The organism is Rhodococcus sp. H36-A4 (genome assembly GCF_027158005.1).
GTDB lineage: Bacteria > Actinomycetota > Actinomycetes > Mycobacteriales > Mycobacteriaceae > Rhodococcoides.
In genome coordinates this window covers 115,344-171,803 of sequence record NZ_JAPVLQ010000002.1, presented here as the reverse complement: position 1 = coordinate 171,803, position 56,460 = coordinate 115,344, and the positions used below count along the sequence as shown (strand labels likewise).

Sequence of the window (56,460 nt, the reverse complement as noted above, 5' to 3'; positions counted from 1 at the left end):
AGCACCAGGCCGCGGCCTGCGCGCCCCTGGTTGGGGATGTGTGGGTCCTCGTGCATGGTTCGACCGAGCCCGTGCCCGCCGAACTCGGTGTTGACCGGATAGCCGTAGTCGGCCGCGACGGCCCCGATCGCTGCGGAGATATCGCCCAGGCGCCGGCCGGAACGTGCGGCATCGATACCGGCGACGAGGGCGTTCTCGGTGGCCTCGATCAATCGCTGGTCTTCGGCTCGGGGCGTGCCGACGATCAGGCTGCGCGCCGAGTCTGCCACCCAGCCGTCGATCGAGACCGCGATGTCCATGGTCAACAGATCCCCGTCGAGCAGCGTGTAGTCGTGCGGGAGGCCGTGGAGCACTGCGTCGTTGACGGACAGGCAGATGACATTGCGGAACGGACCCCGGCCGAACGAGGGCGCGTAGTCCCAATAGCAGGACACCGCACCACGTTCGGTGATCATCTGTCGTGCGTGGTGTTCGAGATCGAGAAGATTGATTCCGACCAGGGCGCGCGCCTGCAGTTCGTCGAGTAGCTGGGCGATGAAGGCGCCGGTGGTGCGCATTGCTTCGATTTCCTGGTGTGTTTTGAGTTCCAGCACGCGTTTTCTCTCCACTTCGTCGCCAATAGATCGGTATAGAAATACCACACTAAACGACGGCTAGGTATTTTCATACCGGGGGGTGGCGTAACCTGCTCGTATGGTGCGATCCCCTTTGACGCCGCAGCAGCTCGATGCCGGCAAACGTCTCGGCGCTTACCTCCGACAAGCGCGGGGCGACCGCAAGCCCGCCGAAGTGGCGCTTGCCGCGTCGATCTCACCCGAGACCTTGCGCAAGATCGAGACCGGCCGTCTGGCCACCCCAGCCTTCACGACGGTCGCTGCACTTGCAGCTGCATTGGACGTCCCACTCGAGCTCCTCGCCCGTATCTGCCTTCCCGAAGCGAACCTTCAGAACACTGGGTAGACACACGACTCAGCGCCCACCCGAACGATCTCGGATAGGCGCTGAGAGGGAAGAATTTACGGAGCCGGCGTCGTGGTGGGCGCCACTGTCGTCGGGACGGCAGTGGTAGTAGTGACCGTCCCCTCGACAGGCTGGGTTCCTTCCACTGCCTGCGTGCCGTCTGCAGGCTGAGCCGGATCGACGGGCAACGCTGGGTCGACGGGCTGAGCCGGATCGACCGGTAGCGCTGGGTCGACGGGCGGAGCCACAACTGCAGGTGCGATCGGAGCCAGCTCAGCCGGTGCCGCGGGGGGTGCCGTGACGACCGAGGTCGTCGTCGGAGCAGCCGAGGTGGTCGTAGCTGTGGTCGGATCTGCCAGGACGGCGAGTCGAGCGTTTTCCTGCGCGGCGGCGGTGTTGATCGGCTTGCCTGCCTCCGCGTCCTTGGCCAGCTGGGTCAACCAGGCCGCGGCGTACTGAGCGGAAGTCAGCGGCTTGCCCTTGGCCGGGTCGGCGTCGCGCCAGTAGTCGAAGTGGTGTCCCGATCCCGGTCCGAGTGTCTGCCCGTAGGGATCGTTCATCACTACCTGGACGGTGTTCGTGTTGGAACCGATGAAGCCGATGATCTCCTTGGCGATCTTCGACGGTAGGTAGGCGAGATTGACGGCTTCCGAGGCTGGAAGTGGTTCACCAGCTTCGTCGACCTTTGCGGCAGGCTTGGTCACGACGCCCGGCTTGTAGCCCGGGTCGGACACCTTGATCAGCACCTCGAGGAACGTCTCGTCACCGGCCAGCCAGTTGTCCTGGCTCGCGATGTCATTGAATGCTGCGACGGCGATGCGGCCGAGCACCATGGCCATGTCTGCACCGGTGGCGGGGGTGAGTGCGCCGTCACGCTGGAGGGTGTCGACGTCGAGCTGACGTCCCACGTTGGCGGCGAGGTGCAGTAGCGAGGTGTTCTCCGGCATTGCGCAGGTCAGGTCGCCCTCGGAGCAGAATGACGCCACCTTGCCCTCCAGCGCGCCGAAGCTGCCGGACGTGCCTGGCAGTGCGCCGGCGCCTGCAGGACCGGAACCGTTCTGGTAGACCGTGTCGAATCCGTCGGGACCTGTTCCGGACGCGGATCCGGGGAATGCACCTTCACCTGCGGTGCGTCCGGCGTCGGCGAGGATGACGACACCGACGACCTTGGACGGGTCGACGATTCCGTAGTTGCCGTTGCCGTCAGGAGTCTGATTGCCTATTTCCATGGCTGCTCGACGCGTGACGTCGGCGCCTTCGCTGTAGCCGACGATGGCGAAGCGGGTATTCGGGCAGGATGCGGCGATGGCGCGCATGACCTTCTGTGAGTTCTCCACTCCGGTGTTGACGGCTTCGTCGTAGGACGCCATGTTGGCGGGGTACTCGACGTAGACGGCTGCGTACGAGCCTTCCTTGACCTGGCCGTTGGGCGCGCCGACCATCTGGTCGATCCAGTCGCTCTCGAAATCGCCTGCCAGTGCTCCGGGGAGCGGCGTTCCATCGGGTGTCGTCAGCATCTTGGTGACACCGTTCTTCGGGCTGTCACCACGTCCGCCGACGGCGATGCTGACCATGTCGTAGCAGGTTGCCGTCGAGGCGAGTTCGACTTCTGTGTCAGAGGAGGTGAATCCACCGAAATCGGTCAGTGCGACGCCACCGACGGCCAGTGCGCCCAGTGAGAGGAACGCAACTGCACTCGTGGCGAGACGTCGGCGATGTGCGGGCCCGCGGGCCGAACGGCGTAAAGGCATCAGATATCCCCATCAGTTGGTCGACTCGACCCCGAACCGATGTGAACCTGCAGTTGATCGCGCGGGTTCACCATGAACTTCGACCCGCGCCGGTCTGCGTGGCGGGCTACCTGGATTTCGCACGGGGCTCCCATCGCGTTACACCCCGATTTCAGCCTGGCCGTTTCATACCCCCAGGGGGTATGGTGGAACTTGATGAACGAAGGAGATCGACATGCTGGCCAAACTCTCGATGTTCGTGCTCGGAATTACAGTGGTGTTCTTCGCCGCCTACTTCGTCGGATCGTTGGTGGGACCAGTCGGAGAACAGGTTCCCGCCAGCCATGAGCATGTACAGGTGAACGAGTCGTGACTACCAACACCGAACTGATCCTCGGCGGCATGACGTGCGCGTCGTGCGCCAATCGCATCGAGCGCAAGCTGAACAAACTCGACGGCGTGACAGCCACGGTCAACTACGCCACCGAGAAGGCGAAAGTCGTCAGTGACGGCGTCTTGACTGCCGATCTGATCAAGGCCGTGGAGCAGGCGGGGTACACCGCCACCCTGCCCCGCACCGAAGATCCGGCTGCCGGCGAAGCTACTGCCGAAACAGACGCCTCGGACCCGTTGAAGCAGCGCCTGCTGATCTCCCTCGTATTGTCCGTGCCCGTCATCGCCATGGCGATGGTGCCTGCGTTGCAGTTCGACAATTGGCAGTGGCTGTCACTGACTCTCGCGGCACCCGTCGTCGTCTGGGGCGCGTGGCCTTTCCATGTCGCGGCCGCGAAGAACTTGCGTCACGGCACGTCCACGATGGACACGCTCGTGTCGATGGGCACGCTCGCGGCGCTGGGATGGTCGTTGTACGCGCTGTTCTTCGGAACCGCCGGGGTGACGGGAATGAAGCATCCGTTCGAACTGACCATCGCCCGCATGGACGGCATGTCCAACATCTACCTCGAAGCTGCTGCTGGTGTGACCACGTTCATTCTTGCCGGCCGCTACTTCGAGGCGCGCGCCAAACGGCGAGCTGGGTCCGCGCTCCGGGCATTGCTGGACCTCGGTGCCAAGGACGTCACAGTCCTGAAGGACGGCGTCGAAAAGCAGGTACCGGTCGCAGAACTGGCCGTCGGAGATCGGTTCGTCGTCAAGCCGGGGGAGAAGATCGCGACGGACGGCATCGTCGAATCCGGCGCCTCCGCCGTCGACAAGTCGATGCTGACCGGTGAGTCCGTGCCCGTCGAAGTTTCCACCGGCGACGAGGTGGTCGGCGCGACCGTCAACGTCGGTGGCAGGCTCGTGGTGAAAGCCACGCGGGTCGGCGCGGATACGCAGCTCGCGCAGATGGCCACCCTCGTCGAGGAAGCACAGACCGGCAAGGCTCAGGTGCAGCGCCTGGCCGACCGCATCTCCGGGATCTTCGTTCCCATCGTCATCGCTATCGCCGTTGCGACACTGGGCTTCTGGCTCGGAACCGGTGGTTCCGTCGCCGCGGCATTCACCGCGTCGGTTGCTGTTCTGATCATTGCCTGCCCGTGTGCGCTCGGACTCGCGACTCCGACGGCATTGATGGTCGGCACCGGTCGAGCCGCCCAGCTCGGCATCCTGATCAAGGGCCCCGAGATGCTCGAGTCGACGCGTCGGATCGACACCGTCGTCCTCGACAAGACCGGCACTGTCACAACCGGTGAGATGACGCTGCTCGCGGTCCATGGCGCCGACGGTGAAGACCGCGACGAGATTTTGACGGTGGCGGGCGCCATCGAGTCCGGCTCCGAACACCCCATCGCAGCTGCCATCACCGCGGCAGCCAGGCAAGAAGACTCACTGCCCGTGGTGGTCGATTTCGCGAACGTTGCAGGCCTGGGGGTCACCGGAACTGTCGACGGCCGGACGGTCGTGTTGGGGCGGGCAGCCCTGTTGGCCGAGAAGTCACTCCCGCTCCCGCCGGAACTCGAGCGCGCGCTGCACGACGCGGAGGCCGACGGCCGAACTGCCGTCGCGCTCGGTTGGGACGGGCGTGCACGGGGAATTCTCGTCGTCGCCGATGCACTCAAGCCGACGTCGAAGCAGGCCATCGCCGAATTGCGTGAACTCGGTCTGACTCCGGTCATGCTGACCGGTGACAACGAGGCAGCTGCGCGGAAGATCGCCGCCGAAGTCGGCATCACCGAGGTATTCGCCGGCGTGCTCCCGCAGGGCAAGGTCGATGTCATCGCGCGACTGCAGGCCGAGGGCAGGGTCGTCGCGATGGTCGGCGACGGCGTCAACGATGCGGCAGCATTGGCCACGGCAGATCTCGGATTGTCGATGGGGACCGGCACCGACGTCGCGATCGAGGCCAGCGACTTGACCCTCGTTCGCGGGGATCTTCGCGCCGTCGGCGACGCCATTCGGCTCTCCCGTAAGACGCTCGCGACCATCAAGGGCAACTTGTTCTGGGCGTTCGCGTACAACGTCGCGGCTATCCCACTTGCGGCGGCGGGTCTGCTCAATCCGATGCTCGCGGGCGCGGCGATGGCGTTCTCCTCGGTGTTCGTGGTGACCAACAGTCTGCGTTTGCGGCGCTTCCAGGCGGCGGGAGCGGAGCCTGCGGAGTGACCCGGGATGGGCGGGAGCGGAGCCTGCGGAGTGACCATCTGCTCGGTGTAGTCCAAGATGGAGTCATGGCTGACTCCCAAGATGTTCCGATCCGTGACGAGTCCATCAGGCTCGGGCAGTTTCTCAAGTTGGCGAACCTGATCGAGTCGGGGGCGGAGGCGAAGACTTTCATCGCCGATGGGCAGGTCAGCGTCAATGGTGAGGTGGATCTGCGACGTGGTCGCCAACTTCATCCGGGCGATGTCGTCTCGATCGACGGTGGCCCGTCGGCTCGCGTCGTGAGTGAGTCGGCGCTGTGAAGGTTGGCGGGCGTGAATGGGGTGGCACGCGGGTGACGGGTATGGGCTTGCCGCGCGACGAGGTGCCTGGGGCTTTCGACGTCGGGGCGCGGGCGTACGACCGGTTGGTCGGTGCGAACCCCGGCTATCACGATCATCTGGCGAAATCGGCGGAGCGGCTGCGCCTTCCTGGCCTCGGTGATGGGCTTCGCTTGCTCGATATCGGCTGCGGCACGGGTGCGTCGACGGCGGCATTGTTGAAGGCGGCTCCGCACGCGCAGATCGTTGCTGCCGATGCGTCGGCGGAGATGCTCGAGGTGGCGCGCTCGAAGTCGTGGCCGTCGAACGTGACGTTCGTGCACAGCCGCGTCGAGGATCTCAATGTCAATGGGGTCGATGGCCCGTTCGACGGCATTCTCGCTGCGTACCTGATCAGGAACGTCGACGATCCTGATACGGAGTTGAAGTCTCTGATGTCGTTGCTCGAGCCCGGTGGGAGCATCGCTTTTCACGAGTATTCGGTCAAGGATTCCATTCGTGCACAGGTGCTGTGGACGTTCGTGTGTTGGGCGGTTATCATTCCGCTCGGTTACTTGGCCACCCGTAACACGACCTTGTACCAGCATCTGTGGCGCAGTGTGGTGACGTTCGACGGTGCTGGAGAGTTCGCCAGGCGTATGCAGCGTGCAGGTTTCACTTCCTTGGCTACCGAGACTATGACGGGCTGGCAGAACGGTGTCGTACACACCTTTCTCGGAGCCCGCCCGATGGAGACACTGTGACCGATAGTCGACGCGTCGAACATCCCGCTCCTGCCGGGTTTCCGGATGCCGGTTCGCTGACCCGTGTGCCGCGCGTCGTCGTTGTCGGTGGCGGGATCGCCGGCCTCAGTGCGGCAACGGCATTGGCGGAGCGCGGTGTCGAGGTGACCGTGCTCGAACGTGAGAACTACCTGGGCGGTCGCGTCGGGGGGTGGGATACCACGCTCGACGACGGCACTCCTGTGACGATGAGCCGCGGTTTCCACGCGTTCTTCCGGCAGTACTACAACCTTCGAAATCTGATGGAGCGCAGTGATCCGGGCCTGCGACGGCTACGTCCGGTCGAGGACTATCCGCTGATCGACGGCGATGGCCGAATCGACGGCTTCAAGGGTCTGCCGCAGACGCCGCCGTTGAATGCGTTCGCGTTCGTCGCTCGGAGTCCTACTTTCCGAATGCGAGAGTTGTTCTCGCTCAAGGGTGTAGCGGCGCTACCGCTGATGAATGTCAGTGTCCCGGAGACGTTCGAGCAGCTCGACACGACCCCGGCGGCGGAGTTTCTGCGCAACATCAACTTCCCCGAGGCCGCGCGACACTTGGCGTTCGGGGTTTTCTCGCGGAGCTTCTTCGCCGATCCCGAGGATATGTCCGCGGCCGAGCTGGCCATGATGTTCCACATCTATTTCCTCGGCTCGTCGGAGGGGCTGATCTTCGACGTGCCTCGGGGACCGTATCCGCAGGCGCTGTGGAATCCGTTGGGAGAGTACTTACTAGGCTTGGGCGTCGATATCAGGGTGGGCACCGCGTGTGAGGGTATCGCCCGGGGCCGCGAACGCGCATACGACGTAGTCGGGGTGGGTGAGGTCGACGCCGTGGTGCTTGCCGCCGATATCGCCGGCTTGCAGAACGTGGTGAAGAACTCGCCGGATCTCGGGACGTCGGAGTGGCGTAAACGCATTGAGGCACTGGAAAATACGCCGCCGTTTCTGGTGCATCGAGTGTGGCTCGACAAGCCGGTGAATGCCGATCGCCCGGCCTTCATCGGAACCGGCGGAATGCCGCCGATCGACAACATCAGCGTGCTCGAGCGGTTCGAGGACGAGGCGGCGGAGTGGGCCGCTCGCACCGGCGGATCGGTTGTCGAACTGCACGCGTATGCCGCCGTCGACTCCGAAGAGGACACGCGCGCGCAGTTGATGGCGCGGATGCATGAGATTTACCCTGAAACCGCTTCGGCCACAGTGGTATCCGAGCGCACCGAATGGCGCAATGATTGCCCGTTGTTCGGCCTCGGTCAGTTCGCCAATCGGCCCACCGTGCGCACCCCGGAACCGGGCGTCGTGCTAGCAGGGGACGGCATCAGGATCGATCTGCCGGTCGCTCTGATGGAACGTGCCGCGACAACGGGGTTGCATGCGGCGAACACTCTGCTCTCGGGCTGGGGCATCGCCGGGCACCCGATCTATACGGTCCCGACGCGCGGACGCTTTCGAGTGTTCGACAAGCTGGCTCGGCTCACCAAGCGCTGACCGCGTCGATCCCCCCGCGTATCGGGGGGGATCGACAGGTTGGTTTTTTCACATGCCGCGTGAACGCAATTCGTACCTTCGCTCGGCGTAGTCGAGGTCGTCTTTCCACAGTCGCTCAGCAGTCCATCCCATGGCGGGACGAAGCAGCGGTGCGACCTTGCGTGCCATCTTGAATCCCGGACGCTCGGAGCTGGCGACGGTGACCTCGATGACGGCTGTCCGTGGCTTGCCGTCCGGCCCGGGGCCCAGTGGAGTCGCATGCGTCTCGACGACGCTTCCGATGCCCTCGCCTTCGAGAATGCGCATCACGATGGTGCGTGGACCTGGGCAGACGAATTCGACACGGACCGGTACGCCGACTCCTCGGCTGACGCGGAATGTCACGTCGACCAGGAACCGATCGTCCTTTTCGGGGACATCGACGTCGGTGGGTGCGTCGACCACCTTCAGTCGTGCGAACGAGTACGGATGGAACCAGGCTCCGTGCCACGGATCGAGGCGATTGGCGACGATATCGTCCGGTTCGCAGATGCCGGTCACCGTCACGACCGCATCGACGGAGTTTGCGGCGGGTGGTCGGATCGGGACGATCGGCACTTCGGTCGGCTCTTCACCACCGAGTTCGTCCATCCGGACCCAGACGAGAATGCCGTCGTCGAAGGCGGGTAGCGGCTTCCATCCGGGGCGTCCCTTGGGGCCGAGCGGCATACCGTGCCACAGACAGATGAGGGTGTCGCATTCGATCTTGGCCTTGTCGAGCGGCGCACCGAGGTGTGGGCACACTCCGGGGGCGATGTGGATTCCTTGCTTCTCGTCGCGCCAGGCCACCAGTTCGGTGCCACCGATGTGCCGCCCGAACGGCTTGTCCTTCGGGATGTCGCGGCTCGCGGCGAAGACGAACCAGTTCCCCGACGGCCGCATCTTCGCGCGTTTGAGCGCGGACTCGATGACCTGCGGATTCGCACCCTTCCACGTCGGTTCCTGTTTGGCCCACGCTTCCGCAGGCAATGGCTGCAGGGGCAAGCTTTTCGGCCAGCGGCCGCGTAGTGCATCGAGGGCTGCCATGGGTACCCGCTTTCCGTGCTGGTTTCGTGTATCGACTCTATTGTGCCCACATTGCGACGGAGCGACACTTCTCCTACGCATTCGGACCGAACGCGTACCTGCCGCGCATCTTGACAGGGTTCTGTCGATTGCTACAGTGACAGCATCCTGTCAACTATGGAGGTTCCGATGAAGACCATTGCTCTCTACGCACTCGACACCATGGCGGACTGGGAATACGGATACCTCGTGGCAGGCATCGCCATGGCGCGGCAACAAGGCAACTCTCGGTACGAGCTGAAGGTTGTCTCCGACGGCGGCGGCAAGGTCACCACCGCCGGTGGCATTCGTGTTCTTCCCGACGGCGACGTCGCCGATCTCGACGTCGGATCGCTCGCGGCGCTAGTCCTCCCCGGCGGCGACACGTGGGGTGAGGGGCACGCCGCGGTGCTCGAGCTCGCTCGGACGGCGATCGATCGCGTAGTACCCGTCGGTGCCATCTGTGGTGCCACGCTCGGGCTTGCGCGCACCGGACTGCTGAATGCTCGCCCACACACCAGCAATGCACTCGAATTCATCTCCGGTGCAGCCGAATACACCGGTAGTGAGCACTATCGCGATGCACGGGTGGTGTCCGATCGCTCCCTGGTGACCGCACCCGGCACGGCTGCATTGCAGTTCACGAAAGCAATGTTCGAGGTACTCGAACTCTTCCCGCAGCCGATCATCGAGGCCTGGTACGGGCTGTACTCCACCGGGGAGCGCAAGTTCTACGACCAGTTGGTCGCCGGATGAACCGTTCACCAGCCGGTGATGCGCTGACCTCCGTCGTACTTCCTGCATTCGAACTCAATGGTGAATTTCTCGCGGCGGCGCGGCAGATAGCCGAACCAGCGGGCCTGACTCCTGCGTGGTGGCAAGTACTCGGTGCCACGCTGGAGGAGCCGCTGGCAGTAGCCGAGATCGCTCGACGCGTCGGCCTCGGTCTTGCGCGGCAGAGCGTGCAGCGCACGGCGGACATCCTGGTGGGCAAGGGATGGGCGGAGTACCTCGAGAACCCCAAGCATCGACGCGCCAAATTGCTTCGGCCCACACCAGCAGGGCGGACCACCCTGACGGCGCTACGCGACGATCAACATGCGTGGGCCGACGCCGTCGGGCAGGCGGTGGGGGAAGAGGAGATACTTCGGGTCCTGGATGGAATAACGAAGATCATCGCGGCCTCGCGGCGCTATCGAGACGAGATCGAGTTGCCCCCACGGCGGCAATGACACTTTTACCCCCCGGGGGTATGGCTGGTAACGTCGGTTGCATGCACTCAGTTATCCGCGGCAGTCGACGAGGTACAGCCTCGGCTACCGGGTTGTTGATTGCATTCACCATTTTCGGGGTGTTGCTCATGCACTCGGTGACACCGATGTCGTCGATGTCGTCGATGTCGTCGATGGGCGGCGGCGATTCTGCGATGGCGTCGGAGTATCGACTCGACGCTTCGGGGCCTGTCGCGTTCGGGGAGCACGACTGCCCGTCTGCACATTCGATGATGCATCCGTGCACGGGCACGACGACGTCGTGGCCTGCTCTGACGGTGCCGACCACCAGCATCGACTTCGACCTTTCACCACGAACGGTGGACATCGTCGGCGGGCGCACTGCCTCCGCGTTGGAACGTGCGCCGCCGTGGGTTCTCTCGGAGTTGGACAAATCGGTGACCTTGCGAGTGTGACGGGGAGCCCGAAATGCTCCTGCATCTCGGCGGATCGCTTTTTGTATCCGAACTCCGTAAAAGATCACTCTCGTAAGGAATTCACATGCGTACTCCAGTACTTGCTGCACTCGCGGCTGCCTCGGCAGGCGTTATTTTCCTCGCAGGCTGCAGCGACGACTCTTCGAACACTCCGATGAACGGGCAGATGATGGACGGGCACTCGATGAACTCGTCGCAGTCCACTTCGTCCTCAACGGATGCGTCGGCGCAGTTCAACAATGCCGACGTGATGTTCGCGCAGATGATGTACCCGCATCACGCACAAGCCGTCGAGATGTCCGAGATGGCAACCGGGCGGACCGAGAATCCAGATGTCCTGGCATTGGCGTCGGCGATCGAAGCCGCGCAGCAGCCGGAGATGGACCAGATGACCGCGTGGCTCTCCGAGTGGGGCCAGCCTGCCCCTTCCGCTGACTTGGGGGAGATGGGCGGTATGGGCGGTATGAACCACGGCTCGGGCAGCGGCATGATGACCGATCAGGAGATGGACTCGTTGATGGCGTCCTCGGGACCCGAGTTCGACCGCCAGTGGTTGACGATGATGATTGCCCACCACACCGGTGCTATCGACATGGCGAATGTCGAGATCGAACAGGGTTCCAATCTCGAGGCTCAGGCGATGTCGCGCATGATCGTCACTTCTCAGCAGGAGGAGATCGACACGATGCGCCAGCTCTTGGGCTGACCTGTTCCACACCGAAGGCCGCACTCCTCGTGGGGGGCGGCCCTCGGTCGTTCCAACGTTCGACTCGGGCTCAGCTCTTCAGTGCCGGTTGATTCTCTTGGGCCACATCATTCGGATGCTCGTAGCCGACGATGCTGTCAGGGGTGAGATCGAGTCGACGCAACAGCTGCGCATTGGCGGCGACGATGACCGTCGACAATGACATCAAGATGGCCCCGACCGACATCGGCAGCACGAACCCGATCGGTGCCAGTACTCCTGCCGCGAGCGGCACGGAGATGAGGTTGTATCCCGCTGCCCACCACAGGTTTTGCTTCATCTTCCGATACGAGGCACGCGAAAGCTCGATCACCGAAAGCACCGATCGGGGGTCGTCGCTGGCCAGGATCACTCCCGCCGACGCGATGGCGACGTCGGTGCCCGCGCCGATCGCGATCCCGACGTCGGCCTGCGCAAGCGCCGGAGCGTCGTTGACGCCGTCGCCGACCATCGCCACTGTGCGTCCTTCTCGTTGCAAGTCGGCGACGTGATGGGACTTGTCCTCTGGTTTTACTCCGGCGAAATAGCGGTCGATACCGAGTTCGATGGCGACGGACTTCGCGACGGCATCGGCGTCACCGGTGATCATGACGACCTCGATGTTGCGGCCATGAAGTTCTTCGATCGCCGAGCGTGATTCCGGTCGGATCTCGTCGGCGAGCTTCAACGCCCCGATGACCTCGCTTTCTGCGAGGACGTGCAGGATGATCGCCCCGTCGTCGCCCCAGCGGTCGGCGACGGCAAGTTCGCGGGCGTGCTCCTGTTCGAGCAGGCCCGGGCCACCGACGTGGATCCGAGTTCCGTCGACATCGGCCGATACTCCGACCGCCGGGGACGACCGAAATTCGGTAGCGGTCGGTACCGTCAGGCCGCGGTGACGTGCGGCTTCGACGATGGCGCGGGCGAGAGGATGCTCGGAATCGGTTTCGGCGGCCGCGGCCGAAGCTAGGACTTCTTCGGCGGTGTGGCCCCCGGTCACCTCGATCGCAATGACGGTGGGCTCACCTTTGGTCAGCGTTCCTGTTTTGTCGAAAACCACGGTATTCACCGTCCGCATGGTTTCCAGCGCCAACCGGTCCTTGATCAGGACACCGCTGCGGGCGGCTCGTTCGGTGGCGATGGACACCACCAGGGGGATCGCCAACCCGAGGGCGTGTGGACAGGCGATGACCAGGACGGTGATCGTCCGGATGACGGCGTCGTCGGGCAGCCCGAACAGTGTCCACACTCCCGCGGTGATGGCCGCGGCTCCCAGCGCGAACCAGAACAACCAGCCCGAGGCGGTATCGGCGATGCGCTGGGCCCGCGACGACGAATTCTGCGCGTCGGCGACAAGGCGTCCGATGCCGGCGAGGGCGGTGTCCTCGCCGATGGCGGTGACCTGGATGCGGACGCCGGAATCGGTGGCGACGGTCCCGGCGACGACGTGGTCACCGTCGCTGCGACGGACAGTGCGCGATTCGCCGGTGACCATCGATTCGTCCATGCTCGCGGTCCCGGAGGCGATGGTGCCATCGGCAGGCACCCGCCCACCTGGGCGGACGACGACGACGTCGTCGACGCGTAAGTCGTCCGGCGTCACCGAGACGACCTCGCCATCCTCGATGCGTTCGGCGGTGTCGGGAAGAAGCGCTGCCAGTGAGTCCAAAGCCGAAGTGGTCTGCGCAAGTGACCGCATCTCGATCCAGTGGCCGAGCAGCATGATCACGATCAGCAGCGCCAGTTCCCACCAGAAGTCGAGTTGGTGGTCGAGTATGCCGATACTCGAACCCATCGATGCCAAAAATGCGACTGTGATCGCCAGCGCGATGAGAAGCATCATTCCTGGTTGCCGTGAACGTATCTCGCTGACCGCGCCGGTCAGGAACGGTGATCCGCCCCAGAGATACATGATGGTGCCCAGTACTGGTGAGATCCAGGCGATCCACGCTGCGTCGGGTAGCGAATAGCCAACGAGCATCGCGAACATGTTCGACGCGAACACGACCGGCACGGCGAAGAACACCATGATGACGAACAGGCGACGGAACTGGCCGGCGTGATCGCCATGTTCGGCATGCCCCGCGTGTCCGGACATGTCGTGCCCTGCCATGTCATCTTGGCCGGAATGCGCCGAATCCGGCTGAGGCGGATGTGCAGTGTCGGGGTTCATGTGGTTGCTCATCGTGCATGTACTCCCACTGATCGAGTTCGTGGTTGATACCCCTAGGGGGTATGGGTCCAGTACGAACTGTACGCCTCCCCGCCACTCTCGGGAAGGGTTCTTCGACCGCAGAAGGCTTGATTGTTCCGATCAAGCAACGCCGACGAACCGCAGGGCGGCAGTCGTCGCCGAAGCAGCCACGACGATGGCAACGAAGGGTGCTTTGCGCCAGGCCAGCACGGCGGCTACGACAACTCCTGCGGGAAGAGCGAACCCTGCGAATTCGGTGTCGACGATCAGTGCCTGGGTTGCGACGAGTGCGACGAAGAGAACGGCTACGGCCGTCGAGCTCAGCATCTCGATTCGCGGGGACAATGTGACGCGGCTACGAAGTAGCGGACCGATCATCCGGAGCAGCATGGTGCCGACGGTGAGCGCGAGCATCGGAACGACGAGATTCACGTGTTCACCTTCGATAGCAGTGGGGCGATGGCAACTCCGGCGAGTGCGAGCAGGACCGGGATTCCCGGGGGGAGCACGGTGGCAGCGGCGACGGCGATGACCGCACCGATCACGGCGGCGTTCCGCGTCCTCGCCTCGCGCAGGGCAGGCATGACCAGGGCGATGAGTACCGCCGGGAAAGCGGCATCGAGGCCGAGAGCTGCTGTGTCGGTGATCGCGCTACCGAGCGCCGCGCCGCCGAGCACGCCGATGTTCCAACTCACGAACAGTCCGATTCCGCAGAGCCAGAACGATGTTCGACGCGCAACCGGTTCTTTCTCGGCGACGGCGAAAGCAACGGATTCGTCGGTGATCAAGTGCATCCCGAGAAGCTTTCTGGGCCAGCTCGAGCCGGCCAATGCGTCGCCGACCGAGAAGCCGAGTGGGACGAGTCTGGTGTTGACGAGCATCGCGCTGGCAACTGCTGCAACCGGATTACCCCCTGCGGCAAGCACTCCCACGAGAATGAACTGGGAGGCACCGGCGAAGACGAATAACGACATCGCGACCGGAACCCAGAGCGGGAGCCCGGTCGCGACGGCGATTGCGCCGAAGGAGGCCCCGACGAGGCCGTCGGCAAGGCAGACGAGGGCGATGTCTCGCAACGCGGGTGTTCGCCATATCGAACGCATGTCCGTAATAGTGGACGATGTTAGGGTGTTCGTCAAACCGAACGATACAACCGATGGAGTGAACGAACATGGTCGAGTCGGGTGCACCCATCGCAGCGATCGCCGCAGCACTGCAACGTGAACGCAAACGGGTCGGACTGTCCTCCGCCGAAGTCGCACGCCGAGCCGGGATCGCCAAATCGACTCTCTCGCAACTCGAATCGGGCACAGGTAACCCGAGTGTGGAGACCCTATGGGCGCTCAGCGTCACCCTCGACGTACCGTTCGCGCAGCTGGTCGAACCTGCCCGACCGCGAGTGCACCTGATCCGGGCCGGTGACGGGCCCCGCATCGGATCCGAACACGCCGACTACGTAGCGACGCTGCTCGCCTCGTGCCCACCGCACGCGCGTCGGGACCTCTACATCATCAACGCCCAGGTCGGCGACGCGCGGCAGGCAGATCCCCACTCGCCAGGCGTCGTCGAACATGTCGTCATGTCGGTGGGTCGCGCACTGGTCGGACCTACCGAAGACCCTGTCGAGCTACATCCCGGTGACTACATTTCGTACCCGGGGGATCAGCCGCACACGTTCGAAGCATTGGAGCCGAACACCGTGGCGGTACTGGTGTCCGAGCACCTCTAGCGCTCGACACACAGAACGCCGAGGATGGAATACCGCGCAGAAGTCGGACATTTTTGGCACAGTGGGAGGTATGCAGCGGCGCGTGGGCGAGAGTTGGTCCGTGCGACCAAGCTCAGGGGTAACCCCTGGGAGAGAAATGAGAATCGGTCACTGCGTCCGAAGCAGCTCGGCACGCTCCGCGTGCTTGACTGCTCCGAGGACGAAAGATTTCGGTCGCCCCGCGCCGCTGTGTTTTTTTACAGGAGATGCATGGCCGACCGAGAACTGACGCCGCGATCGGCCGCGGCGTTGGCGTCCCTGTCCGCGGATGCGGAGTGGACGCGTAGCGGACTCGAGGAGGCATTCGCGGCGCTCGTTCCGGCCAGAGCGTCATGGTTGGCGGACCGCGTGATCAATCTTTTTCCGATGCCGCCGTTCGACGAGTCGTCGATCTTCCGCCTCCTGCGCGACCTGCCGTTCATCCCGGAGCCTTCGGTGTCCTCGCACGCGCCGCCGCCGGGAGGCCACGTCAAGCCGTGGCGTTTCGAGGTGCCTCGCTACGAGACATCGGGTCAACTTGCAGGGTCCCTCGATCTTACGATCGACGAAATGGACTGGTTCGCTGATCTTCAGGGAAGATTGACGACAGCGCCGTTTCCGATGCAGCACTATCGTTCTGCCCGAATCGACAAGCGCGTCGGCTCGCGGCTCCTGGAAGTGCCGAAGCCACGATTGCGCGAGATTCAGCGAAAGGTCCTACGGCGGATCCTCGATCGAGTGCCCGCGCACCCTGCTGCGCACGGATTTCGGCGAGGCCGCAGTGCGCAGACCTTCGCAATTCCACACGCAGGCCGCGAAGTTGTCGTATCAGTCGACCTGAAGAACTTCTTCCCATCCATCGGATTCGACCGTGTCGTAGCGATATTCGAAGCTGTGGGCTATCCCCCGACTGTCGCGTCGAATCTTGCAGGCGTGTGCACGACGGTGGCGCCCGCGGCCGAATTGGTCGGAATCGACCGGCCGACAGCCTCTCGATTGCGATCCACTCATCTGCCGCAGGGCGCCCCGACATCACCGGCACTGGCCAATCTTGCAGCACGGCAATTGGATATCCGGTTGACCGGTCTCGCGCGATCCATGGGGCTGCGATATACCCGTTATGCCGACGACCTGGCATTCTCCGGTAGCCCAGACGTGGACACCCTGCAGTGGGTGGTCGGCCAAGTCGCACAGGACGAGGGTTTCGCCCTGCACCCGGACAAGACGCGGGTGCGGCGGGCACATCAGCGACAACAACTGACCGGGCTGGTGGTCAACGACTGGCCCGCAGTACCCAGAGCCGAATACGACGCCCTGCGCGCGCTGCTCCACAACTGCATCACGACGGGTGCCGATGTGCAAAACCTGAGCGGGAGTGCAGATTTCCGCGCCCACGTGTACGGGCGCATCGCGCGCATCGGTGAAACGAGCAGTACGCGTCGAGAGAGATTGCTCGCGATGGCAGCGCGGGTGGATTGGTGATGAGTTGTGGCGCGTCGGGCCGCCATAGGATCCGGTCGTGATCGGAAGACGGACGGGCATAACCGCACTGGTGGTGGTGTTGATGGCTCTTGCTGCTTACGGACTGCAGAGCACTGCGACACCGCGCGATGCTGGAGTGGTCGGTTCGGCGGAGGCGTTCGTATGCGCACTTCCGCAAGACGTGGGCGGATTCTTGACACCGCCTTCGCCCTTCTCGAGCCCCGGACGGGTGCGTCCGCCGCCCGGCACGGTCCCCGACACGTTTACCCCGGTGATGGCCGTGGTGTGTGATATTGACCTGGGAAACCACGTGGCTGCGGACGGAACAGCGACATACGTCGAACGGCACTACACCGGGGACTTCGATTCGGCGATAGAAGCATTGAATGCACCGTCGGCAGGGCGATCGATGTTCTGTGGTACTTACGGCGTGGCCGCACCGGTCGACATGTGGCTCGTCGACGCGGACGGGCGAGCTATGGAACCCTCGTACCCACTCAGCGACTGCGGAATCGACAACACCCTCGGGTTGTACGAGATCGGGAAACTGGACGAAACCGCTGCTGTCGAGCACAGCGTACGCATCGATGCCGCCGGAATCTCCCGGTTCTTCGACTGCTCGCCCGTATCGAGGGCCCTGACACCGGGGCCGGAATCCCTGACCGAAATTCCCTGGCTGCCGTCGGGATTCTGCCGCTTCGATACCTCGGGTGCTGTCCCATTGTTCTTGGGTGCAGATCGGTACGACGTCCAATCAGATCCCGACGCGTTCGACGTACTTGGCGATCTGGCTCCGGCAGCGCCATGCGCCCAGCGCGCTACTTCGCTCGTCACGTTCTCGTTGTCGCCCAGTCCGGTATCGAACACTGGGGAACCCCTGGAAATCCACGTCGAGCTCGACGGGTGTCGTCGAATCCTCTCGGATGGTTACCAGTCTCTTTCTGCGCCAACAGAATTCGTGGATGCTCTCGCCCTTGCGGCAGGATGACTCATCTGGAGCCACGTCTTCGGAGCCGTCCATAACCTCCCCGCGAGGAGTATCTAGATATTGGGCGACCTTCAGCGCGGCGCGGGCGTGGTGAGGCCGAAGTCCATGCTGCCGTCTGGATTGACCTCGTAGATCTCGACGCCCTCACTCACATTGGCCTCATCGGTGCCCTTCGCGACCGCCATCTTGGCGCTGGCATTGCGCATCATGTCCACGACCAGCTCAACCGCCTCCGCAGGTGAAAAATGCTTTCGCACAGCATCAGTCACGTCTTCGCTTATGAATCCCGGCTGCCAGACCATCGCGTCGGTCAGAGCCAACGCAGCCTTGTGACGGCCGGATAGGTTGCTGTCCTCGTAGCTGTCGACTTCGGAGTACATGGACTCGTCGCCTCCGGCGGCGAGTGCCGACCTGATACGAACCGACTTGCAGATCCGGCAATTGTGCTGGCGGGCCTCGCGCAGCCGGACAAGTTCGGTCGTCACCGGGTCCAGACCCCGCACCCGAGCCACGCTCGCCAGGAACTCGTCGACCAGTGGCATGAGATCGTCCGCTGATTCGTTCCACTGGGCCGGCGCGCCCCAGCCGTCGGCGGCCGGCGCGAACAATTGCTCGAGCGCGCGGCGAACCCGCGGCGCCCAATCGGCGACATACATGGCCGTCACCAATGCGCCGGTCCGATCGCCGAGTGCATCCACCAGCGCGGTGCGTGCCGCACCGTCGATGGCCGATACGTCGATGCTGAACTGTTCTGCGAACTCGAGCGCGATCTGCGCGCCGGCATCGAGACTCGTGGTGGCCGGCATTCCGGTGTATGGGTGTGGCAGCGGCGGCAGCGAGACTGCGCCGGCGCAGACCGTGCGCACCAAGGCAGCCAGCGGCTCGGCTGCGACCGGCGGGTTCAGCGCGATCAGGTCTGCCAACCGCGCCGCCACCTCGGGCGCATGACGCTGCAGAGCATCTACCGCGGTCATACTGGTCCAGTCGCTGTTCGATGCTGCGCTCACAGCAGCCACATCCCTCATCAGTAGATTCCCGGACAAATAACGTGACCTAAGCCATACCATGTTGGGTCAAATTCTCCGGCGCCGGATTCCGCAACGGGGGCCGTCGACCCTGCCTGCCTACCCAATTATCCGAGAGCAGCCACTCTGTGGGGCACTGCTGAGCGCCCCGGGTGACCCTGTGTGGTTCGCGAACACCGTCCTGCGGGGTCCGGTGATCCGGGCGGGTGCCAGTGCGCACATGGGTACCGGTCCGCTGCCAGGTCGCGACGCGGCTCGACAGGTCAGCGCGTTACCCCGGTCATCACCCAGGGTCATCAATTGAGGTGGGTACACCCGATTCCGGTCAGTGGGACAAAGTGTGCGCTGAGTCACCGGTAGGTGAGCATCATTGGTCCGTTCAGCCCTCCCCGGGTCGAGCCACGCTGGTTGTCATGGGTCATCGCCAGTGAGCGCAACTGACCACTCCTGGAGGAGAATTCATGACCGTTCACGGTGTGATGGGCCCGATCGATGTCTCTGAGCTCGGCCAAACACTGATCCACGAGCACGTTGCGACGGCCGACTGGTCGATGCGCATGGCATTTGGTGACCAGTACTACGAACACGACGTCGTGCTCGAGAAAGCGGTAGAGCAGTTCAATCGCGCGAAGGCCTGTGGGATCCGGACGGTGGTGGATGGCACCCCGGTGAATATGGGCCGCGACATCGCGCTGATCCGTGAAGTCGCAGAACGCACTGGGCTTAATTTCATCGTTTCCAGCGGCTTCTACTACCAGGATGAGGTGTATCTGAACTGGCGCACCGAGGACGAGATCTATGCGCTGATCAGCGGGGAGTGCCGTGACGGCATTGGCAAGACCGGCGTCCGGCCCGGGATCATGAAAACTGCCTGCGCCGACGCCGGCATCACGCCGATCCTGGACAAGGTCTTCCGCGCCATCGGCCGTGTAGCAGTTGAACAGAGGCTGCCGATTTTCTCCCATCATCATGCGCACCTCGGTAATGGCGATGAGATCATGGACCTATTCGAAAGCGTCGGCGTAGCGCCGCACCAAGTAGTGCTCGGGCACAGTGGGGACACCGACAATACCGACTACTTGGAGCGCATGCTCGAACGTGGCTGCTACCTGGGCATGGACCGCTTCGGATACTGCGACGTCGGACTCGGCTTGAAAGATCGGGTGCGGATAATCGCGGAGTTGTGCACTCGAGGTTACGGAGACCGGCTACTGCTCTCCCACGACCTTGCGGCCTATTTCGCAGTGTTCGGCTCCTGGGACGATTTCAAGGCGGACCGGCTACCCGTCGGAGCCGATTTCACCTTCATACACACCGAAGTGCTACCAGCGCTCGAGGCTGCCGGCGTAGACCCAGTACAAGTTGCTGCGATGATCGAGCGCAACCCCATCGATTTCCTCGATGTCCGGTGAGCTGGCCGGGCGCTACCCGTTCTGCCTGCTGCCCGGCGTAGCGCGGGCTCGGGAACAGGACGCGGTTCGCGTGTCCGCCGAACCCAGGGCACATCAGAGCCTGCACTAGACCCAGTGCGATTCAGGACTGGTCCAGGTCAAGGTATCGACCGAACCGGGGAAAGTCCTTTCGAGTCGACATTCCTACACGAGCAAAGACATGGTGATGCGGATGAGCCAAGAGTTTGATGAGCAGTTCGATGTGGTCGTGATCGGAGTCGGCGCTGCAGGCGCTGCAGCAGCGCTATCGGCATACGAGTCCGGTGCGCGGGTGCTCGTGATAGACAAGTGCGGCGAGGATACCGCTGGTGGAAACACTCGGATCTCTGGCAGTGGTTGGTTCATCAATAGCGACCCCGAACGGGCGGCAGTCTTTCTCCGAGCCCTTGCCGACGGCTACTCGGTCGCCGAAGACGTAGTCGAGACCTGGGCCGCCGAAACGGCGAAGAACTCTGACTGGATGCGCAGTCTTGGTGCACAGGTCGCACAGAACGCTGACCACCACACGCAACCGGAATACGTCGGCGTCGACGGCGCAGACTGCTACGCGGGCATGGACACCGTGGGCGGCCAGATGGGCAACTTCCTGCTCTACGATTTCTTCATCGCAGCATTGGTGGACCGCGGCATCGAGGTCCGATTCTCCACGCGTGCTACCGAACTCATAACCGACGTACGTGGTGCGGTCGTGGGAGTGGTTACCGAAGCAGGTGGGCAGTACTCCCATATCGGAAGTGTCGGAGGCGTGGTGCTGGCGACGGGCGGCTTCGCGGCGGACCCGCAAATGGTGCGGGACTACTTGCGACTGGTCGACCCCCCGCTGTGGGGGTCACCCAACGCCACAGGTGACGGGCATCGCATGGCGCAGAAGGTAGGTGCGGACCTGTGGCATATGGACAACATGATGACCATCACCGGCATTGATTGCGGCTCCAGGCTCGGTCTTTACCTCGCCCTGTGGGCTGGTCGAAACTATCTTTTTGCCTCGCTCGAGGGGCGACGGTTCATCGACGAGATTGCGCAGAATCGGCACGGCCACATTAGCCGTAACGGCAGCTTCGAGCATTTCCCTCTACAAAAATTCTATCTTGTATTCGACGAGCGTATGCGATCGTCGGGTCCTCTGAGTCCGGGACGTGAGATGCTCCCAGTGGGCTGGAAGGTCCTGATGGACAAGGGAACACAGTGGAGCGCCGATAACATGGCCGAGATCGAGGCTGGCATCATCAAGCGCGCCGCTACGATCAGCGATCTTGCGCGGCTCGTAGGGATCGATCCCAGCATTCTGGAGACCACAGTGGCCCAGTACAACGCCGCGTGCGAAAAGGGTCAGGATGACCACTTCGGGCGTTCGCGGGAGAGTCTCGCCCCGGTCTCGGAGCCACCGTTCTACGTGCTCGAGGTAGCGCCCCTCCTGGGATGGAGTAGCGGCGGACCCCGTCGTGATGGACGTTCCCGCGTGGTCGATCCCTCCGGTGCAGTGATCGACGGGCTGCATGCCGCGGGCGAGGTAAGTTCGACTTACAGCTGGCGAAAAGATGGTGGATTCCACATCGCTGACGCTCTTGCATTCGGTCGAGTTGCCGGCCGTGAAGCCGCTGGCCACTCTGTTCCCAGCGAGAGCAGCCCTAGCTAGGCGCTAGTCGATGATGGATATGGTCGGGTCAAGGCCGCCCGGCTGATGTGCGGTGTCAGTTGACGCAAGGGCCCCTTATCGGCCCGTGCGTCGAGCCTCACGTCCGCGGACCACATGGCATCGAGATCGTCGATCAGGCCGTCGTCGACTTCAGCCTGCGCAGTTTTCAAGACGCACAAATGGTTCCGAGAAGCCGATGGTGATCGCCCCGGGTTACGGTTGCTCACGTGGAGCTGACACGACGCGAGCGCTCGAAGCTCGGCGCACTCGGGGTTGTGGTTGCAGTGGGGATCGTCTTCATCACTGTGCGGGTAGCCCTCGAGGAGCCCGCATCTGCGGGTGGGCCTCCTGAGCGCTCGGTGATCGATACTTCCCTTGCCGAGCGGCCCGAGCAAGCGATACACCTGGATCCGCACGTGTTGTCCGACAACGGTAGCGACGTGCTGCTCGCCATGCCCTACAAACTCGACATGTACTACGGCTACGGTGGGGTTCTGGGCGGAAACGACGTGGTGGTCGCCGCTACCGGATATCCGCTGCCGACAGCGGATCTCGGCTCCGGCGCGGGTGTCGGGCCGGTGACTCTCGTCGGTGTGGATACGGCGGATGGGTCGCCACTGTGGAAGACGATCGTGGGCAGGGTGTCCGCCTGTAGCGACACGGTCGAGTCGGTGGTCATCGCTTGTTGGTCCGACCGTCGAATTGTGTTCGTCGATACCTCGGACGGAACGCTCCTGTCCGACATCGGAACCGAATTCGATGTGATGAATGTTCGCTTCGTGGACGACAATGTCTACGTGGTGGGAAATTCCGACCGGAGTCCGATACTGACGCGTGGAACGGCGACGGACATCTCGGCTGACTATCTCCGTACCTTTCCAGCGTCCGACGACCTTGCTTACGTTGCCCCACTCCCGGAGTTCGGCATCGCAATGACCACGTATCGAGGAAGTGGAGGCGCGCAGTACACCTCGACCGTGTACGACCTCGATACCGGCGCAGAACGCTTCGTGTACGAGGGTGACTCATTGCAAGCGCTGAGCAAGGACCTGTTCGTCTCTACGGTCGGCATCCAATCGGGCTCGGCTGGCACGCAGAATCTCCTCGATGGGGAAGGCGAGCTGATCCGCGCGATCCCGATCCCCTCGGCGGTGGTCGGTGGATATCCGAGCCTGCCGTCCACGTCTGTTCCAGTCTTCGCTGGTGACGGTGCGTACGACGCGGTGACCGGCGCGGAACTGTGGCGAAACCCCCTCATGGTCGAGGGGATGTTCGCGAAGGAGTCCGCCGTCGTCGCGGTGGTGGGACGCACGGTGGTCGTGGCCGATCCCGACGGCCGAACCATCGTCGGCCTCGACGTCGACACCGGCGAACAGCGTTGGCTCACCCCCTGGCAGGACGCCTACTGGGTGAGAGGGGGTCTCACCGATGGCGAGTACTTCGTGTTCGGGGACTACACCGGAACCCATGCGCTCCGAGTCCGGGACGGTGCAATCATGTGGTCGCTCCCGCTACCGGACGGCGCCGACCCTCGGGTGGTGCAGGTGGGACCCGGCGGTGGCCACGTCCTCGTATCCTCGGCCACACAATTCACAGTTTGGACGTGACCCTTATCCTCGAGCGGACTGATGCCATGGGGCCGGGGTGAAGCTGTCGGGATCGGCCATTTCCCAGTCCGCTGCCCATGAGGCCGGCGGGTCGTTAAGCAGCACTTCTGGTGCGAGCCATTCGTAGATCTCCGCGTACGACTGCTGGCTGATCGGACCAATTCGCTTGCGCAACATGTACGGCGTGAGACCGGAGGGCTCACTGACGCCCATCGATGCCATGATCTTCGACGCTTGGGCGACGGTGGCCTGCTGGTATCGGAGAACTCGAGTGCTTTTGTCGTCGACGTCGAGCGCCCGTGCGCGCTTGGGGTCCTGAGTGGCAACTCCCACTGGGCATTTGTTGGTGTGACACCGCTGCGACTGAATGCAGCCGACAGCCATCATCATCGCGCGCGCAGAGTTGGTGTAATCGGCGCCTTGGATGAGCCGCTTGACGATGTCGGCTCCGGTGGCGACCTTCCCGCTTGCCCCGACCCGAATCTGCTGACGCAGGCCGCAACCCACCAGTGCATTGTGCAGTGTCATCAACCCGTCGGTCAGCGGAAGACCGACATGATCCTCGTACTCCAGCGGGGCCGCGGCGGTACCTCCCTCAGCCCCGTCGACAATGATGAAATCCGGGGCGATGCCCTCCTCGAGCATCGCTTTGCAGAGTGCCAGAACATCTACTCGCGAGCCCACGCAGAGCTTGAACCCGACAGGCTTACCATCGGCGAGCTCACGCATGCGCCCGATGAACCGGATCAGACCACGCGGGGTGGAGAATTCCTTGTGCGCCGCTGGACTGACGCATTTCTCCCCTTGTGGGACACCCCGATACTCGGCAATCTCTGCGCTGACCTTCGCCGCGGGCAGCACGCCACCGATCCCCGGCTTCGCACCTTGACTCAGCTTGAGCGACAAGCATTTCACTCGATTGTCAGCGGCCTTGCGGGAGAACTGATCGGGATCGAAGCGGCCGTCCTCGGTACGGCAACCGAAGTAACCCGAACCGATCTCCCAGACGACATCGGCGCCTCCGAGATGGTATGGCGTGAGGCCACCCTCGCCGGTGTCATGAGCGAACCCGCCGCGTTCTGCACCGGCATTGAGCGCCTTCAGCGCATTGGCAGACAGCGCACCGAAACTCATCGCCGATACGTTCAACAACGCCATGTCGTAGGGGTGCCTGCAGTCCGGACCGCCGATGCGTACGCGCGGTGGAGTGTCCGGAACCTCGACGGGAGCTGTGGAGTGGACGAGGTGCTCGTATCCGGCAGCGTCGATATCGCGCTCGGTTCCGAAAGAGAGCTCGGCGGCAGTTCCCTTGGCGCGCTCGTAGATCAGTGACCTCTTGTCACGATCGAAAGGACGCCCGTCGAAGTTGCGCTCGATGAAGTATTGCTGCAGTTCTGGGCGGACCATCTCGAGCAGGTACCGCAGGTGGCCGAGGATCGGGTAGTTACGCAGCACCGAGTGGCGTTTCTGGACCAGATCGTAGATGCCGATCGCAACGATCACGGTGAAGACGACCGCTGCAGTGATCCACCAGAGTGAGCCGAACACCGCCACAACCACCGACCCGATGGCAAGCAAGACCGGTACGCCGACCAACAGAATTCGCATCATCGGGCAGAGCTCCGCACTCGGGCCGGATCCATCTTCATGGCGGTCACCGGTTCGGCCCATCGTCGCCGGCGCAGCCCTATTCGAGAAACTCCGCTGCGTTGATCCTGCCTCTATCTACGAGCGACGTTACTCCGCGACCCACGCGATATTTCCCGATCGACTCGCCTTGGACAGCGGGTACCGAACTGGGCTACCCACGACTGCGGGGACATCGGAATCAGGATGCTTGACGCAGTTCCATCTCCGCGACGCACTGGCACCCGCCGGTGACCTCGGAGCAGTCCAGAACCAGGTAGTGACGCACGTACTCGATATCGATACAGCCAGGCTCGGTGCACTCCGCGAGGCCCGAGGAGTGGATCACCAGCGTGCCGTGGCAATGGTCGACAGCCGCAGTGCAGTCTCTGCAGAACATGGTCGGTGCTCCTTTCGTCGGTGTTCTCTATTGGTATCACCGGCCTACGACACGGCCGGGAGAAGTGGGGTGTGTTCCGAGGGCTGCCCGTAAACGCGTGGACCGGTGAACCTGTCGCGCACTAGCATCGGCCCATGGCAACTCCACATTCCAAGGTGTACTTCGGCGACCGCATCATCGACGCGCAGGACGCGACCCTCGGAGTAGCCACCTCGGCAGTTCTGTACGGATTGAGCGTTTACACCGTCTTCCCGGTCCAGGTCGACGGCGAAACGCGGACGGCTTTTCGACTACGCGATCACTTCCAGCGGCTCCTCGAGTCGTGCAAGATCATCGGTATCGATCGGTTCGCGGACGAGTGGGATTTCGACCGGTTCCTTGCTGTGACGCGTGAGCTGGTCGCCGTGAACGCGCCGGACCGCGAGGTCTATGTACGCGCAACGGTCCACGTCGACGAGCAGATACCGGGAACACGGGTGCGCGGCCTGCACACCACGGTGTCGATCTTTCTGTACGACGCGGTCCCGATCGTCCCGCAGGACGGTATGCGTCTGAAAACGAGTGTGTGGCGTCGTATACCGGACAACGCGATTCCCTCGCGCGCAAAAGTCAACGGAGCCTACGTAAATTCGGTTCTGGCCAAACAGGATGCGATCGACAGCGGCTTCGACGATTGCATATTCCTCGACATCAACGGCCACGTGTGTGAGCTCAGCGCCGCGAATATCTTCCTCGTTCGCGGGGGCACGCTGATCACACCGGACGTAAGCTCGGACATTCTCGACGGGATCAACCGTCGTACGATTCTGACTCTCGCTCGCGAGGAAGGGATTCCGGTGCAGGAGAGGGTGGTCGATCTTACCGAGCTCTATATCGCAGACGAAGTATTCGTCTGCGGTACGTCGGCCGGGGTTGCACCCGTCTTTCACATCGACGGCCGGGCGGTGGGAGCATCGATGGACATAGGGCCGCTCTCGGCGATGTTGCGCAAACGCCATCACGACGCGCTCGTCGGCGATGCTGTTCATGGCTGGGTCACCGTTCTCTGACGGTTACTCCTCCGCTCGGAGATCGCGCCTCACCCGTTACAGATGATGCGGTAGGCCCCGGACATCCATAGCGTCGAAGTGAACGGCTATCACTTCTACTCTTACGGAATCGACTATGGGAACAGTTCTCGGCGACCTACTGCCACTGGTGATCGGTATAGCAGTCTCCCCGGTCCCCATCATCGCAGCGATCCTGATGCTGCTGGGTAAACGCGCGGGCATCGCCAGCATCAGCTTTGCTATCGGGTGGATCGCCGGAATCGTTCTGGCAACGACGATCTTCGTTTTGCTGGGGGGCGCGGCGACCGGATCCGAGGACGGGCCGTCCACCACATCGTCGTGGATCAAGCTCGTCGTCGGTGTGTTGTTACTCGGGGTCGGTATCCGTCAGTGGCGCGCTCGTGGCGGGGAACACGTGACACCGAAGTGGATGTCGGCCATCGACGATATGACCGCAGTCAAAGCGCTCGGAGTCGGCTTCGCGCTGGCCGCGATCAATCCGAAGAACTTGCTGATGTGTATCGCCGCAGGCGTCACTATCGGAGGTGCCACCCTCGATTCCGGACAGACCGTGGTGGCTGTGGCCGTGTTCTCGGTTCTGTCGGCCTCGACGGTTGCGGTTCCGGTGATCGCCTATCAGATTGCGGCACAACGACTCGAGGCACCGCTTGCCTCCCTCAAAGAGTGGTTGCAAGCGAACAATACGGCCGTCATGAGCGTGCTGATTCTGGTGATCTCGGCGGTACTGATCGGCAAGGGGATGGGCGGGTTGTTCTGAAGTCCCACATAGGGTGCGTCGTCAGCGTTGTGTCCGAGTACCCGAATCGAGGAGCACTGCGGCGGCTGCCTTTGCGGCGAGAGCAGATTCGGGCGACTCCGAGATGGCTGCGGTCGTCTGCGCACCCTCGACGAGTAGTGCGATCTGTAGACCGAGGGTTTTCGGGCCGCCGGCTTCGACGGCCAAATCGGTGACGTATTCGACGAATTCACGCTTGTGACGGTGCGCCGCATCGGCTACCGCGGGCATAACGGTCCCCAGTTCGCCGAACGAGTTGATGAACGCACAGCCTCGAAAGTTGTCCTCACGAAACCAGGCGTCGAGGAAGTCGAAGATGGAAAGCACTTTGCCGCGTGCGGATTCGTGCTTGGCTGCCGCGGCAGCAATTCTCGCGTTCCACATGTTGGTTCGGCCGTCGAGTACCCGAGCGACGATGTCGGCTTTCGACGGAAACAGCGCGTACATGCGTTTCAGGGAGATTCCGGCCGCGGCTCGCAGTTCATCCATGCCGACGGCATGGACGCCGCGTGCATAGAACAATTCGTCGGCTGCGTGCAGGACGGCGGTCCGTCCACTGTCCGGTTCCATCGTGACCAACTCCTTGCGCTGAGAACCAACGTTCTCCACAGTAGTCGAAAACGGGAGAACGGCCGTGCTCCCACGTGGGCTGATCGGCGAGGAGCGCATCCGCGCGCCGACCTGATCAACGAGCACAACGTAGCCTGACCGAGTCCGTGCGAAGCGAACAGTGGAAGGCTCCGTAGATGACCGACTCCGAGGTGCCGAAAGCGACCGTCGTGACCTCCGAGTCGGTACGCCTCGGCGTGCTCCTCGCCGCGGTCGGCGGGTTTCTGGACGCCTACACGTTCGTCACTCGTGACGGTGTGTTCGCCAACGCGCAGACTGCGAACGTCATCCTGTCCGGGATCGACATGGCGTCGGGGCAGTGGCGATCCGCGCTCGGGTACCTTCCGCCCCTGGTGGCGTTCGTGCTCGGGGTCTTCACCGCCGAGTTCATTTCCAGGCCGGTCGTCGCACGTATCGTTCGGCGCCCTGTCCGGGCTGTCCTCATCATCGAGATCCTGGTAATCGCGATCATCGGCTTTCTGCCCGATGCGGTACCGAATGCCTTTGTCACAGTGCCGATTTCATTCGTTGCGGCGGTGCAGGTGACAACGTTTCGAGTGCTTGTCGATTCTGCTTACAACACCACGATGACCACCGGAAATCTCCGCAGCCTATCTCAGGCCCTGTTCCATCGAATCGCCAACGGTGACAAGGCAGCCGGTACCCGGTCCGTCAACTTCGGCTCGGTGATCCTGGGCTTCGTCGCCGGTGCGATTCTCGGCGCCGGGCTGTCGGAGGTACTGGAGAACAGAGCAGTCTGGGTGGCCGCAGGAATGCTCCTCGTGGCGTTGCTGCTCTTCGTGATCGACGAATGGCGCGTACCGCGCGTCGAGCATCCTCGCTGAGCAATTCAGGCTGAGCAATTCAGGCTGAGCAATGTACTCCCCTTGTAGGGATCCGAACCCCCTGCAGGCGGTTCGGATCCCAAATCGGGGAGTACATTCACGCTGAATCGGCGTGAAGCTAGACGACGACCACGCCGTCGGAGTCGCTGTACACAATTTCACCCGGATTGAATGTAATGCCACCGATTTCGACCGGTACGTTCTTCTCCCCGGATCCGGTTTGCGTGCTCTTGCGCGGGTTGGTGCCCAGCGCTTTGACGCCGATATCGAGTGTGCGGAGGATCGCCGAATCGCGGATCGCCCCGTTGACGATTATCCCTGCCCACCCGTTGGTGACACCTCGTCCAGCGATGATGTCGCCGACGAGAGCGGTGTGAATGCCGGCATCGCCGTCGACCACCAGAACACCGCCGTTGCCGGGTTCGCCGAGGGTCTGCTTGACGAGCAGATTATCCTGGAAACACTTGATGGTGGTGATGGGGCCAGCGAACTCCGAATGCTTGCCGAACTGGATGAATTGCGTGTCGCAGCTACGGATTTCGGGCCCGATCTCGTCGGCCAGGTCTGCAGTTGCCTTGAATTCGACGGAAGTCATGGCAAGTAGCCTAGTCCAGTCGGCCGTGACGCCTTTCGTAGTCCTCGCGGGTGTGATCGATTTTACGTTGAGTATTTGCGTTGAGAAGCTGTGGATCCAGATCGTGCACCAACAACCGGTGGCGCCGGTAGACGTTCATCAACGCGATCGCGAAATAGACCAGCGGAATGAACAGCAAAGCCATCATCGCCAGGCCGATCCACAACGGGCCGGGCAAGAGCAGAAACAGACACAGCAGCGGGATGATCGGCAGCGAGAACCGGATCAGATAGCGGGCCTGAGCGCCATTTCCGACGAGGTCCTCGCGAACCCAATCGTGCATCGGCGGCGGAAGCACTCGGCCCAGCTGGTAACCCAGGTACTGCCAAAGATTCGGCTTCACAAGTCTCGACCTTACGCCTGCACTTGTTTGGCAACTGCGGCCCCGATGGTCAATGCCACCAGGTCCTCGGCGAGAGCAGCAGCCAGCGGCGGAATCCGCGTCGACGCCCACCCCCGATACGCGTGACCTGCATACGAACCGGCGACAGCAGACAACCCGCCGATGATCGCTGCCGGAATCGCGTCCTCGTCGCGACGTCGTGCGATCGCGAATGCCGCCCCGCCACCGGCAACAATCCGACCCCCGAGAGCGGGTGGGCTCAGTCTCGATCGCGTCGACGGCAATTTGTCCATCACGATCTCACCGGCAATCGCGAATACGGACGCGCCGACGGCCAGGGGTCTGTACTCGGTCCCGCCGAACAGGGTCAGCAGACCGGCGCTGATTCCTACCGAGCTACGGAAACCACTCGCCTTGCCGATGGCGGCGGACAGCATCGCCGAGCGAACCGTCAATGTCATCACTGGAGTATCCGCCCATGTGTGCCACCGAGACCAGTGAATGTCGGTGGATTCATGTTGGTTGTTTGCGTCTTCGGTGCCCCGAATGTGTGCGCTGGGCGCAATGCCATCGCCTCGGACGCACATTCTGGGGGTAAATCTTTTATTTTCCGTCGGCGTTGGCGACTATCACGTCACGCAGATACTGGGCCAACCCAGGTGCGATGTTCTCATAATGATTGGTGAATCTTTCGTCCGCCAAGTACATTTCGGCTAGATTGACCTGCATTTCGTAACCGCAGTCGTAGTAGCGTGCGATACTCGCGCGATGCCGCTCTGCCAGCACATCGGCGTCCGCCGATCCCGGTGCGGTACCGGCTGCGAGGGCCGCCGCAAGATCGAGCTCCATCGCGTCGGTCTCGTCCTTGATCAGTTTCCAATCGTCCTTGGTGAACTGCGCGGTACGTGACTGGGACTGCTTCCACTGCTCTGTTTCTCCCCAGCGTTCCTCGGCTTCGACGGCGTATTCGTCACCGAGCCAGTCGTCGCCGAAGACCTCGCGCTGTTCCTGCGGTGTCAATTGAATTCCCACTTTCTTCGCCTCCATCATTTTGTCCACGGCCGCAGCCATCTGGTGCAAGCGTTCGATCCGCTGGTCCAACAATGTGCGTTGACGGCGTAGATGTGCCATCGCGTCGACCGTCGGATCGTCCAGAAGGGCGGAGATGTCGTCGAGCACGAACCCGAGTTCGCGGTAGGTCAACACCTGATGCAACCGCTCGACGTCGACCGCCGAGTAGCTGCGATAGCCCTTGGGAGTGCGCCCGGACGGCACCACGAGTCCGATCTCGTCGTAGTGATGCAGTGTTCGGACGCTGATCCCGACGAGGCGGGCGACCTCGCCCACCTTCATTGTTTCTGAATCGCTCACAAAGGACACTGTGCAGCCTCCCGTGACGTGAGGGTCAAGTCCTCAGCGAATCACTCTTTCGCATCCACCGGTCGGAACGCCCGCGAACCGCTGCGTGATCCAGTCGAATGCGCCTGGCCGTCCGCCACCCTCGGCTGCCGAGTGATCGCCGGGGATCTCCTCGAGATGCACCGACGCGCCTGCAGCACACCATTGGTCCTGGACAGCTTCCGCGCCCTCCTTGGGGATCAAATTGTCCTGCAAGCCCTGGTAGATGTACACAGGCGCCTCGGGCGCGATCTGGCCCATGCGATTCTCCTCGATCACTGTCCGGGTGATCGGATGGTTGAACACGTCGGGAACGTTGGAAAGGTTCTGCTGATCGAACAGCAGCAAGCCGCTGTAGGACAGCACATCGACGCACTGATCTTTCTGCACCAGTGCCAATCGCTTGCCGTTGTCGTTGGCCAGCGTGCGCATCTCCGGGTACTCCCTGGAAAGCCCGATGGTGGCCGCGGTGAACAGACCGGACCCGATTCCGCCATTGAGCGAACGCTGCAGAATCTTGTAGTCGGTCGGCGGCCCACCGAATGCGACGCCGACGATATCGAGCTCCGGCGCGTACTTCGGCGCCAACTGAGCGGCCCACCCCGACGCTATTGCTCCACCCGAGTAGCCGGTGATGGCAACCGGAGCATCGGACTCGACGCCCACGCTGTGCGATGCGCGGAGACCGTCGAGCACTGTGTGGCCGGCGACGAGTCCGGCGGAGTAAGCCTGCCGCGGGCCCTGGTAGTCGGTGACCACGACGGCGTAGTTGCGCGCGAGCAGCTCTTGTATTCGATCGAGCTCCTTGTTCGTACCTCGCGGGAGCGTGTAGGAGGGCGCACACGCGTTGCCGAGTGAATCGGTCGCCTCGTTGTATGCAACGACCGGACGCGGGCCGTCGCCGGTCCACGGGCCGTCCGGGACGATGACCGTCGTCGCAGCGGCGATCGGATTGTTTTTCGAGTCGGTGGATCGGAACAGCACCTGCGTCGATGTCGTACCCGGTTGCACTGCAACGCTTCTGGTTCTCAGGACCGCCCCGGGCTCAATGGTTTCGTAACCGCCGGGTGGGGCGAACCATGAATCTTCGAGCGGCGCGGGCAAGTATGCGGACGGATCGGCAGGGGGAGCGATGATGTCGCCGACGGGATCTGCTGTCGCCATCGGTGTGAAAGCGAGCATCAGTGCTGCTGCGCCTGCCAGAACGTAAGTCCTACGCATGAAGTCCCCACCCTGATCGTCTTCGAGCGCCCCGACGCCTAGGAAAGACCGTTCCTCATGGTGCCATACATCGCGGCGCAACCCCGAGGGTGAGCAAAGTTTCCACTTGCACGCAGTGTGGGCGGGGTCCCATCCCCAACAAGTAAGCAACTGGAACACCACGCCCACTGCCCTAGGTGCTACGAGCCACCGACCAGGTACGTTAGGTGTAACTCCAAGAACTACTCACCAGTAGGGGTATCGATATGCCAGCTCCGTCCACTGCGACCTTCTCCAGGCTCGCTGAACTGATCGCAATTCCGAATGCCGCCGACCGCCCGACGAAGTCGATCACCGAGGTGTTCACCGGCAAGGAACTGGCGACCATCCCGGTCGGTACCGCCGCCGACGCCACCGATGCCATCGCGCGGGCTCGCATCGCGCAGAAGGCGTGGGCGAAACGCCCGGTGTCCGAGCGAGCGGAAATCTTTCACAGGTACCGTGACCTGGTGTTGGCGCATCGTGACGAGCTGATGGATATGGCTCAGGCCGAGACCGGCAAGTCCCGCGCCGCCGCTCAAGAAGAAGTACTGGACATCGCGATGACGTCACGGCACTACGCCCGTGTGGCAGCCAAGCTCCTGGCGCCCAAGCGCGTCACCGGCATGCTCCCTGTGCTGACGAAGACCACCGTCCACTACCAGCCCAAGGGCATCGTCGGCGTCATCTCGCCGTGGAACTACCCGATGACTCTTGCGGTATCCGATGCCATCGCAGCCCTGCTGGCAGGCAACGGAGTCGTACTCAAGCCCGACTCCCAGACGCCCTACTGCGCCCTCGCCGTCGTCGAACTGCTCTACAAGGCAGGCCTGCCGCGTGACCTGCTCGCCGTTGTTCCCGGGCCCGGCTCGGTCGTCGGTACTGCCCTCGTCGAGAACACCGAGTACCTCATGTTCACCGGATCCTCTGCGACGGGCAAATTGCTTGCCGAGCAGGCGGGGCGTCGGCTCATCGGTTTCTCCGCCGAACTGGGCGGCAAGAACGCCATGATCGTCGCCCAGGGCGCCAACCTTCGGACCGTATCCGACGCGGCAGTGCGCGCCTGCTTCTCCAACTCGGGCCAGCTGTGTATCGCGATCGAGCGGATCTACGTCGAGAAGTCGATCGCCGCCGAGTTCACCGCCACATTCGGTGAGCGCGTCCGCAACATGTCACTCGGCGCCGACTACGAGTTCGGTATCGAAATGGGGAGCCTCGTCTCCGAGGACCAGATCAAGACCGTCTCGGCGCACGTCGACGATGCCAAAGCGAAGGGCGCCACAGTGATTGCCGGCGGCAAGGCGCGGCCCGACGTCGGCCCGCTGTTCTACGAGCCGACCGTACTCACCGGCGTCACCGACGAAATGGAGTGCGCCGCGAACGAAACTTTCGGCCCACTCGTGTCCATCTACCCAGTCGCCGACGTCGAGGAAGCCATCGCCAAGGCCAACGACACCGATTACGGTTTGAACGGCAGTGTCTGGGCCAAGACCAAAGCGCAGGGTGAAGCGATCGCCGTGCGTCTGCACTCGGGAACTGTCAATGTCGACGAAGGTTACGCCCCCGCTTGGGGAACAACCGGCGCGCCGATGGGCGGCATGGGAGTCTCCGGCATGGGACGCCGTCACGGACCGGACGGGCTGCTCAAGTACACCGAGTCTCAGACGGTCGCGACGACGCGGCTGCTCAACCTCGGTGGGCCGCGCGGAATTTCGCCGAAGCTCTGGGCGAAGATCATGCCTGCGTTCGTGAAGGCTCTGCAGTACATCCCGGGTCGGTAGTGCTTTGTGCTGACCTTGCACCCTTTTTGTGAACCGCGCGCCCTCGATCGGACGCGAATGTGGCACGCAGGTCGGTAAAAAGGGTGCGAGGTTCGGCCCGGACTCCTGGCATTGGGATTCGGGACAGAAGATGTCGTACGGCAAAGGGCCCCACACCGGATGATGTGGGGCCCTTTGTTATTGGTGAACTAGTTGACGCGCTGGCCGTTCGGTGCCGAACTCACGTAATTCTGGTGAGGGTCGGGGATGTGACTGTCACCGAGTACCCGTGCAATCTGGTCCTCGCTGAGACCGAGGCGACGGAGTCGCTCGCACACCGCATCGAAATCGAGCATTTTGGCGTCGAGTTCCTGTTGCAGAGTAACGACCTGAGCGCGAATGGTCTCTGCCTCGTCGAGAGCCTCCAAGGTGCCCTTGGGCTCGGGGAGCAGCAGGTTCAGTAGACGATCGCGGGCATCGACGCTCAGACCTGCGAACGGTACCGATCCTGCCGGCGCCTCGTGGCGGCCAGTGACGTCGTGCTCGTCGACCTCTGGTGCCAAGTATTCGCGAGCCGTACCGAACGACGGGATCTCGGCGGTCTGCTCACCGGGTTCAGGAGCCTGTGCGATGTCGATCGTCTGACGTAGCGGACGATTCGGGATCAGCAGCACTGCGATCAACGTGATGAGTGCAACGAATGCGGCGATGAGGAAGATGCGTCCTGTCGCGTCACCGTAGGCGGTACGAATGACCAATGCGACCGGTGGTGGCAGGACGTCGAGATCCAACGACGATCCGCCGCCCGAGGTGTCGACCCCCAGTTCGGCCAGACCGGACGCGGACTTCTCGGCGACGCGGGTGGCCAGGAGCGATCCGAGAACGGAGACGCCGATTGCGCCACCGAAGGTTCGGAAGAACGCCACGGTCGACGAGGCAGCCCCAATATTCTGGACGCTGACCGTGTTCTGGACGGCGAGAACGAGGTTCTGCATCAGCATGCCGGTACCGAGGCCGACGATGGTGGTGAAGATACCGACTGTCCACAAACTGGTTTGATGGTCGATGGTGCCGAGGAGAAAGAATCCGATGACCAGTAGTACCGAACCGGCGATGATGAAGGGCTTCCACTTCCCGAACTTGGTGATCAACTGCCCGGATCCGACCGAGGCGACGAGCATGCCGAACACCATTGGGATAGAGAGCAATCCGGCATCGGTAGGGGAGTAGCCGCGTGCGGTCTGGAAGTACTGTCCGAGGAACGTGGTAGCTCCGAAGAGGCCGACGCCGACTGCGATGGACGCGATGATTGCCAGCCCGGTGGTGCGCTCGGTAACGATCTCGAGCGGGATGATCGGTGACGAGTGTCGTGATTCGACAAAAACTGTCAGCACGAGGAGTAGTAGGCCACCACCGACGAGCATTGCGGTCTCACGCGAGAACCAGGCGTAGTAGTCGGCCTTGCCTGCGAACGAAACCCATACCAGGAGAACGGATACACCTGCTGTGAGGAGGAGTGCGCCGAGCCAGTCGATGGAGACGTTCTGCTTGCGGACGGTCTGGATGTGCAGGGTCCTCTGCACCAAGACGAGGGCAACGACAGCCAAGGGTACGCAGACGAAGAAGCACCAGCGCCAGCCGAGGGGGCTGTCGACGATGATGCCGCCCAGGATCGGGCCGCCGGACATGGCCACTGCCATGACAGCACCCGTGTAGCCGGAATACCGGCCACGGTCACGTGGGGAGACGATGGTTCCGATGATGGCGATGACGAGTGCCGTCAACCCGCCCATGCCGATGCCCTGAACTACGCGGGCAGCCAACAAGACCGGGACGTTGTGTGAGAAACCGGCCATGATCGAGCCGAGGACGAAGATGATGATCGCCGACTGGACGAGCACCTTCTTGTTGAAGAGGTCGGCGAGCTTGCCCCAGATGGGGGTCGACGCGGCGTTGGCAAGTAGTGCGGTAGTGATGACCCACGCGTACGCAGTCTGCGAACCTTCGAGGTCACCGATAATAGTGGGCAGTGCAGTCGCGACGATGGTCGTACTCAGCAGTGCGGTGAACAACGCGGCAAGTAGACCGGTGAGGGCTTCGAGGATCTGCCGGTGGGTCATCGCGTCCGGATCGGCCGCGGCCTTGGTTGGCGGAGCGTCGGTACCTGTGGTCATAGGGTCATCTCGCAATCAATTTCAAGTGCGCTGCGTCATGCTGGACGAGCGCGTCTTCGGTAAAGGTGTTGTTGAGCCGGCGGATCGAATGGAGTGCGTCGAGTGCTTGGCCCTCACTCCAATCGCACAGCAACTCCCGTAGTCGCCGGGCGCGGCCGTCCCAGATCGCCGTCAACTTCTGCCGGCCTTCTGCCGAAACACACACACGTGAGGCGCGTTTGTCGTCGGGGTCGGGCTTTCTGTCGATAAGTCCTAGCTCGACGAGATCTGCGATCTGTCGGCTGAGCGCCGACTGGCTGACACACAGTCTGTTGGCGAGGTCGGTCTGGCGGCACTCACCTTCTGTCGCGAGAATGGTAAGTACTCCAGTCAAGGCTTGCGGCAGAGGCGAGCTTTCATCTCCGGTGGTCACGGCCCGTCGCAGAGTGCGAGCGAATAGGAAAACCTCTTCGACGAGCGCTTCTGCTGTGGTGGTGGCTACTGCCATAAGTGCTCCAACGGTTCAATGTCAATTACTTGCTGTATGCAACCATATAGATAAGTACTTGAGGTAAACAACTGTTTTACCAATATTGTTCGTCACAGTTGCGTGAAAGTGTCCGGTTGCGCACCGGACCGAGACCGCCCACCGCTATCGGACCGTTCGTCCTTGTCTCTGTCACAATGAGGTACGTTGCTGCGGACGAGGGGGTCGGCCCACACATTTCGGGCTGTAGTAACGGAACCCTCTCGTACGAAAGGCCCTCCCGAGTATGCGCTCGTTCGCCCGATGGTGGTCTCAACCCGCCGACCACACTTGGACAGTGGAATCCCGGCGCTCCAATCCGCTTCTGCGGCACGCCCGCATCGCGCTGGGAACCTGGTGCTGGCTTTATACCGTGTTGTGCGTTCTGGCGACTTTCACTCCAGCAGGAGTGCCCGACGGGTTGGGGCGGGGCCTGGCCTACTGCCTCGCGGCCATCGGAATAGTGCTCGGCGCATTGTGGGTGCGCGGACCCTGGCCAACCCAAACCTACTCACGTGTGTTCGTAGCCGTCATCGAAGTGGGAATTGCCGCAGCGCTGCTGATGCTCGCCGACCCGTTCGTTGCGTTGCCGTGCGCGGCGGGACTTGCCGTGAACGGTGGCTATATCGCCGTCTTCCACAGTCCCAAGATGATCGTCGCCCACCAGGTTGGGTCTGCAGTAGTAGTAGGTGTCCTGTTTGCGCGGGCACTGGCCGAACCCGGTGGGGACGCCGTCGTAGCGTGCGCATATCTCGTTTTGTTGATCTTGTTGTTGTTCTCTGCGCCCACGTTCTCCTATGTCCTGTTGCTGGTGCTCCGCAGGGAAGCGTCGAAGGCGCTCTTCGATCCATTGACCGGACTCCGCAACAGGCGAGGGCTCGCCGCTGCGATCACCGAGATCGGCGATCGGGTGGGGGTGGTGACGGTGATGGTCATCGATCTCGACGACTTCAAAGCCGTCAACGATCGACATGGCCATGCTCACGGTGACGCCGTACTGCGCACCGTCGCGAATGCGATTTACGCGGCGTTCGGCCCTCCGGCTGTCACTGCCCGAACCGGTGGTGAGGAATTCGCCGTAGTCACTCACATCGACCCGGCCGACGTGATCGCGCAGGCCGACGAGTTGCAGGCACGCTTGGCGCCAGAATTGCATCCGGGAGTTACCGTGAGTATCGGAGTGGCGCACACCGACGCGTCTGATCTCGTCGCCACGTTCGACACGGTCTACACCCGCGCGGACACCGCGATGTATGCAGCCAAACACGCAGGTGGCGACACCCTCTTCTACCCCCACGACTGTGAGTACGCGTCGGAAGACAGAAGGTGGCCGGCGTCGACGACGCCCCCGTCGACCGAACTGCGGAGCCTCGAAGAGTGATGGTGCGAACTCGAGGCATGATCAGTGCGTGGGCGGACTTCAAAACAACGATCTCGAGCAGTTCCTGAGGGAGCGCCTCGCATCTGCCCACGCGGCATTGGAGAACATCGACGAGGCCCGCTTCATGGCCGACCCCGCCGCCGCCATCGACCATGTAAGCACCGAGTTCGCCCTCGAACCCCTGGGCGTACCCCGTCGCAGTGAGCTCTCCGAAGCCCGACCGGGTGATGCCCTCGTCCAGACAGCTGACGGCGAATCCCACCACCGACCCCGGGTGGTCGTCGACATCGCTGTCACCGGCCCGCATTTTCTGTGGAACTACCGCCCCACAGACTCACCGCCCTTTCATGCGAGTGTTCACGGAGTAATCTCGCATCATCTGTTCCGTGCTGGGCCGCTGTTCGTCCTGACGATCTCGGGCGATCATCTCCGCGGTGACGACGTCGACGCCGCCATCACCGCGACCCTTACCCAATTGACGACATTGGCCGATCGCATCAACATTGCAACCCGCCGCTGGCACATCGAATTACGCGCCCACCTCGACGCCTCTGCTCGACAACGACAGGCCGGCCGCGACTCACGTCGAGAGTTTCTCGAACACCTTCGTCGCCAACACTTGTAGTCAGTGCCGGACGATCATGACCGGCACTTCGGCGGTATGCACGATCGCGCGGCTGGTCGAACCCAACAGCATGCCCATGTATCCACCCCGCCCGCGGCTACCGACCACGATCAACGACGCTTGGTCGGCGTGCTCGAGCAGAGAGTTCACCGGACGGTCCTTCGACACCACCGCACGTACCTTCACATCCGGATACCGATCGGCGTAGCCGGCGAGCTGCTCGGAGAGCACCGCACGCTCCGCCTCTTCGATCGACACCCAATCGTCCTCGAACCACGACGCCAACAGCACGTCCGAAAAGGCATGCACTGCAACCAAGTCAACCGAGCGCAGTGACGCTTCCTCGAACGCGGCCGCCACTGCCGGGACACTGTTGTCGGTGCCATCGACTCCGACCACTACCGGGCCTGCGCTGGCGTTCGACTGTGGCTTGCCGCCGTGGATTACCACTACCGGACACCCCGCATGCCCGATCAGCGCCGAGCTCACCGAGCCGGCCAACCCAGCGGTCAGCTCTCCGAGCCCACGTGTGCCCGTGACGATCGTTGCGGCCTGCTTCGAACACGCCAGCAACTCCGCCGCCGGCATTCCGGTGACTGCCTTCGTGTCGATCACCAGCGCGTCGTCACCGAGTTCTGCGCGCACCCGCGTGAGAGCCTCGTGCAATACGTTTGTCGTCAACTGGCGCTGGTCGTCGTAGAACTCCTGCGGCAATGGCACCAGAACACTGAGAACACCGGGTGAGACCGGCGTGACCGACACCAGCAGTAGCGGCAAGCCACGGCGCTTCGCGGCGTTCGCTGCCCACACCGCCGCGTCCAGCGAGGCAGGCGACCCGTCGACTCCAGCAACCACAGGCAACACAGTGCTCATAAGGTTCTCGCTCCTTCATAGCTTCACTCGGCGCCGTGTCCCAGCCCCCGACTGGACCAGGTGTCACCGACACCGCTGTTCCTCGACCCCGATATATGGGCTTTCGGACACTTCGAGCCTAGCCCTTCAGTTGCACTCCAGGGTCGCGATGAAGCAGCTATGTGAGCAACGGAACCGGCGAGATTGCCGGTGCTGTAAAACTTTTCGTGTAATCCCGAAGCCGTGGTCATGCTGTCGTGGCGAGAGCCGCCGCTAGACCGAACACGACGGCAGTGACGCACACGTGCACAGCCGCGCGGACGATCGACTCATCTGCCTTCGTTCGATGCGCTGCGGCAGAAACGAGCCAGGTCAACCGAATTCGGCGTGCGAGCACTACGAGAAGAATCAGCACGACGGTCTTCGCCAACACGATGCGTCCGTAACCGGTGTCCAACAGAGCGCCGAACCCGCCGATCCTGACCGCTGCATTCACCGTCCCACTCACCGCCAATATCCATACCGACCACCAGGCGAGCCGCGAGTAGATCGGAAGCGTCGTCGCCCATGCGCCCTTCGCCCGAAGAGTCGACGCCATTGCCGCCAGAACCCCGAGCCATACCGCGGCAGCAACCGTGTGCACCGCGGCGAACAATCCGCCGAACAACTGCTGTGACATATGACCGGTGATCGGCCGCGCGACGAGCGCGATCACGGTGAACACCACGATGGGAATCGGGGATACATCACTCCCGCGTCGATAGGCGAGCAGCGCGTAACCGGACACGATCGCGGTGCACAACACCGTCACGACTCCAAGACGACCGACGGTGATATCGGTGAGATAAGTACCGAACTGGGCCATCGGAAGCCCAGTGATGCCGCCGCCGAAAGACTCGGCGGCGGCATCGACCAACAATGCGACTTCCGCGACGGTCCACAGACCCCCGACGGCAGCGACCTGCCGCCATACCGTGGGCCTGCTGCGCACCGGGAACAGTTCGGTGCGCAGCAGCGCGAGACCCAATGCAGTGGCTCCGAGGCAATCGGCGAGCACCCGGACCACTGCCGACGGATCGGGGCCCTCGGGATGGGCGAGCAACCAGGCCGCACCCACCCCGAGGATCCCCGACACCGCCGCTGCGAGCATCCACCTCCGGCGGAACTCGCGCACTACGCTCAGCTGTCTTCCTTCGGCTTCCGCTCGTCCTTCGGCTTCCGCTCGTCCTTCGGCTTCCGCTCGTCCTTCGGCTTCCGCTCGTCCTTCGGCTTACGCAGTGCGTAGGCGAGAGCACCGCCGAACACCAGCCCACCGACAATCAAGAACGGCCACAGCGGAACCCCGTCGGACTCCGAAGATGCATCGGCACCCGCATCGGCGTCTGCGGCCGCACCAGGTGTGCCCGATCCCTCCTGGGTGAGGGTGAACGTACGCGTCCCACTGATGGGATGACCATCGGCCGAGGTCACCCGGTATGCCACCGTGTACTGGCCTGCCGGACCGAGCTCGCCGACGTCGACGACGATGCTTTGCGCCTCGATCCGCGGATCGCCCTTGGACCACAAGTTGCCATCGGGCCCAACCACATTGAGCGTCGCGAACTGGGACTGCGGCGTCTCGTTGAAGGTGACGGACACCTGAGCAGGTCCCGCTGCGATGTCGGCACCTTCCTCAGGGCTCGATCCGGTGACGATCGAATGCGCCGACGCGATCGGTGCGCCGAGAATCAGTGCCGACACCGCGAGCAAGGCAACGACGAGCTTCCTCATGACCGGCGTCCCCGCACTGCTGCACCGATTCCGAGCGCCGCGCCGAGCGCACCGAGAACGAGTGCGACACCTGCCAGCCAACGGGCCGTGTTGTCCGACCCCGACTCGGTGCTTGCTTCCGCGGTGTCCGAGCTGGTCTCCGCCGCGCTTGCCTGTCCGTGCCCGTCGCCGGAGGCATCAGCGGCCGCGAGAGTCACCGACGGCGCCGGGTACTCCGGCTCGCTGCCGTCGGCAGCAGGCTCCTCGTTCCAGGCAACGACCTTGCCGTCGGTGTAGGTCTGCGTCGCCGGGAAACTGACCGTCTCCTGCTCCGGCAGTGGGCCCGCAGAGAGCAGGAACTGCTGGAACTGTCCCGGACCGACCTCGGAGCCGGGACTTGCCGTCCAGGTCACGGCAGTGGCGAGACCTTCAGGGTTCTTGTCGACCGTCGACGTCCATCCCGGAATGGGCTGTGTGCGTGCCGAGTTCAGACCCGGCAGCTCCACCTTCACCGACGTCGTTGCTGCAGTGTCGGATTCGGTCGGAACACGGAACGTCAGAACTGTGTACCCGCCCTGCTCGGCGCCCGGCGCAACAACAGAAACGTGCGCGGAAGCCGCGCCTGTCCCGACTACCAGTGCCAACGAAGCGGCGCCTGCAATGATCGAGGCACGACGAATGAAGCTGTTCATGGAGGATTCCTTCTCGAAAGGGTGTGTGGCCTATCTCTTCGACTCGCTTACCGCAGCGAATCGGGTGGCCCACGCCTCGAGATCGACGTCGTGAATCGGTGCTGCGGAGACAGCTCGAACCCGACCGCCCCGACGTACCCACCGGCTGACGTATCGGGAAGGGGGAGTGGTGGGTCGAGAACTGCGCGCACGATCGAGGTGATCGGCCCGTACAACCTCTCGGCCGTGCAGACGAGAACTGCCGCAAGGGTCGAGGCCGCAAGGTGGAAGGCAAGCATCGACGCACTCGGGAGCACCGAGTGGTTGTGCGTCATCTCCTGCGGGCTTCCGGCCGCGAGCGCCAAGTGAGCGGCGAATTGCCCGATCATCAGCCCACCGAGAAGGCGGACCATTCCCGGCGCGGGCATCGTCGCGAGCGCACCCACACCCACACCGACGACCAACAGGAACATCAATGCCGACCCGCTCGGATAACCGCCGCCCGCGCCGCCGTGGGCCGCGACGGCGAGTGTGACCGTCAAGGCACCGACAGCTCCGCCGCGAAGTGAGGCTGCCGGTGTGGTCATCGGGATCGGTGAATTCGGGTGCTAGCGGACGCCGAGGCGGGCGAGCAGGTCTGCTTCGATGCCGTCGAGTTCGGCCGAGATCGCATTGTGGGCAGCTTTGCGACGCGGTGCCGGCATCTGCTCGGACGTGCGCACAGCGGTTCCGAGGTCGGTGAGTCGCTGGGAGATGGCGTCGGCGAACTTGGTCGTCTCGGCATCACCGGAGCCGGAGGTGACCTTCTCCAGCGACTTCTCGGCACCGGCGATACGGGCGCTGAGCTTGGCACCGTAACCGGTGTACTGGCCGAGCTCGGCAGGATTGATGCCGAGCTGCGAGGCTTTACGTTCGTCGAGCTTGCCGCGTACGAGGGCTGCACCCCGGTAGACGATGGGCGTCAGTACCGGAATCAACACCCGCGCAATACCGATGTACTTGCGGACCTGAGCCGCCGAGAACTTGCCCTGCATCGCAGCTTTCTGCTGCGCCTTCAAGGTCGCAACCTGAGCCTTCTCGACGTTCTTCGAGGACTTGGCCTCCACCGCGTTCAGCTTGCCCTGTGCCTTCGCGATCGACTTCAGCTGCTTGCGTTCGTTCTTGGCGCCGAACTTCGCTTCCAACGTCGCTTTGTGCTTGAGCGCCTTGGCTTCGGCCTTACGAGTGGCACGACCCTTGCGCTTACGGAACAAACCCATCGACAAGGCCCCTTACGTCAACTTCGGCGGTTCGGCGCGGCGCGCGCACAATTGCTTGACACAGCCTATCGGTACGGATGGCTCCGAGAACATCTGCGCCCCGCACTTCGCGCAGCTTCGTCGTCGCTCGGTGTCATTGCTGTCGGTACGGGGACATAGGCTCGGGTCGTGACGAGCCAACGCGCAGTGGAACGAGGGGCATCGGTGCTCATCGATGCCGGGTCGCTGACGCGATGCAGACACCGGTTGTATCTGGACACGGCCTACTCGGCGTTGCTGCGGCAGGAACCGGAGAATCCAGGGGTTCGTCAACGCCGTGAAGCAGCCCGCGCGCAGCGCGACGCCATCAGATCCAGTCTGTCGGAGGCTTTGGACGGGTGGACCGAGATCGAGGCGCCCGATGCCCGCACCGCATCGGAACTGACGATGGCCGCGTGCCGACGCCGCGTCCCATGGATCTGGAATGCCGTCCTACCGATCGAACGGACAACCGGACGACGCGGGCGTAGCGAGATTTTGATGCTCGATCCCGTCGACGGCGGATACCTCCCGATCATCGTGGTCAATCACAAGGTCACCGACCCCGGTCGCGGGGCGCGCACGTCACCGTTGATCGAATGGGCGCCCGTGGTGGACGAGACTAGGAAGGTCCGTAGCCAACTCCGCGATCAACTGCGTCTCGCGCACCTCTACCGCATGCTCGACTTCGAGGGCATCGCCAGCCCGAACGCCGAAGGTGGTGCAATCGGCTACCGCGCAGAATGCATCCTCGTTCATGACCTGACCACCGTGTTCGACGTATACGACGCCCGATTCCTCGACCGGCTCTCCGTCGCTCGGGGGGAGAGCTTCACCGTGCCCTCGCAAGTCAGTGAGTGTCGATCGTGCCCGTGGTGGACGGACTGCCGTCCGCAACTGGTCGCCAATCGCGATGTCAGCCTGGTGGCATCGGGCATGCGGGCCGATGCCCTGCGTGAGCAGGGTGTGTCCACAATCGACGAACTGGCCGACTTCTCCGGCCCCGAGCCCGACAACTGGCCGTTCGGCAGTTTCACCGATGCCGTAGCAGCCGCGACTGCCTGGCGAGCCGGAGTGCCCCTGTTGCGTCGCACGGACACGGTGTCGGTTCACCGCGCCGACGTCGAGGTCGACGTGGACATGGAGAGCTACCAGGAACACGGCGCCTACATGTGGGGCACGTTGCTGACGGAGAAGGGCGGGCCGCCGGCGGAGTACCGCGGCTTCGTCACGTGGGATCCCCTTCCGACCGTGGACGAGGGGCGTTCCTTCGCCGAATTCTGGGCCTGGCTCATGGGTAAACGGGCCGACGCTGCTTTGCGCGGCAAGACATTCGCGGCGTACTGCTATTCGCGGGCGGCCGAGGACAAGTGGCTACTGGATTCGGCACGACGCTTCGGCAACATCAGTGGAGTACCGTCCGAGGCGGAGATTCGCGAGTTCATCGACAGCGAGCAGTGGGTCGATATCTATCAGGCCGTCAGTGATCAGTTCATCTGCCCGAATGGCAAGGGCCTGAAGAAGATTGCACCCGTGGCAGGCTTCGAATGGCGTGACGCCGAGGCCGGCGGTGAGGCATCGATGGGGTGGTACCGCGAGGCGGTCGGCTACGACGCCGAACCCGATGCGACACAGCGCGAACGCCTGTTGGTCTACAACGAGGACGACGTCCGGGCAACGAAGGTGCTCCGCGAATGGATGAGCGATCGAGCCGAGATCGAGATCCCGACACTCGAATCGTTGCGCGCGGCAGTCTGACCGCGGGCTCGGACGCTTGAATGGCGCCCTGTAGCTATCTGATCGTATGAGCGGACCATTCAAGCGATGGGGGAAAATTCCGCCCACCGCTTGAATGGCGCCCTGTAGCTATCTAATCGTATGAGTGGACCATTGAAGCGATCGAATTAGCGCGGAGCCATACGAATCGCGCCGTCCATGCGGATGGTCTCGCCGTTGAGGTAATCGTGCTCGGCGATCATCTGCACCAACTGTGCGTATTCGGACGGCTGAGCGAGGCGCGACGGGAACGGAACGCTCGCCTCGAGGCCCTTGCGGTACTCCTCGGTGACGCCCGCGAGCATCGGAGTGTCGACGATGCCCGGTGCAATCGTGTTGACGCGAATACCGAACTGAGCCAGGTCGCGTGCGGCGGTGATCGTCATCGCGTGTACGCCACCCTTGGAGGCGGTGTACGCGATCTGTCCGATCTGGCCTTCGAACGCTGCCACCGATGCGGTGTTGACGATCACACCGCGCTGACCCGAATCGTCGACCGTGGACAGCGACTGGATCCGATTGGCAGCCAGACGCATGACATTGAACGTGCCGAGCAGGTTGATGGTGATGACCGTGCGGAAGAGCTCCAGGTCGTGCGGGCCCTTCTTGGACAAAATGCGTCCTGCCCAGCCGACGCCGGCGCAGTTCACCACGATGCGGAGCGGTACGCCCGCTTCGGCAATCTTGTCCAGAGCCGCCTCGACCTCGGCCTCGCTCGTGACGTCGGCAGGGATCAACGTCACCCCGGCCGGGACGCTGTCACCCGCACGCTCGATGGACTGAGCCAGATCGAGGCCGAATACCGTGACGCCCGCATCGGCGAGACGCTTGGCCGTCGCAGCCCCGAGGCCCGACGCGCCTCCTGTGACCAGCGCTGCTGTTCCCGAAATCTCCACTGACGAATCCCTTCGCTGTTGGCGGCCCGATGTGGCCCGTGCCTCGTGAGCACCATAACCGTCGAGCGTTCGTGACGCGGAGATAGGAGGTACCCGAGTCAGCGAAGCGCATCCTCGTCAGGTGTCGTCGACGAACCATCAGGCGCGTACTCGACTCGATACGTCTGTTCGCCATCGACGAGAATGGTCGCCAAGACCTCACGGCCGGCAGGAAGCAATCGCACTGTCGCAGTGCCACTCTCGATTCGGTCGATGTACTCCACCGCCGACGTCATCATGACCGTACGAATATCCGACGCGAGGAAGGCGTCGGATCGATCGTCGAGGAGCACCACCGTGACACCACGGATCCGCGCCGCTCGAACAGACTCCTGGAGCCGAGAGTCGAGGAGCCCGCGAGCACGAAGAGAATCTCGCAGATCGGCTTCGAGCACTATGCACGCCAGTTCTTCATCGGGCCCGAGGTCGGGACCGGCCGCCGTCCGCTCGAGCAGGGGCCGAGCAAGCTCGTCCAGACGTTCCAGTTGCGCGTCGCGCTCCTCGAGGACCGCCGACGCAGCGGCCTCGGTCGCGATCCTCATCGTGGATTGGCGGCGTAGTTCGAAAATCGACCGTGCAAGCGGACGAATGGTGAATGCGAAGAACGTCGACATCAGCAACGGTGCCGCGTTGATCAGGCTGAAGGACAACCCGTACGCCGCGCCCTGGCCACGGACCACGGCCCACAGTACCGAGGACCCGATGAGCGAGACGAGACCGATCCAGGCCAGCAATGTCCTGCCCCGAACGCACATGAACGTGTAAATCGCCACTGATGCGCCGAGCGGCCACGTCTGCAGCGGATTGGTTGCCGGGACGGGTATCACCGCGAAGACCAGCCACAGCGCGACCGGGCCGGAAAGCATCAATGGGTACGAATACCGCAGTGGGAGTGGATCTCCCGGTGCAGTGAGCAAGACCAGTGAACTGGTCACATTGATGAGGACAGCCAACGCCAGCGGAATGAAATTCACCCCCGGTGGCGCTGTCGTCACGGCGCTGATCAGGCACGCTGCAGAGAACAGAAGGACAATGAAATATGCAGTGCGCGAACGCATCCCGAGGAGGTCACGAACGTCCTGACGTTCCGCGTCATGAGAAGGCCATCGGAGAAACTTCACGCGAGCGCTTCCCACTGAAGATGCACCGTCGTCCCAGCACCGGCCGCACTGAAGACCACGGCAGACCCCCCGTCGAGTTGCCGCATCCGACCGTGAATGCTCACCGCGACACCCAGCCGATGCGGTGGGATGGAATCGGGATCGAACCCGGCGCCGTCATCGGACACCGACACTGCAAGCCGACCCGACTCGGCAGTCACCGACACCATCCGGGAGGCCCCCTCGCCTGCATGCTTGACGCTGTTGCGGACTGCCTCGGCCAGCGCTGCCCCAGTGGCGCGAACAGCCTCCGCCGGATACGTCGTGCCCGGGTCGGACGTCCCACCGACCTCGATCGACACGGACTCGTCGGCGTCCGTAGCTGCCGCGCGCAGATGCGCGATCGCATTCACCCTGTCGAACCGACTGTCGACGGAGTAGCTACGCAATGCATCCATCTGGTCGAGCGTCGCCCTGGCCTGCCTCGCCACGGACTCGGTACGGCCCTGGCGAGCCACCGACAGCAGCGAAGACATCACCCCGTCGTGAATGAGCGCGTCGAACCGCTCCCGTTCGACGTCACGGGCCGCCGCAGCAGCGGCGCTCGCAGCATTGGCCTGAGTTGCAGCGATGGTGTCATCGAGAATGCGTGCCGTGCGCAACGCACCGAGCAAAGCGGCAACGAAAATGGTGCAGAACATGACGGCGAAAGCAATGTCCGCGAACAAAGTCGGTTCGACGAACGGTTGCCGGACACGTGCATTGGACCACTGAATGACGAACACCACGGTAACCAGATACGCAGCCACCACACCCGGACGCCACACAAGCGCAGCAGCGAGAGTTGCAAGACCAGGAAACGTCGACAGATAGTGCCCGGCCACATCGAACGATATCCCGTCCCACGCCACAACCCATGTACAGACAGCGACCAGGTACGAAATCGCAGCCACACTCGCCGCGACCCGAGTCCAGCGGATATCGGTCAAAAACGTTGCCAGACCCAGTAAGACGCCGGAACCGAACACCGTGACACCGGCGAACGGAGGCCACCACCATGCCGTCAGATTCGCCGTCCGCACCAACTCGGAGAACAGCAGCGCAAAATATATGACATATCCCGTACCGACGAACCGTCCGAACATGCGCAGCAACCGATCCAGCGACCGATGCTCCACTCCTGACCCATCCGGTCGTTCCGCAGGCTCCACTCCTGCTGAGCCTGGTCGTTCCGCAGGCTCCACTCCTGCTGAGCCTGGTCGTTCCGCAGGCTCCACTCCTGCTGAGCCTGGTCGTTCCGCAGGCTCCACTCCTGCTGAGCCTGGTCGTTCCGCAGGCTCCACTCCTGTGTTTTCCATACACCCTCCGTTCGGGAGTGTATGGGCATTCACCTCTCGTTCACACCAGTAACCTGTTCCGATATCAGCGACACCCGTGCTCGACGGCGACGCATCAGAATCACTGCAGTAATGACTGCTGTAGAAATTCCGATCACAGTGACCGCACCGATCGATGCGGCAGCGGTGCCGGGGAACAGCCCGTCGAGCAGCAGTGACACCCCGAAGACGAAGAACAGCACCGATGCGCCGATTCTAATGACGTTCTCGGGCAGGTGTTTTCCGAGTACTGCGCCGAGGACGATTGCGAGCGCATCGGCGGCAACCATACCTACGGTAGACCCGATCCAGACGCCGATCCAATTGTTGTCCGTGGCGAGGGTGACCGTCGCGAGCATGGTCTTGTCGCCTAATTCGGCGAGGAGAAATGCCGACGCAATCGCCAGGAATGCGGAACGCGTGACGCGACCGGCTTTCTGGCCTTCGTTGTCGGACAACGAGTCACCGCGCAACGTCCAGAGTCCGAAGATCACGAATGCGATGCCGCCGATCACCGCGATGAGATTCGTCGGGATCGACAGGCCGAGGAAGTGGCCGACGGCAACGGAGAGCAGATGGACGACGGTAGTAGCGACGGTGATTCCACCGATGACGACGTACCAGCGGTAGCGCAGCGCGAACGTCATGGCCATGAGCTGGGACTTGTCTCCGAGCTCGGCGATGAATATCACCACGAAACTGAGAAGCAGCGCGGACGGCATGTAGCAGGACTCCTCGGTCGGTTGCATGACCGAAGGTCTCGCCCACCGCCGGGTTGTCCGAGGCGGTTCACTGTGCCGGGCCACACCGCCGGGGCGTGAAACCAGTATGTCGACACAGCGATTGGGGGCTACTCCCCTTCGCTGGGACAAGGTTAGGAGAGTGAGCGTCAAATGTCCATTGCTGCACTAAGTTTGGATGCCCGAAGACTTCTGTGTGGGTGTAGTCAGGAGGCGAGAAGCATTGCCAAAACTGCAGTGTCGGGATCGCTGATCGGATCGAGACCGATCCTGCTCACCAACGAGGTGACAGTCCCGTCGGACTCTGCCTCGGCCCAGGCCGCGCGATGCTCGAGGCCGAGGTGTGGGAGGCCGGGAAGAAGCACACAACCCGATGCGGCTCCAGCGCATTCGGGAAGCGTCGGAGTGGTTTCCGACGGCGGGTGCAGCATGAAAAGCGCCGACGGTTGGTGCAGCGCAAACCTGCCGGGTGTGACGGCCATCTCGCCGATGACCGGTCCCTCGGCAACGACGAGACCTATGCTTCCCGGCTCCGGGTCGTCTGGAAGCTCCTCGCGGACGCCGAAGACCGTGGACGTTCCGAGCAGACCGGGCATGGAGGCGACACGAACGGCGAGTACGAGAAATTGAGCCCATTCCTTCGTGGTGTCCGGCCACCGGCCCGAGACGACGAACCCGCGGAGCTCTCCGCCGGCATGAAAGGGAGACACACCGATGAGCACTCGATCGTCCATCACGTAGCTCCCTAAGGTCGTTCCAGCCGCTCTGCTCGGCAGAGCGGGCCCAGGTACACCACGTTGGGTAGGAGAAGCATGGATCAGCAACGCACTGGCACACAAGACGGTGCGAGTGCTAATGATCTCGGGACTGCCGGAAAACACGTCTGGGCCATTCTCACCGCGATATCGGTGAGAATGGCCCAGTCATGCGGAAACTTGTTCGGGCGAAAATTACGGGAAAATAAGTCCCGAAGTCTTCGACGTCGCTGCCTCGAAGCGTGCCTGGACGTCGGCCCAGTTCACGACGTTCCAGAAGGCCTTGACGTAGTCGGCCTTGACATTCTTGTACTGCAAGTAGAAGGCGTGCTCCCACATGTCGACCTGCAGCAGGGGGATGATGCCCAGCGGGACGTTGGCCTGCTGGTCGTACAGCTGGAAGGTGAGCAGGTTCTTCCCGAGGGAGTCGTACCCCAGGACGGCCCAGCCGGAGCCCTGCAAGCCGTTGGCTGCCGCGGTGAACTGTGCGCGGAACTTGTCGAACGAACCGAACTTGTCGTCCAGTGCTGCGGCCAGTTCGCCCTCGGGCTTGTCTCCACCGTTAGGGGACAGGTTCTTCCACCAGATGGAGTGGTTGACGTGGCCACCGAGGTGGAACGCGAGGTTCTTCTCGAACAAGAAGATGGAGCCGTGATCTTCGGCTTCACGAGCCGCGGCCAACTTCTCGATCGCGGTGTTGGCGCCCGCGACGTACGCGGCGTGGTGCTTGGAGTGGTGCAATTCGTTGATCTCGCCCGAGATATGGGGCTCGAGGGCGGAGTAATCGAAATCAAGGTCGGGCAGTGTGTACTCGGACACGTGTTTCCCTTCTCTAACGACGCCGCGCCTTCCTTGGTTCAGGCGCGCTCGTCCTACTTCGGATCATTCGTAGGCTTCAACCCAATCTCATTAGTACCCCTAGCGCAACCGTTGTAATCGCGGACCCCTTTTCGGAATAAATTCCGGTGTGTGCGCCAACAGTTCCAGGTCACGGCGAGGTCACGGGTTTGCTCCACGATTCGTCCAGCAGATGAACGGGAACCTAAGATTGCCCGCGTGGTCTCCTTGCGCAGGTCGAGCAAGCATGCCGACACCCTCAATACCGCCGAACAGGTACGCGCACCGCGCGTCGAACTCACCGGCGCGAACCTGATTCGGTTCCTCGCCGTTGTGGCGGTTTTGTACTCCCACGTCTCGTTCTACCTGATCGACGACCGCGGCGAGGGCTGGTGGGTCATCGACGTCGTCACCCGCGTGGCAATCGATGAGGCCGGGCTCAACCAGCACCTGTCCTTCGTCGGCGTCGCCGCTTTCATGATGTTGACAGGTCTGCTGGTCACCAGATCGGCGATGCGCCAATCCCGTCGGGACTTCATGGTCAGTCGGCTCGCGCGCCTGGTACCGGCGTTGTGGTTGGCCGTCGCGGCAGCGATCGTTCTGGTCCGGCTCGGAATCAACGGAATGTTCAGTGGTCAGGACGGCATCACCAATGGTGAAGCCGTCCTCAGCTTCGTTCTCGGTGGCTTCTTTCTGAAACCCGAGGTAGCGGTGCTGGGGGTCACCTGGACGCTGACTGTTCAGCTGCTGTTCTACCTCTATTGCGTCCTGGCCAGAGATGTCCTGCGGGCGCGGCCGGTCGTCGTTCCGATTGCCGGAGCCGTGCTGTGCGCGGTGGTACTGATCTACAACCTCTACATCCCACAGCCATGGTCGGTACCGATGTTGTCCAAGATTGCGGCCACTCTGCCGACGCTGTTCCTCGGGCAGATCATCTATCTGGGTTGGGCGAAGATCATCGGGTGGCGATGGGTCGTCGTGGCCGTTATCGCACAGGCCGAGGTGGTGCGATTGGCGACCGATATTCACGCGTACTGGGCAGGGGATCAATACCTCTGGACCATCGTCGTGGTGACAGGCACGGTCCTTCTGCTCGGTCGCTACGACGGCCGAATCGCACGTTGGGAAGTCGTGCGGTGGACGAGCACGCGCAGTTACGCCATATATCTGGTGCACACGCTGATCCTGTACCGCGTGTACGAGAACGTCGTCCCGCTGACCGGACCCACCGGCGCGGTCATCGTGTTCTTGGGCGTGACGGCCGGTGTTTCGGAAGTGCTCTACCGGTGGGTCGAGGTTCCTGCGGCGCGATGGCTGACCATGCGCTTCCGCAGCGGCAGACAAAGCGGAGCTCCGGTCAAAGCTGCGGAATGACCTCTGCCGCCACCAACTCCAGGTGATCGATATCGCTCAGATCCAGCATCTGGAGATACACCCGTCCGGCGCCGAGCTCGCTGTACCGACCGATCTTGTCGACGAGTTCGGCAGGGCTGCCCGCCAGGCCGTTCTCCCGCAGCTCCGGTACCTCGCGCCCGATGACCCCCGCACGTCGTGTGATCTCGACTTCGGTCCGTCCGCAGCACAGGACGAGAGCGCTGGAATAGATCAAAGAACTCGGGTCCCGACCCGCAGCCGACGCAGCATCGCGTACCCGACCGAACTGCGCGTCGGTGTCCGCGAGGGATGCGAACGGAATGTTGAACTCGTCGGCGTACTTCACCGCAAGAGCGGGGGTTCGCTTCTTGCCGCCGCCGCCGATGAGAATGGGCGGCCGCGGGGACTGTAGCGGCTTCGGTAGCGCAGGCGAGTCGACTATCGGGTAGTACTTTCCGTCGTGCGAGAACGTCTCTCCCGACGGCGTTTCCCACAACCCGGTGATAACGGCCAGTGACTCCTCGAGTCTGTCGAAACGCTCACCGAGTGAGGGAAACGGAATGCCGTATGCCTTGTGCTCCTCCTCGAACCACCCAGCACCCAAACCGAAGTCGACGCGCCCACCGCTCATGGCATCTACCTGGGCGACGCTGATCGCCAATGGACCTGGGTAGCGAAATGTCGCCGACGTCACCAGTGTTCCGAGCCTGATCGTCGACGTTTCTCGGGCTATGCCCGCCAACGTGATCCATGCATCCGTCGGTCCGGGGAGGCCGTCGGAGTTCATCGCCATGTAGTGGTCCGAGCGGAAGAAGGCGCCGAATCCTGCGCTCTCCGAAGCTTGCGCCACACGGAGAAGGTCGTCGTACGACGCACCTTGCTGTGGCTCGGTGAAGACGCGGAGTTCGACTGTCGGTGTGGCCATGCCCCAATGCTAGAAGCCGCGGGCGCTTATTGAGTGTTACCGACCGAAGGTTGGTGTCTGTGAATAAAACCGGCACCGGGACGCTTTTCTGTGGATGAGCCTGTGGAAACTGTGGATAACCCGCGCTGCGGGCCCGAAGAATCCACGGGGGTGGCAGTGTTCGCGGGACCCGTGACAAGATCGGGGAGTGTCAGCCTCGGATCTGTCCTCTGTGCCCGCCGCCGAACTTCCAGTGGAGACGACCGGTTCGGTCGTGCTACTCGATGTCCGCGAGGACGATGAATGGCAACACGGTCACGCACCGGGAGCGCTTCACATTCCCATGAACCAAGTCCCGTCACGGCTCGGTGAGATCGATCAGAATGCCGACCTGTACGTCGTCTGCAAGGTAGGTGGACGCTCCATGCAGGTGGTCCAGTACCTTGCGCGCATCGGCTACGAGGCGATCAACGTCGATGGCGGAATGGACGCGTGGCACGCCGCGGGACGCCCAGTCGTACGCGACGACGGCGCCGAGGCGAGAATCCTCTAGTGCCTGCATTTCAGGTCTGCGCACGATGTGCCACTCGATGGCCTGTCGGGACGCTACCTGCGGTGTGGTGTCCTCGATGCCACGGAGTCCTGCTCTCTCCGGTGTCGACGCAGGCCCCCGCTCAGGGTGTTCGAAATTTTCGCTGGGTAGCGCGCCGGCCGAGAAGCAAATCTCCTCGTGTACATAGGCCCGTCGCGTCTCCGGCCTCCGCCACCCCCCGGTACGAGCAGATTCCCCGGTGGGGGCTGATCGACAATCCGGTGCAGAAGAAGTCGGACGATCCCTCCCGACGCGAGCGCTGGGCCGAATCGGCGCCTGGATTGCTGACGCTGACGATGGCCCTGCTGGCACTGGCATGCGTCGCCGAACTGTTTCGATACGGAATTCTGCTCTACAACCGAACCCGGTTGGTGAACCCCAGAGTCCTCATGGCCTCGGACGCACTGGTGGTGTTCGCCGAAGTTGCCTCGATCATCATCGGAGTCTCGGCCGCCGTGGCTGCTGTGTCCTGGCTGGTGGTCCGTCGTGGAGAACACTTCGCCCGCGCAGGCAGCCGCGACCCCCGAAGAGCGAGAACGATGTTTCTGGGATCGCTCGTCCCCGTTCTGTCCCTGGCGATGCCGGGCGTTTATCTGACCGAACTGGTCGACGTTCGAGGCGGAATCGAACGGACGAAACTTCTGACGCTCGTTCGAATCTGGTGGGCAGTCTGGGTCCTCGATTGGGTTCTCGTACTCACCGTGACGCTGTGGCGGTTCCGCGACACCCTGCAAGCCGAGGCCGACGGAGTGTTGCTGTCCGCGGTGGGGGCAGTCGTCGCTGCGGCCGTGGCGTTCTCGACCCTCCTTCTCATCCGCGGGATCGACAGTCAGGGGCTTCGCGGGGCCGACCGCGCAACCCCGACCCGATGGGTCATCTCCGTTGGCCGCACGGAACCTGCGCCCAGCCCCTCCGAATCCGAATCTGCGGTAAGTGATGAAAAAGTGACGACCGGGTGAGTCAAAGCCGTCGAGACCCGTTCGTCGTCGCGCATCGCGGTGCGTCGGCGGAGAAGAAGGAGCACACGCTCGCCGCCTACGACCTCGCCCTGCGTGAAGGCGCCGACGGCCTCGAGTGCGACGTCAGGCTCACTCGTGACGGCCACATCGTCTGCGTCCACGATCGCCGCGTCGACCGGACATCCACCGGATCGGGCCGGGTCAGCGAACTACACCTCGAGGCGCTCAAAGCATTCGACTATGGCGACGGCGCGGAGTCGGCGGAGCTGTTGACTCTCAGCGACCTGATCGAACTGGTCCTCGACTGGACGAGTAAGCCGACCAAACTGTTCATCGAGACGAAGCATCCAGTGCGGTACGGCAGCCTCATCGAGAACAAGGTCCTCGCCGAGTTGCATCGCTACGGATTGGCCCAACCAGCGTCTGCGGACTTCTCGCGTGCGGTCATCATGTCGTTCGCTCCTACCGCGGTATGGCGAGTACGCCGATTCGCGCCAATGTTGCCCACAGTCCTGCTGGGTGAGTCCTCGTTCTATCTCGGCGGCGGCGCAGCGACGACGGTCGGCGCCACGGCTATCGGGCCGTCGATCAGAAGCTTGCGCGAGCGCCCGTGGATCGTCGATCGAGCTGCAGCATCCGGCCGCGCGACGTACTGCTGGACCGTCGAGGAGAAGGAAGACGTTCAACTGTGCCGCGATCTGGGTGTCAGCTGGATCGCGACGAACAATCCTGGCCGTACGAGGGCGTGGCTCGACGCCTACTAGGAGCGGAGCCTGCGGAGTGACCAGGTGAGAACAGGAGCGGAGCCTGCGGAGTGACCAGGTGAGAACAGGAGCGGAGCCTGCGGAGTGACCAGGTGAGAACAGGAGCGGAGCCTGCGGAGTGACCAGGTGAGAACAGGAGCGGAGCCTGCGGAGTGACCTCGAGAGTGGTTCGGCGTGTAGGTTTCGGGCGTGGGTAAGAGCAAAAGAAACAGTGGCCCGAAACAGGGCAGTAATCGTGCAGCGCTGATAGCTGCACGCGAAGCCGAACGCGCAAGTCTGGAGGCGGCGCCGGTTCGGCCGTTCCAGGGTGTGGCCGCGGAGTGCGATCTCGTCGCGATGCGTGAGTTCGTTCCGTCTGCGACGGCGGTGGCGCCGGTGGATGCGTCCGGTCGGACGATCGCCATCGCGACCGTGCTCCCCGGTGCGGTTGCTGCGTTGGTCCGGGAATCGGATTCGGCGGTGAATGGTTTCGTCGGACTGCAGGTACAGGCACATTCGCCCAATATTGCGGCCGATTTGGCGAGCGCTCTGGAGTGGGCACGGGAGGCCGCACCGGGTGAGTCGTTGGATGCGTCGATACCGGACGGCAACACGCCTGCACTCTCCGAGGTTCTCGACCCGTCGGCGCAGCTGGACATCACCGTGTATCAGGATTTCAATTGGTGGCTGCCGGATGGCCTCGAGCCTGCGCCCGATGTGGCTGCGACGGTGGAACGCGCCAATCAGGCGATCATGCCTTCTGCGCGTCTGGAGGGCGACGGTCTCGTCGCTGCGTGGTGGGTCGATGCGGGAGCCAAGGCGCATCTGCGGTGGGTTCGTCCGGAGAGCGAGGACGATCTGATGCTAGCGCTCGCTCGCCTGCATGCGGCAGGGGATCTCACGTTGGGTGAAGGCTCGCGGTACGCCGG

The 56,460-nt window shown here is 63.0% G+C and carries 58 protein-coding genes (2 of these 58 running past the window's edge); 28 read left to right on the top strand and 30 right to left on the bottom strand.

The features are described from left to right. Positions 1–593, bottom strand: partial view of a type I methionyl aminopeptidase gene (gene map / locus O1W68_RS05685; RefSeq protein ID WP_269301939.1) — the 5' portion only. 178 nt of this gene lie to the left of the window's left edge; only the first 593 of its 771 coding nucleotides appear in the window; it begins with the start codon at positions 591–593; its stop codon lies beyond the left edge, outside the window. Between the two features lie 100 nt (positions 594–693). Here map and O1W68_RS05680 point away from each other — a divergent pair, with 100 nt between their 5' ends. After that, positions 694–960 carry a helix-turn-helix domain-containing protein gene (locus tag O1W68_RS05680; protein ID WP_269301938.1) on the top strand — a complete coding sequence of 89 codons (267 nt, stop codon included), beginning with the start codon at positions 694–696 and terminating at the stop codon, positions 958–960. A gap of 56 nt (positions 961–1,016) precedes the next feature. Here O1W68_RS05680 and O1W68_RS05675 read toward each other — a convergent pair whose 3' ends face one another. Beyond that, the gene (locus tag O1W68_RS05675) at positions 1,017–2,711 is read right to left on the bottom strand and encodes a cutinase family protein (protein WP_269301937.1); all 1,695 of its coding nucleotides are present in this window, start codon (positions 2,709–2,711) and stop codon (positions 1,017–1,019) included. Positions 2,712–2,925: 214 nt separating this feature from the next. Here O1W68_RS05675 and O1W68_RS05670 point away from each other — a divergent pair, with 214 nt between their 5' ends. The 5 genes from O1W68_RS05670 (at position 2,926) to O1W68_RS05650 (ending at position 7,862) form a co-directional block, all read left to right on the top strand. Then, positions 2,926–3,063, top strand: coding sequence for a hypothetical protein (locus tag O1W68_RS05670; RefSeq protein WP_269301936.1), 138 nt, complete (start codon positions 2,926–2,928; stop codon positions 3,061–3,063). 29 nt (positions 3,064–3,092) lie between these two features. Continuing rightward, positions 3,093–5,294 carry a heavy metal translocating P-type ATPase gene (locus O1W68_RS05665; protein WP_269302805.1) on the top strand — a complete coding sequence of 734 codons (2,202 nt, stop codon included), beginning with the start codon at positions 3,093–3,095 and terminating at the stop codon, positions 5,292–5,294. Positions 5,295–5,359: 65 nt separating this feature from the next. Next, positions 5,360–5,593, top strand: coding sequence for an RNA-binding S4 domain-containing protein (locus O1W68_RS05660; protein ID WP_136170536.1), 234 nt, complete (start codon positions 5,360–5,362; stop codon positions 5,591–5,593). 41 nt (positions 5,594–5,634) lie between these two features. Then, positions 5,635–6,354 carry a class I SAM-dependent methyltransferase gene (locus tag O1W68_RS05655; protein ID WP_136172566.1) on the top strand — a complete coding sequence of 240 codons (720 nt, stop codon included), beginning with the start codon at positions 5,635–5,637 and terminating at the stop codon, positions 6,352–6,354. Further along, a complete protein-coding gene (locus tag O1W68_RS05650; RefSeq protein WP_269301935.1) occupies positions 6,351–7,862 on the top strand; it encodes an NAD(P)/FAD-dependent oxidoreductase in 1,512 nt (503 codons plus the stop codon). Before O1W68_RS05655 ends, O1W68_RS05650 begins: the two co-directional genes overlap by 4 nt. A 48-nt stretch (positions 7,863–7,910) precedes the next feature. Here O1W68_RS05650 and O1W68_RS05645 read toward each other — a convergent pair whose 3' ends face one another. Further along, entirely contained in the window at positions 7,911–8,927 is a 1,017-nt protein-coding gene (locus O1W68_RS05645) for a DUF5914 domain-containing protein (protein ID WP_269301934.1), read from the bottom strand. Positions 8,928–9,095: 168 nt separating this feature from the next. Between O1W68_RS05645 and O1W68_RS05640 the strand changes: the two genes are divergently transcribed. From O1W68_RS05640 to O1W68_RS05625, 4 genes are all read left to right on the top strand, one after another. Then, positions 9,096–9,701 carry a DJ-1/PfpI family protein gene (locus O1W68_RS05640; protein ID WP_269301933.1) on the top strand — a complete coding sequence of 202 codons (606 nt, stop codon included), beginning with the start codon at positions 9,096–9,098 and terminating at the stop codon, positions 9,699–9,701. Further along, positions 9,698–10,177 carry a MarR family winged helix-turn-helix transcriptional regulator gene (locus tag O1W68_RS05635; RefSeq protein WP_269301932.1) on the top strand — a complete coding sequence of 160 codons (480 nt, stop codon included), beginning with the start codon at positions 9,698–9,700 and terminating at the stop codon, positions 10,175–10,177. The genes O1W68_RS05640 and O1W68_RS05635 overlap by 4 nt, the downstream gene beginning before the upstream one ends. Before the next feature lie 41 nt (positions 10,178–10,218). After that, positions 10,219–10,632, top strand: coding sequence for a hypothetical protein (locus O1W68_RS05630; RefSeq protein ID WP_269301931.1), 414 nt, complete (start codon positions 10,219–10,221; stop codon positions 10,630–10,632). 85 nt (positions 10,633–10,717) lie between these two features. Next, positions 10,718–11,359: a DUF305 domain-containing protein gene (locus O1W68_RS05625; protein WP_269301930.1), complete on the top strand. Its 642-nt coding sequence runs from the start codon at positions 10,718–10,720 to the stop codon at positions 11,357–11,359. 70 nt (positions 11,360–11,429) lie between these two features. On the opposite strand, the gene O1W68_RS05620 is transcribed toward O1W68_RS05625, so the two are convergent. The 3 genes from O1W68_RS05620 to O1W68_RS05610 form a co-directional block, all read right to left on the bottom strand. Beyond that, positions 11,430–13,562: a heavy metal translocating P-type ATPase gene (locus O1W68_RS05620; RefSeq protein ID WP_269301929.1), complete on the bottom strand. Its 2,133-nt coding sequence runs from the start codon at positions 13,560–13,562 to the stop codon at positions 11,430–11,432. 129 nt (positions 13,563–13,691) lie between these two features. After that, the gene (locus tag O1W68_RS05615; protein ID WP_269301928.1) at positions 13,692–14,003 is read right to left on the bottom strand and encodes an AzlD domain-containing protein; all 312 of its coding nucleotides are present in this window, start codon (positions 14,001–14,003) and stop codon (positions 13,692–13,694) included. Next, entirely contained in the window at positions 14,000–14,674 is a 675-nt protein-coding gene (locus tag O1W68_RS05610; protein ID WP_269301927.1) for an AzlC family ABC transporter permease, read from the bottom strand. The genes O1W68_RS05615 and O1W68_RS05610 overlap by 4 nt, the downstream gene beginning before the upstream one ends. A gap of 68 nt (positions 14,675–14,742) precedes the next feature. Between O1W68_RS05610 and O1W68_RS05605 the strand changes: the two genes are divergently transcribed. The 3 genes from O1W68_RS05605 (at position 14,743) to O1W68_RS05595 (ending at position 17,788) form a co-directional block, all read left to right on the top strand. After that, on the top strand, positions 14,743–15,300 hold the full coding sequence (locus tag O1W68_RS05605) for a helix-turn-helix domain-containing protein (protein ID WP_269301926.1): 558 nt from the start codon (positions 14,743–14,745) through the stop codon (positions 15,298–15,300). Between the two features lie 249 nt (positions 15,301–15,549). Beyond that, positions 15,550–16,800: a reverse transcriptase family protein gene (locus tag O1W68_RS05600; RefSeq protein WP_269301925.1), complete on the top strand. Its 1,251-nt coding sequence runs from the start codon at positions 15,550–15,552 to the stop codon at positions 16,798–16,800. Positions 16,801–16,837: 37 nt separating this feature from the next. Next, positions 16,838–17,788 carry a hypothetical protein gene (locus O1W68_RS05595; RefSeq protein WP_269301924.1) on the top strand — a complete coding sequence of 317 codons (951 nt, stop codon included), beginning with the start codon at positions 16,838–16,840 and terminating at the stop codon, positions 17,786–17,788. A gap of 71 nt (positions 17,789–17,859) precedes the next feature. Here O1W68_RS05595 and O1W68_RS05590 read toward each other — a convergent pair whose 3' ends face one another. Next, on the bottom strand, positions 17,860–18,795 hold the full coding sequence (locus tag O1W68_RS05590; RefSeq protein ID WP_269301923.1) for a carboxymuconolactone decarboxylase family protein: 936 nt from the start codon (positions 18,793–18,795) through the stop codon (positions 17,860–17,862). 479 nt (positions 18,796–19,274) lie between these two features. Between O1W68_RS05590 and O1W68_RS05585 the strand changes: the two genes are divergently transcribed. From O1W68_RS05585 to O1W68_RS05575, 3 genes are all read left to right on the top strand, one after another. Continuing rightward, positions 19,275–20,225 (top strand): phosphotriesterase family protein, encoded by a 951-nt coding sequence (locus O1W68_RS05585; protein WP_269301922.1) that lies wholly within the window; start codon positions 19,275–19,277, stop codon positions 20,223–20,225. Positions 20,226–20,436: 211 nt separating this feature from the next. Then, a complete protein-coding gene (locus O1W68_RS05580; protein ID WP_442972289.1) occupies positions 20,437–21,900 on the top strand; it encodes an FAD-dependent oxidoreductase in 1,464 nt (487 codons plus the stop codon). Positions 21,901–22,127: 227 nt separating this feature from the next. Beyond that, on the top strand, positions 22,128–23,507 hold the full coding sequence (locus O1W68_RS05575; protein ID WP_269301921.1) for an outer membrane protein assembly factor BamB family protein: 1,380 nt from the start codon (positions 22,128–22,130) through the stop codon (positions 23,505–23,507). Positions 23,508–23,510: 3 nt separating this feature from the next. On the opposite strand, the gene O1W68_RS05570 is transcribed toward O1W68_RS05575, so the two are convergent. After that, positions 23,511–25,118 carry an FMN-binding glutamate synthase family protein gene (locus O1W68_RS05570; RefSeq protein ID WP_269301920.1) on the bottom strand — a complete coding sequence of 536 codons (1,608 nt, stop codon included), beginning with the start codon at positions 25,116–25,118 and terminating at the stop codon, positions 23,511–23,513. 217 nt (positions 25,119–25,335) lie between these two features. Further along, the gene (locus tag O1W68_RS05565) at positions 25,336–25,533 is read right to left on the bottom strand and encodes a hypothetical protein (protein WP_269301919.1); all 198 of its coding nucleotides are present in this window, start codon (positions 25,531–25,533) and stop codon (positions 25,336–25,338) included. Between the two features lie 134 nt (positions 25,534–25,667). Here O1W68_RS05565 and O1W68_RS05560 point away from each other — a divergent pair, with 134 nt between their 5' ends. Both O1W68_RS05560 and O1W68_RS05555 read left to right on the top strand, forming a co-directional pair. Continuing rightward, the gene (locus O1W68_RS05560) at positions 25,668–26,582 is read left to right on the top strand and encodes an aminotransferase class IV (RefSeq protein ID WP_269301918.1); all 915 of its coding nucleotides are present in this window, start codon (positions 25,668–25,670) and stop codon (positions 26,580–26,582) included. A 115-nt stretch (positions 26,583–26,697) separates the two neighbouring features. Then, complete coding sequence (locus tag O1W68_RS05555; protein WP_269301917.1) at positions 26,698–27,360, top strand: GAP family protein; 663 nt, start codon at positions 26,698–26,700, stop codon at positions 27,358–27,360. 21 nt (positions 27,361–27,381) lie between these two features. Here the strand turns inward: O1W68_RS05555 and O1W68_RS05550 are convergent, their stop codons facing one another. Beyond that, positions 27,382–27,948: a TetR/AcrR family transcriptional regulator gene (locus O1W68_RS05550; RefSeq protein ID WP_269301916.1), complete on the bottom strand. Its 567-nt coding sequence runs from the start codon at positions 27,946–27,948 to the stop codon at positions 27,382–27,384. A 176-nt stretch (positions 27,949–28,124) separates the two neighbouring features. On the opposite strand from O1W68_RS05550, the gene O1W68_RS05545 reads away from it, so the two are divergent. Beyond that, positions 28,125–28,832, top strand: a complete 708-nt coding sequence (locus O1W68_RS05545; RefSeq protein ID WP_269301915.1) for a YoaK family protein — start codon at positions 28,125–28,127, stop codon at positions 28,830–28,832. 118 nt (positions 28,833–28,950) lie between these two features. Here the strand turns inward: O1W68_RS05545 and rraA are convergent, their stop codons facing one another. The 5 genes from rraA to O1W68_RS05520 all read right to left on the bottom strand — a co-directional run bounded on the left by rraA (position 28,951) and on the right by O1W68_RS05520 (position 32,428). Then, positions 28,951–29,427, bottom strand: a complete 477-nt coding sequence (rraA, locus tag O1W68_RS05540; protein ID WP_084348200.1) for a ribonuclease E activity regulator RraA — start codon at positions 29,425–29,427, stop codon at positions 28,951–28,953. Between the two features lie 10 nt (positions 29,428–29,437). Beyond that, positions 29,438–29,809 carry a DUF5313 family protein gene (locus tag O1W68_RS05535; RefSeq protein ID WP_269301914.1) on the bottom strand — a complete coding sequence of 124 codons (372 nt, stop codon included), beginning with the start codon at positions 29,807–29,809 and terminating at the stop codon, positions 29,438–29,440. Between the two features lie 11 nt (positions 29,810–29,820). After that, positions 29,821–30,270: a hypothetical protein gene (locus tag O1W68_RS05530; RefSeq protein ID WP_269301913.1), complete on the bottom strand. Its 450-nt coding sequence runs from the start codon at positions 30,268–30,270 to the stop codon at positions 29,821–29,823. 142 nt (positions 30,271–30,412) lie between these two features. After that, positions 30,413–31,162, bottom strand: a complete 750-nt coding sequence (locus O1W68_RS05525; RefSeq protein WP_269302800.1) for a MerR family transcriptional regulator — start codon at positions 31,160–31,162, stop codon at positions 30,413–30,415. A 60-nt stretch (positions 31,163–31,222) separates the two neighbouring features. Beyond that, on the bottom strand, positions 31,223–32,428 hold the full coding sequence (locus O1W68_RS05520; RefSeq protein WP_269301912.1) for a lipase family protein: 1,206 nt from the start codon (positions 32,426–32,428) through the stop codon (positions 31,223–31,225). 245 nt (positions 32,429–32,673) lie between these two features. Here O1W68_RS05520 and O1W68_RS05515 point away from each other — a divergent pair, with 245 nt between their 5' ends. Continuing rightward, on the top strand, positions 32,674–34,227 hold the full coding sequence (locus tag O1W68_RS05515; RefSeq protein WP_269301911.1) for a succinic semialdehyde dehydrogenase: 1,554 nt from the start codon (positions 32,674–32,676) through the stop codon (positions 34,225–34,227). Between the two features lie 188 nt (positions 34,228–34,415). Here O1W68_RS05515 and O1W68_RS05510 read toward each other — a convergent pair whose 3' ends face one another. Together O1W68_RS05510 and O1W68_RS05505 are read right to left on the bottom strand one after the other, a co-directional pair. Then, positions 34,416–36,326, bottom strand: coding sequence for an MDR family MFS transporter (locus O1W68_RS05510; protein ID WP_442972304.1), 1,911 nt, complete (start codon positions 36,324–36,326; stop codon positions 34,416–34,418). Between the two features lie 58 nt (positions 36,327–36,384). Continuing rightward, positions 36,385–36,867 (bottom strand): MarR family winged helix-turn-helix transcriptional regulator, encoded by a 483-nt coding sequence (locus tag O1W68_RS05505; RefSeq protein WP_269301909.1) that lies wholly within the window; start codon positions 36,865–36,867, stop codon positions 36,385–36,387. A gap of 316 nt (positions 36,868–37,183) precedes the next feature. Between O1W68_RS05505 and O1W68_RS05500 the strand changes: the two genes are divergently transcribed. Together O1W68_RS05500 and O1W68_RS05495 are read left to right on the top strand one after the other, a co-directional pair. After that, positions 37,184–38,266: a GGDEF domain-containing protein gene (locus O1W68_RS05500; RefSeq protein WP_269301908.1), complete on the top strand. Its 1,083-nt coding sequence runs from the start codon at positions 37,184–37,186 to the stop codon at positions 38,264–38,266. Between the two features lie 28 nt (positions 38,267–38,294). Next, positions 38,295–38,891, top strand: a complete 597-nt coding sequence (locus O1W68_RS05495) for a hypothetical protein (RefSeq protein WP_269301907.1) — start codon at positions 38,295–38,297, stop codon at positions 38,889–38,891. Here the strand turns inward: O1W68_RS05495 and O1W68_RS05490 are convergent, their stop codons facing one another. The 6 genes from O1W68_RS05490 to O1W68_RS05465 all read right to left on the bottom strand — a co-directional run bounded on the left by O1W68_RS05490 (position 38,892) and on the right by O1W68_RS05465 (position 43,422). Further along, positions 38,892–39,764, bottom strand: a complete 873-nt coding sequence (locus O1W68_RS05490) for a universal stress protein (RefSeq protein WP_269301906.1) — start codon at positions 39,762–39,764, stop codon at positions 38,892–38,894. Positions 39,765–39,990: 226 nt separating this feature from the next. Then, entirely contained in the window at positions 39,991–40,917 is a 927-nt protein-coding gene (locus O1W68_RS05485; RefSeq protein WP_269301905.1) for a CopD family protein, read from the bottom strand. A gap of 5 nt (positions 40,918–40,922) precedes the next feature. After that, the gene (locus tag O1W68_RS05480) at positions 40,923–41,513 is read right to left on the bottom strand and encodes a copper resistance CopC family protein (RefSeq protein WP_269301904.1); all 591 of its coding nucleotides are present in this window, start codon (positions 41,511–41,513) and stop codon (positions 40,923–40,925) included. Further along, positions 41,510–42,184, bottom strand: a complete 675-nt coding sequence (locus tag O1W68_RS05475; RefSeq protein WP_269301903.1) for a YcnI family copper-binding membrane protein — start codon at positions 42,182–42,184, stop codon at positions 41,510–41,512. The genes O1W68_RS05480 and O1W68_RS05475 overlap by 4 nt, the downstream gene beginning before the upstream one ends. 47 nt (positions 42,185–42,231) lie before the next feature. Then, positions 42,232–42,750 (bottom strand): hypothetical protein, encoded by a 519-nt coding sequence (locus O1W68_RS05470; protein ID WP_269301902.1) that lies wholly within the window; start codon positions 42,748–42,750, stop codon positions 42,232–42,234. Between the two features lie 21 nt (positions 42,751–42,771). After that, entirely contained in the window at positions 42,772–43,422 is a 651-nt protein-coding gene (locus O1W68_RS05465) for a DUF6474 family protein (protein WP_269301901.1), read from the bottom strand. 168 nt (positions 43,423–43,590) lie between these two features. Between O1W68_RS05465 and O1W68_RS05460 the strand changes: the two genes are divergently transcribed. After that, on the top strand, positions 43,591–45,198 hold the full coding sequence (locus O1W68_RS05460) for a TM0106 family RecB-like putative nuclease (protein ID WP_269301900.1): 1,608 nt from the start codon (positions 43,591–43,593) through the stop codon (positions 45,196–45,198). Between the two features lie 146 nt (positions 45,199–45,344). Here O1W68_RS05460 and O1W68_RS05455 read toward each other — a convergent pair whose 3' ends face one another. The 6 genes from O1W68_RS05455 to O1W68_RS05430 form a co-directional block, all read right to left on the bottom strand. Further along, on the bottom strand, positions 45,345–46,112 hold the full coding sequence (locus O1W68_RS05455) for an SDR family NAD(P)-dependent oxidoreductase (RefSeq protein WP_269301899.1): 768 nt from the start codon (positions 46,110–46,112) through the stop codon (positions 45,345–45,347). Between the two features lie 98 nt (positions 46,113–46,210). Next, positions 46,211–47,272 (bottom strand): hypothetical protein, encoded by a 1,062-nt coding sequence (locus tag O1W68_RS05450; protein ID WP_269301898.1) that lies wholly within the window; start codon positions 47,270–47,272, stop codon positions 46,211–46,213. Next, positions 47,269–48,429 carry a sensor histidine kinase gene (locus O1W68_RS05445; protein WP_269301897.1) on the bottom strand — a complete coding sequence of 387 codons (1,161 nt, stop codon included), beginning with the start codon at positions 48,427–48,429 and terminating at the stop codon, positions 47,269–47,271. Before O1W68_RS05445 ends, O1W68_RS05450 begins: the two co-directional genes overlap by 4 nt. A 209-nt stretch (positions 48,430–48,638) precedes the next feature. After that, positions 48,639–49,349 (bottom strand): TMEM165/GDT1 family protein, encoded by a 711-nt coding sequence (locus tag O1W68_RS05440; RefSeq protein WP_269301896.1) that lies wholly within the window; start codon positions 49,347–49,349, stop codon positions 48,639–48,641. Positions 49,350–49,573: 224 nt separating this feature from the next. After that, on the bottom strand, positions 49,574–50,101 hold the full coding sequence (locus tag O1W68_RS05435; RefSeq protein ID WP_269301895.1) for a peptidase: 528 nt from the start codon (positions 50,099–50,101) through the stop codon (positions 49,574–49,576). A gap of 216 nt (positions 50,102–50,317) precedes the next feature. Then, complete coding sequence (locus O1W68_RS05430) at positions 50,318–50,941, bottom strand: superoxide dismutase (protein WP_269301894.1); 624 nt, start codon at positions 50,939–50,941, stop codon at positions 50,318–50,320. A gap of 330 nt (positions 50,942–51,271) precedes the next feature. Between O1W68_RS05430 and O1W68_RS05425 the strand changes: the two genes are divergently transcribed. After that, entirely contained in the window at positions 51,272–52,333 is a 1,062-nt protein-coding gene (locus tag O1W68_RS05425; protein ID WP_269302798.1) for an acyltransferase family protein, read from the top strand. Here O1W68_RS05425 and O1W68_RS05420 read toward each other — a convergent pair. Continuing rightward, a complete protein-coding gene (locus tag O1W68_RS05420) occupies positions 52,317–53,258 on the bottom strand; it encodes an LLM class F420-dependent oxidoreductase (RefSeq protein ID WP_269301893.1) in 942 nt (313 codons plus the stop codon). The genes O1W68_RS05425 and O1W68_RS05420 overlap by 17 nt on opposite strands. A gap of 187 nt (positions 53,259–53,445) precedes the next feature. Here O1W68_RS05420 and O1W68_RS05415 point away from each other — a divergent pair, with 187 nt between their 5' ends. The 4 genes from O1W68_RS05415 to O1W68_RS05400 all read left to right on the top strand — a co-directional run. Further along, a complete protein-coding gene (locus O1W68_RS05415; RefSeq protein ID WP_269301892.1) occupies positions 53,446–53,790 on the top strand; it encodes a rhodanese-like domain-containing protein in 345 nt (114 codons plus the stop codon). A 260-nt stretch (positions 53,791–54,050) separates the two neighbouring features. After that, positions 54,051–54,788 (top strand): DUF4328 domain-containing protein, encoded by a 738-nt coding sequence (locus O1W68_RS05410; protein WP_269301891.1) that lies wholly within the window; start codon positions 54,051–54,053, stop codon positions 54,786–54,788. Further along, the gene (locus O1W68_RS05405) at positions 54,785–55,552 is read left to right on the top strand and encodes a glycerophosphodiester phosphodiesterase (RefSeq protein ID WP_269301890.1); all 768 of its coding nucleotides are present in this window, start codon (positions 54,785–54,787) and stop codon (positions 55,550–55,552) included. The genes O1W68_RS05410 and O1W68_RS05405 overlap by 4 nt, the downstream gene beginning before the upstream one ends. A 189-nt stretch (positions 55,553–55,741) precedes the next feature. Next, positions 55,742–56,460: the 5' portion of a DUF5926 family protein gene (locus O1W68_RS05400; protein WP_269301889.1), read on the top strand. The gene runs 193 nt beyond the window's last position; only the first 719 of its 912 coding nucleotides appear in the window; it begins with the start codon at positions 55,742–55,744; the stop codon falls past the right edge of the window.

Bases quoted from the DNA above. Each gene is read 5' to 3' on its own strand.
- O1W68_RS05490 (WP_269301906.1), bottom strand. From the start codon at position 39,764: ATGAGCACTGTGTTGCCTGTGGTTGCTGGAGTCGACGGGTCGCCTGCC.
- O1W68_RS05655 (WP_136172566.1), top strand. From the start codon at position 5,635: ATGGGCTTGCCGCGCGACGAGGTGCCTGGGGCTTTCGACGTCGGGGCG.
- O1W68_RS05665 (WP_269302805.1), top strand. From the start codon at position 3,093: ATGACGTGCGCGTCGTGCGCCAATCGCATCGAGCGCAAGCTGAACAAA.
- O1W68_RS05560 (WP_269301918.1), top strand. From the start codon at position 25,668: ATGGCAACTCCACATTCCAAGGTGTACTTCGGCGACCGCATCATCGAC.
- O1W68_RS05475 (WP_269301903.1), bottom strand. From the start codon at position 42,184: ATGAACAGCTTCATTCGTCGTGCCTCGATCATTGCAGGCGCCGCTTCG.
- O1W68_RS05585 (WP_269301922.1), top strand. From the start codon at position 19,275: ATGACCGTTCACGGTGTGATGGGCCCGATCGATGTCTCTGAGCTCGGC.
- O1W68_RS05675 (WP_269301937.1), bottom strand. From the start codon at position 2,711: ATGCCTTTACGCCGTTCGGCCCGCGGGCCCGCACATCGCCGACGTCTC.
- O1W68_RS05420 (WP_269301893.1), bottom strand. From the start codon at position 53,258: ATGGCCACACCGACAGTCGAACTCCGCGTCTTCACCGAGCCACAGCAA.
- O1W68_RS05600 (WP_269301925.1), top strand. From the start codon at position 15,550: ATGGCCGACCGAGAACTGACGCCGCGATCGGCCGCGGCGTTGGCGTCC.
- O1W68_RS05570 (WP_269301920.1), bottom strand. From the start codon at position 25,118: ATGATGCGAATTCTGTTGGTCGGCGTACCGGTCTTGCTTGCCATCGGG.
- O1W68_RS05470 (WP_269301902.1), bottom strand. From the start codon at position 42,750: ATGACCACACCGGCAGCCTCACTTCGCGGCGGAGCTGTCGGTGCCTTG.
- O1W68_RS05680 (WP_269301938.1), top strand. From the start codon at position 694: ATGGTGCGATCCCCTTTGACGCCGCAGCAGCTCGATGCCGGCAAACGT.
- O1W68_RS05505 (WP_269301909.1), bottom strand. From the start codon at position 36,867: ATGGCAGTAGCCACCACCACAGCAGAAGCGCTCGTCGAAGAGGTTTTC.
- O1W68_RS05530 (WP_269301913.1), bottom strand. From the start codon at position 30,270: ATGACATTGACGGTTCGCTCGGCGATGCTGTCCGCCGCCATCGGCAAG.
- O1W68_RS05440 (WP_269301896.1), bottom strand. From the start codon at position 49,349: ATGCCGTCCGCGCTGCTTCTCAGTTTCGTGGTGATATTCATCGCCGAG.
- O1W68_RS05520 (WP_269301912.1), bottom strand. From the start codon at position 32,428: ATGCGTAGGACTTACGTTCTGGCAGGCGCAGCAGCACTGATGCTCGCT.
- O1W68_RS05605 (WP_269301926.1), top strand. From the start codon at position 14,743: ATGGTCGAGTCGGGTGCACCCATCGCAGCGATCGCCGCAGCACTGCAA.
- O1W68_RS05645 (WP_269301934.1), bottom strand. From the start codon at position 8,927: ATGGCAGCCCTCGATGCACTACGCGGCCGCTGGCCGAAAAGCTTGCCC.
- O1W68_RS05545 (WP_269301915.1), top strand. From the start codon at position 28,125: ATGACCGACTCCGAGGTGCCGAAAGCGACCGTCGTGACCTCCGAGTCG.
- O1W68_RS05640 (WP_269301933.1), top strand. From the start codon at position 9,096: ATGAAGACCATTGCTCTCTACGCACTCGACACCATGGCGGACTGGGAA.
- O1W68_RS05635 (WP_269301932.1), top strand. From the start codon at position 9,698: ATGAACCGTTCACCAGCCGGTGATGCGCTGACCTCCGTCGTACTTCCT.
- O1W68_RS05670 (WP_269301936.1), top strand. From the start codon at position 2,926: ATGCTGGCCAAACTCTCGATGTTCGTGCTCGGAATTACAGTGGTGTTC.
- O1W68_RS05660 (WP_136170536.1), top strand. From the start codon at position 5,360: ATGGCTGACTCCCAAGATGTTCCGATCCGTGACGAGTCCATCAGGCTC.
- O1W68_RS05555 (WP_269301917.1), top strand. From the start codon at position 26,698: ATGGGAACAGTTCTCGGCGACCTACTGCCACTGGTGATCGGTATAGCA.
- O1W68_RS05610 (WP_269301927.1), bottom strand. From the start codon at position 14,674: ATGCGTTCGATATGGCGAACACCCGCGTTGCGAGACATCGCCCTCGTC.
- O1W68_RS05565 (WP_269301919.1), bottom strand. From the start codon at position 25,533: ATGTTCTGCAGAGACTGCACTGCGGCTGTCGACCATTGCCACGGCACG.
- O1W68_RS05580 (WP_442972289.1), top strand. From the start codon at position 20,437: ATGAGCCAAGAGTTTGATGAGCAGTTCGATGTGGTCGTGATCGGAGTC.
- O1W68_RS05480 (WP_269301904.1), bottom strand. From the start codon at position 41,513: ATGAGGAAGCTCGTCGTTGCCTTGCTCGCGGTGTCGGCACTGATTCTC.
- O1W68_RS05465 (WP_269301901.1), bottom strand. From the start codon at position 43,422: ATGGGTTTGTTCCGTAAGCGCAAGGGTCGTGCCACTCGTAAGGCCGAA.
- O1W68_RS05550 (WP_269301916.1), bottom strand. From the start codon at position 27,948: ATGGAACCGGACAGTGGACGGACCGCCGTCCTGCACGCAGCCGACGAA.
- O1W68_RS05620 (WP_269301929.1), bottom strand. From the start codon at position 13,562: ATGAGCAACCACATGAACCCCGACACTGCACATCCGCCTCAGCCGGAT.
- rraA (WP_084348200.1), bottom strand. From the start codon at position 29,427: ATGACTTCCGTCGAATTCAAGGCAACTGCAGACCTGGCCGACGAGATC.
- O1W68_RS05510 (WP_442972304.1), bottom strand. From the start codon at position 36,326: ATGACCCACCGGCAGATCCTCGAAGCCCTCACCGGTCTACTTGCCGCG.
- O1W68_RS05435 (WP_269301895.1), bottom strand. From the start codon at position 50,101: ATGGACGATCGAGTGCTCATCGGTGTGTCTCCCTTTCATGCCGGCGGA.
- O1W68_RS05525 (WP_269302800.1), bottom strand. From the start codon at position 31,162: ATGAAGGTGGGCGAGGTCGCCCGCCTCGTCGGGATCAGCGTCCGAACA.
- O1W68_RS05625 (WP_269301930.1), top strand. From the start codon at position 10,718: ATGCGTACTCCAGTACTTGCTGCACTCGCGGCTGCCTCGGCAGGCGTT.
- O1W68_RS05630 (WP_269301931.1), top strand. From the start codon at position 10,219: ATGCACTCAGTTATCCGCGGCAGTCGACGAGGTACAGCCTCGGCTACC.
- O1W68_RS05515 (WP_269301911.1), top strand. From the start codon at position 32,674: ATGCCAGCTCCGTCCACTGCGACCTTCTCCAGGCTCGCTGAACTGATC.